This is a genomic window from Streptomyces sp. NPDC053474, from assembly GCF_044544845.1.
GTDB lineage: Bacteria > Actinomycetota > Actinomycetes > Streptomycetales > Streptomycetaceae > Streptomyces.
Window position 1 is genome coordinate 1 of record NZ_JBITXV010000026.1, and the last position, 57,671, is coordinate 57,671.

The window sequence follows — 57,671 nt, forward strand, 5'->3', positions numbered from 1 at the left end:
GCGGGCGCTACTCTGCGGCCGGGGGGGGCTGGCTCAAACTGGGGGGGGGGCGGCCCCCCCCCCGGGGCCCCCCCCCGGCCGGGCGGGGGGGGGGGTGGGGGGGGGGGGCGCCCCCCCCCCCCCCACCCCTCATCGCTTTCTCAGCGGACGCCGCCCATGGTGGACGTGAAGGACGCCAGGTCGGTGTCGAAGCCGTGGAGCAGCTCCCGGAAGGTCCAGGGTCCGCCCGGCTGGTCCCGGGCGAACTCGGCGACCACGCAGGCCGTGCTGCCGGCCACTTCGGCGAAGTCGTGCTCCGTGAGGTCCGTGTACCCCTCGCGGATCCGGACCGAGGCATTCGCTATGTCGCCGAAGACCCTGCCCTCCGGAGGCTGCTGGATGGCCACGCCGACCACCACGCGCACGTACCTCTCGGCGAGCCGCTCCAGCTCCAGGACCATGACCTCGTCGTAGCCGAAACCCTGTCCGGTCCGGCTGTCCCTGCTGAGCGTGATCGTGCCGTCCGGGGAGCGGCTGTCGAAGTGCACGAGGTAGTCGGGCCTGCCGTAGGGGTCCTCGGAGGTGTACGTCGCGGCGACGATGTCCAGGTCGTGGGGCGACGCGCCGAGAGGGCTCGGGTCCCATCTCAGGCCGACCTCGACCTTCTCGAGCCCTTTCCTGATGTTGCTCACCGAACTCCCCCTCACCGTCGGCCGGTTGCCAGTGCTACGGACACGCTAAGGCTTCCCACTGACATCGGCCTCATGACCCGTGGCTTTGCGCCGAGCGCCCCCGCGGTGATCATTGTCGCGTGACATGGAACGAGAAGGAACTGGATGTCGAGGCGTATCTGGCCAGGATCGCCTACGAAGGGGAGACGAAGCCCGATCTGGCGACGCTGCGCGCACTGCACCGCGCGCACGTGACGGCCATCCCTTTCGAAAACCTTGAGATCATGCTCGGCCGTCCCGTTCTGCTGGACGTGGCCGCGCTACAGGACAAGATGGTGCGCCGTCCGCGCGGCGGCTACTGCTACGAACAGAACCTCCTGTTCGCCGCGGCGCTGGAGCGCATCGGCTTCTCCGTAACGGGACTTGGCGCCCGCGTGAGGGCGGGAGCGCCATCCGTGCGCCCGGTGACGCACATGCTGCTGAAGGTCGAGGCAGATGGTGAACAGTGGCACTGTGACGTCGGTTTCGGTGGCGAAGGGCTGCTCGAGCCCCTCTTGTTGCACGACGGGGTCGACGAGCGCCAAGGAGCATGGCGGTTCAGCCTGAAGAGCGAGCCGGACGGTGTGATGGTGCTCCGGACCGAGCACCCTGACGGCTGGTTCGACCTCTACTCGTACACGTCGACTCCCTGCCTTCCCGTCGACTACACCGTCATGAACCACTTCATCTCCACCCACCCCAAGTCCCCCTTCGTCCGCCGCCCCATCCTGCAGAAGGCCACTCCTGAGGTGCGCCTTCGACTGGCCGGTACGGAGCTGGTCGTTACGTCACCCGACGGCGAACTGGAGAAACGAGCCGTAACCGGAGGCGAGTTGAGGGACGTGCTCGTGCGCGAGTTCGGTATCGAGCTCAGCGAGGAGGAGCTCGCCGACCTGATCCGGGGGCACTACCCGGGAGCGTGACCCGCGCCACGCGCCGCACCGTACGATGGCGCGGTGCTGGTCAAGTGGATTCGCTGCACCGTCGTGGACCGCCGGGGATTCGAGCGGGCGCAGCGAAAGTGGGCGGGGCTTCTGGGGGAGCCGGGTTTCCGGGGACAGGGCGGGGGATGGAGTCGTGGTCGGCCGAACGTGGCGCACATCTTCGCGTTCTGGGAGAGCCGAACTTTCTACGACTCCTTCATGGCGCGCTCGCACGACCGGCTCGCGGCGGCGCAGGTGGGCACCTACAGAGACATCCAGGTGAAACTGTTCGACCACCGTTTCGACGTGAAGATGGGCTTCGAGCCGCGCTTCACGGACACCGACGTGGTGCGCGTGGCGCACTGCCGCGTCCATGAGGAGCGGGTCGAACACTTCGCGCTGATGCAGGAGAAGGTCTGGAACCCGGCGATGGCCGGCTCACCGGGCATGGTCCGTGGGCTGTTCGGTGAGGCCCCGGGGCACGAATTCCTGGTCCTGTCGATGTGGCAGTCGGCCGCCGAGCACGGCAAGTACCGTACGGAGCGCGTGGAACGGCTCTCATTGCGCGCGCAGACGGAGGCCGATGTCGCGGCGCTCGCGGGCGACGTCGTGGAGCTGGAGCCGTCCTGGACGGTGTGACACGGCTGGCCGTGCACGGGGGTTCGGGGCCTCTCTGGGGCTGAGGGCAGGTGCTGTCCGAGGCGCGCGAACGCTCCCGCGCGCGGGGGCGGCACGCGTCAGCGGTTCTCTGCAGTACTGGGCCGGTCGGGCGCTCCCACGCGGGAGCGGTCACGCGTCAGCGCCTCTGTGCGGTACTACGCCGGTCGAACGCCCCCGCGCGCGTGGCGGCCACCGCGGCGGCCGCCGACTGATCGGCGAGCGCGGCGTCGATGGGCTCCCGGGTGATGAAAAGCCGCAGCATGAGCGGCGCCGACACGGCCCGGACGAGCGCCGCCGCGTCGGTGTCCGCCGCCGTCTCGCCACGCGCCACCGCGCGCGCGACCACGGCCTCGCAGCGCGTGAACCGCTCGGTGTAGAACGCGCGCAGGGCGTCGGCCGCGCGCGGGGACTGGAATGCGGCGGCGATGAACGCGGTCGGCGCGGCGGCGTTCGCCGGGTCGGCGAACGCGTCCACGACCTCGCGGGCGAGCGCGCGCAGATCGCCTTCCAGAGTGCCGGTGTCCGGCGGCGTCCAGGTGTCCTCGCCCGCCATGTCCAGGGCGTCGGCCACCAGCCCCTCCAGGCCGCCCCAGCGGCGGTAGAGCGTCGTCTTGTGGACGCCGGAGTGCTCGGCCACGTACTCGATGGTGAGGCCCGGGTAGCCGTGGTCGCTCAGGCCGCTCAGCACCGCGTCGCGCACGGCCGCGCGGGTGCGTGCGGTGCGTCCGCCGGGGCGGCTGGTGCCGGGGGCGGGGCGCGGGTTCGAGGGGTGTGCAGGGTGCGGGGCCGCGAGGTCGGTGGTGTCCCTTTCGGTCTGGCTAGGGCGGGGGGTGGCGTCGTCCGCCGGGGCCCGGCCCTTGGGCTGCCCTCTGCGTGGCGCCCGGGCGGCGCCGCGCTTCGCCTGCGTGGCTGTGCCGGGTTGCTCGATCTCACGGGACTGCCCGGGCGTGTTCGGGTCGGCCTTGCGAATCTGACCAGCAGGAACGGCTTCGTCTGTCATAGCTCTCCCTCTGCGTGCATCGCGAACGGACATCCAATCACTACTTCAGTTGCGTTAGCGAGCTCGCCATGTCACACTCATCGTAATGCGACAAGTGTTGCGTTTGCTTGTCGGTGGGTGGATGCGGGTTGTACGGAAGCGGGGGTGACCATGCCTACTCAGATGTCAGTGCGCGGCGTGACCAAGTCCAGGGGGGACCGGCTGCTGTTCGACGACGTGTCCTTCACCGTGCGCCCGGGGGAGCGCGTGGGGGTCGTCGGGGAGAACGGCGCGGGCAAGTCCACGCTCCTGCACCTCCTCGCAGGGAGCGCGCAGCCCGACGACGGCGAGGCGGTGACCGTCGCGGAGGGCGGCGCCGGGCTCCTGGCGCAGACACCCCAACTGCCCGCCGAGCGCAGCGTCGGCGACGCGATCGACGCCGCCCTGGCTGACCTGCGCTCCATGGAGCGGCGTCTGCGCGACCTCGAAGCGGACCTCGCGGCGGCATCCGGTGCCGTGTTGGAGGAGTACGGCGACCTGCTCACCGCCTTCGAACTGCGCGGTGGTTATGACGCCGACGCCCGCGTCGACAAAGCCATGCACGGACTCGGGCTCGCCCACATCGACCGCGACCGCCGCCTGGGCAGTCTGTCCGGCGGTGAGCAGGCGAGGCTCGGCCTGGCCTGCTTGGTCGCGGCGGCCCCCGAGGTGATGTTCCTGGACGAGCCCACCAACCACCTCGACGAAAGCGCGCTGGACTGGTTGGAGACCGCCCTGATCGCGCACCGGGGCACGGTCGTCGCGGTCTCGCACGACCGCATGTTCCTGGAGCGCGTCGCCACCGCGATCCTCGAAGTGGACGACGCCCGCCGCACGGTCGTGCGCTACGGGGACGGCTATCGAGGTCTGCTCGCCGAGCGCGATGCCGCTCGGCGGCGCTGGGAACAGGCCTACGCCGAGTGGTGCGAGGAAGCGCGTCGTCTTGAGGAGTTCACGGCGACCACGGCACACGCCGTGGCCGGAGGCCGCGCCATGAAGGACAACAACAAAATGGCGTACGACCGGGCCGGAGGCCGGGTGCAGGCCTCCGTCGCGGGCCGCGTCCGCAATGCCCAGGAGCGGTTGCGTCGTCTGCGCGAACACCCCGTGCCCAAGCCGCCGGAGCCGTTGCGGTTCGCCGCGCGGCCCACGGCCGGAGCGGTCGAAGGGCCCCTGGTGACGCTCCGGGACGTGCGGGTCGGACACCGCCTCCACGTGCCGGAGCTCACGATCTCCGCAGGTGAGCGCCTGCTCGTCCACGGTGGCAATGGCGCCGGGAAGTCCACCCTCCTGCGCACCATGGCGGGTGTGCTCGACCCGGACGAGGGCATCGTCGTGCGCCGCGGCCGCATCGGCTACCTCGCCCAGGAGATCCCGGTGCGTCACCCCGCCGAGCGGGTGCTCGAAACCTTCGGCAGAGGCCTGCCGCTCACCGAGGAGGAGCAGGCCGAACTGCTGCTCTCCTATGGCCTGTTCCGGCCCCGCGATCTCCATGCCCCCGTGGGGTCACTCTCCGCCGGGCAGCGCCGCAGGCTCGCTCTCGCTCGGCTGCTCGCCCGCCCCGCCGACCTGCTGTTGCTCGACGAACCGGCCAACCATCTGGCGCTCACCCTGGTCGAAGAGCTGGAGCAGGCCCTCGACCAGTGGACCGGCGCCCTCGTGGTCGTCTCGCACGACCGACTCCTCCGCAGCCGCTTCACGGGCCGAATACTCCGGATGGAGTCCGGTCGGCTACCCGGCTGACCCATGGCCGGAGCGGCCGATCTAGGGTCGACCCATGGCTCGACCGCGGCGCATCGTCCTCGTCCGGCACGGCGAGTCGGCAGGAAACGCCGACGACACCGTGTACGAGCGCGAGCCTGACCACGCGCTCGCCCTGACCGAGACGGGGTGGCGCCAGGCGGAGGAGACCGGGAAGGGGCTGCGGGAGCTCTTCGGCCAGGAGCGGGTCAGCGTGTACCTCTCGCCGTACCGCCGCACCCACGAGACCTTCCGCGCCTTCCACCTCGCACCGGAGCAGGTGCGCGTGCGGGAGGAGCCCCGGCTGAGGGAGCAGGACTGGGGAAACTGGCAGGACCGGGACGACGTCAAGCTGCAGAAGGCCTACCGCGACGCCTACGGACACTTCTTCTACCGCTTCGCCCAGGGCGAGTCGGGCGCCGATGTGTACGACCGGGTCGGATCCTTCCTGGAGAGCCTCTTCCGCAGCTTCGAGGCCCCCGATCATCCACCGAACGTCCTGCTCGTGACGCACGGCCTGACCATGCGCCTGTTCTGCATGCGCTGGTTCCACTGGACGGTGGCCGACTTCGAATCGCTGTCCAACCCGGGCAACGGCGAGACACGGATGCTGCTGCTCGGTGAGAACGGCAAGTACACACTCGACCGACCGTTCGAGCGCTGGCGTGAGCCGGAGCCGTACGGCATCACCGGATAGAGTGACAAGGCGATGACCGCTGACCTCTCTCCTGACCAGCGCCTGGACCGCGCCCTGGCGAGCCTGCGCGGCCTGGCCGTGGGAGACGCGCTGGGCTCTCAGTTCTTCACGCCCGCGCACTACCCACTGCTCAAGCGGCGCGAGCTGCCGGACGGGCCCTGGCCCTGGACCGACGACACCGAGATGGCGTGCTCCGTGCTGGCCGTCCTCACCACCCACGGCCGCATCGACCAGGACGCCCTGGCCCGCTCCTTCGCCGAGCACCACCACGTGGACCGGGGGTACGGCCCGGCTGTCAACCGCCTCCTCGACCAGATCCGGGGCGGTGGGGACTGGCGCGAGCTGGCCTCCGCCCTGTTCAAGGGGCAGGGCTCCTGGGGCAACGGCGCGTCCATGCGGATCGCGCCGCTCGGCGCCTGGTACGCCACCGACCCGGAGCAGGCCACGCATCAGGCGGAGATCTCGGCCTATACGACCCATCAGCACCGGGAGGCCGTCGTCGGGGCCATGGCGGTCGCCGCCGCGGCCGCACTGGCGGCCGACCCGGAAGGGCCGCCGACCTCCAAGGCGCTTCTCGACGGTGTCATCGCCCTGGTGCCCCGCAGCGCCGTGGGTGCGGGCCTTCGCCGGGCCCGGGACATGCTCGACTACGACGACTCCGGGACGGTCGCCGCCGTCCTCGGATGCGGCCGCCGTACGACGGCCCACGACACGGTGCCCTTCGCGCTGTGGTCGGCGGCCCGTGCGCTGGACGACTACGAGCGGGCGTTCTGGGCCACGGTGGCTGTGGGCGGCGACATGGACACCACCTGCGCCATCGTCGGCGGAGTCGTGGCGGCCGCCGGTGGCACGCCACCGGCGGCGTGGCTGGAGCGGACAGAGGCGCTGCCCGAGTGGGTGCCCACGGAGGGGCACTGACCCGCTGGGGCGCGCGGAAGGGGGCCGCTGACGTGCTGGGGACGCGCGGGGCCGGGTGGGCCGGTCGGCAGGCCAGGAAGAAGCCCGCCGGGCGTCGGGCCCGGTCTGCCCCGCCGTCGCCGGCGGCCCGGCACCCACGGCTGGCTTCAGCCCCCGGAGGGACCCGCGGCGCTCGCCGTACCCGCGAGCGCGTCCAGGTCGCTCTTGCGCACCCGGATGACCAGCAGTGCGGTCACCAGGGCGAGCACGGCCATGGCCACGGCCGGGAGGAAGGCCGTGGAAATGCCCTTGGACAGCACCTCGTGGCCCCACGGCGCGGGGAGCTCGTGGGACTTGGCGAAGGCGGCCTTCTGCTCCGGTGAGGCCTTCGCCATGAAGTCCGGGATCTGCTCCTTGGCCTCGTCCCGGCTCGCCGTGCCGAAGACCGTGGTCAGGATGGAGAGACCGAGCGAACCACCCACCTGCTGGGTCGCGTTGAGCAGGCCCGACGCGGCACCCGCCTCGTGCACGGCGACTCCGGAGACCGCCGTCAGCGTCAGCGTCACGAAGTTCAGGCCCATGCCGAAGCCGAACAGCAGCATCGGACCAAGGACCCCGCTGAGGTATGAGCTGTCCGGGGTGATGAACGTCTGCCAGCCGAGCCCCAGAGCGACGATCGACGAGCCGGTCACCATGAAGGGCTTGGGCCCGAGCACCGGCAGCAACCGCTGCGAGAGGCCCGCGCCGACCACGATCGCGGCCGTGACGGGCAGGAAGGCCAGGCCCGCCTGGATGGGCGTGTAGTCCAGCACGTTCTGGACGAAGAGCACGATGAAAAAGAACATGCCGAACATCGCCGCCGCCAGGCTCAGCATGATCACGTACGTGCCCGAGCGGTTGCGGTCGGCGAACATCCGGAGCGGAGTGATCGGCTCCTTGGCGCGGCTCTCGATGAGGACGAACGCCAGGAGCAGGACGACCGCGGCCCCGAACGACCCGAGTGTGAGGCCGTCGCGCCAGCCGTCCTCGGACGCCCTGATGAAGCCGTAGACCAGGGAGGCCATGCCCGCGGTCGAGGTCAGGGCGCCCACGAAGTCGAAGCGGCCCGGGTGCCGCTCGGACTCGCTGATGTAGAGGGGGGTCAGGAAGGCGATCAGAACGCCGATGGGGACGTTCACGAACAGCACCCAGCGCCAGTCGAGCCACTCGGTGAGCATGCCGCCCGCCAGCAGACCGATGGCGCCGCCGCCCGCGGAGACGGCCGCGAAGACGCCGAAGGCGCGGTTGCGCGCCGGGCCCTCGGGGAACGTCGTCGTGATCAGTGCGAGCGAGGTGGGCGACGCGATCGCGCCACCGACGCCCTGTAGGGCGCGTGCCGCAAGGAGTTGCCACGGCTCCTGGGCGAATCCGCCGAGGAGCGAGGCGAACGTGAACAGCAGGATGCCGAACATGAAGACCCGGCGGCGGCCGAGGATGTCACCGGCACGGCCGCCGAGCAGCAGCAGGCCACCGAAGGTGAGCGTGTACGCACTGACGACCCAGGTGAGGTCCGTCGTCGAGAACTCCAGCGCGTCCTGGATGTGCGGGAGCGCGATGTTCACAATCGTCGCGTCCAGGACCACCATGAGTTGGCAGGCGGCGATGATGGTGAGGGCCACGCCGGGGTGCCCCTCCCGGCGGGCGGCACCGGGCTTTTGATCTTGCGTTAACTGAGAGGTTGTCACTATGAGACCCCCGCAAGTGCGTTAGTGAACGCATCCGTTCACTGCCGCGCCCCACGGTAGTGAACCCCGAAGAGTGAACGCAACCGTTCACTGGGGGCTACCTCGAATCCTCAACGGAGAGATGTAGATGCCTACTTCGCGTTGGAAGACCGCTTCCGCTCAGGTGGTCTCCTCGCGCCGCCGGGGGCCCGTGCTGGAGCGCGCGATTCTCGATTCCGCGCTGGAGCAGCTCAGTACGGTCGGCTGGAACGGCCTCACGATGGAAGGTGTGGCCGCGGGTGCCCAGACGGGCAAAGCCGCGGTCTACCGTCGCTGGCCGTCCAAGGAGGACCTCGTCATCCACGCCCTGCAGGCCGGACTGCCCAAGCTCGACGAGGTGCCGGACTGCGGCAGCGTTCGGGAAGACCTACTGCAGCTGTGCCGCCAGATGCGCGCGGCCATGACCTCCCGCCCCGGTTACGCCCTGCTCGCAGTCCTTCACGAATGTGACACGGCAACCGCCGAGCGCTTCCATGAGGTGATCGTCGAGGGTGTGATCGAGCCGAGTGTGGAACTCATCCAGCAGGTCATGCGGCGTGGAATCGAGCGCGGAGAAGTCCGTTCCGGAGCGACGGACAAGTACGTCTGCGATGTGATTCCGGCCATGATGATGTACCAGTCAAAGGTGTGCGGGAGCGAATGGCCCGACCAGGAATTCGCAGACCTCATCGACCAGGTCATGGTCCCGCTGCTCCGCCCGTAGATCTTCCCGGGGCTTCACCCGCGGGTGCCGTGGCGTGAACCGGGCCGGGGTGAGGCCAACCGGGGTGTCGCGAGTGGTCACCGGCGGCGTACGCTGTCAGGCGCCATGCCGTACGAAGCACCCACCCATACCGTCGAGCGCTCCTTGCGCGCCACCACCGGAGCGAAGATCGTCGCCGGTGTCGACGAGGTCGGACGCGGAGCGTGGGCGGGCCCGGTCACCGTCTGCGCGGCGGTCACGGGACTGCGCAGGCCACCCGCGGGGCTCACCGACTCTAAGTTGATCAACCCCAAGCGGCGGGCCGAGCTCGCCCAGGAGCTGACGGGGTGGGTCACGGCACACGCGCTGGGTCACTCTTCGCCGGAGGAGATCGATGATCTGGGCATGACGGCAGCGCTGCGGCTCGCCGCGGTCCGCGCCCTCGAAGCGCTGCCGGTGCGGCCGGACGCGGTCATCCTCGACGGGAAGCACGACTACCTCGGAGATCCGTGGCGGGTCCGTACGGTGATCAAGGGCGACCAGTCCTGCGTGGCCGTCGCGGCGGCATCGGTGATCGCCAAGGTTCAGCGCGACAAAATGATGGCCGAACTGGGCATCGAACATGCAGACTTCGGTTTTGCGGCCAACGCCGGCTATCCGTCCCCGGTGCACAAGGCCGCGCTGGCGGAACGGGGGCCCACCCCGTACCACCGGCTTTCGTGGGCGTATCTTGATGCGCTGCCCCAGTGGCGGCACCTCAAGAAAGCCCGCAGCTGGGCGGAGGGAAACGTTCCGGAAATCAAGGGCCAGCTCGGCTTTGAGTTCTGATGTTTTCCGCGGTTCCAGCCGCACTCATGTGCCACCCGCCGACGCGCGTCGCATCGGCGTTTGATAGACAACAACGCATGCCTCTCATTCCCGAGGAGCCTCAGATTCACGAGAGTGCCCAGGGTCCCCGCGCCGCTTCGGCCAACAGCCGCACCGCGCCGACCCCCCGCCCCGTACCCGGTCCGCGTCCCGCGGCTCCGTCGCGTCCCGGCCGCCCCGGCCCCGCGCGGCCGATGCCGCCCGCGCAGCGCGCGACGCGCGAGCCGGCCGTCAAGCCAGGGCCGCAGGCCCCGGCCGTGAAGCCGGGGCCCGCCGCTCCGGTCGCCCCGGAAGCCTCGGCCGACGGCGCCGCGGCTCCGCAGATCCAGCTGATCCCGGCCTCCGCCGACGGCGCCCTCGACGCCGCCGAGGAAGCCGTCGACCTGCTGCTCGACTCGGGTCGTGCTCCGGGTGATGTCCTGGTGGTCACCACCGGCGAGCTTCACCCGTGGGCCGCGCACGAGCTGTCCTTCGGCGAGGACGCCTACTGGGCCCAGCACGAGGCGGGTGACGACGTCTTCTACGCCGACGCCGCCGCCCTGTCCCGCGCCACGGCCCGCCCCGCCGTCGTCGTCGCACTCAACGGCGGCAGCGAGGAGGTCGAGGTCGCGGCCCTGCCCGCGGCGCTCGGCCGGGCCAGCGCCCTGCTGATCGTCTGCGGCGACCCGCAGCGCATCAACGCCATGCTGGGCGCGAGCGTCTGACGCTCCCGCCCGGCGGGCGAGCCGCGGTGCGTACGCCGCGGCCCGGGGGATCCACAGCCGTAGGGGTGCCGCACTGCGCTCACCCCTGCCCTGCGGCGGTGCGCCGACGCGCATGGGGCCTCAGGGGCCGCGCCACGCGGTACTTGAGGCACTTCACGGTGTGGTCGACTGCCCTATGACCTCACTATGTCGCCTGGGCCTCACCGCGACGTCACGCGCCGCCTGGGCTCACCGCGCCACTGAGGTCTACCGCGCCGCGACGCGCCGTAACATCTCGGACGCCGCGCCCCCGGTCCGCAGCTGACGCGGATCGCCCGCCGCGGTTCCAGCGCCCGAGGCGTGGGCCGTACCGGCGAGGTCCTCGGGCGGCGAACCGGCGCTCGGCCTACGCCCCCCGCGGCCTTCGCCGAGGACCTGCCAACCCTCCCGGGTCAGCGTGATGTACGCCCCGCACCGCAGGCCGTGCAGCGTGCAGGCGTCCCGCAGCCCCCACATCCACGCGCCGTCCTCCTGCGTCCAACGCCCGTCGCCGTCACGGCAGTAGAGCAGTACGGCGGTGCGCACCGGGGTGCGGCGGCGCAGGTCGTGGGGGATGACCCGGCGCAACTGGGCGAGCAGCGCGTTACGGAACACCCATCCGTCCACCGCGCTCGCCCGTCGGGCGAACGACGCGGAGGCTCTGACCCGCTCCTCCGGATCGAGTACGGCCACGATCGCGGTGGCCTGGGTGGGCCGGTGCCGGGCGTACAGTCCGCTCACGACCTCGCGCGGGTTCCGGAGCAGGGGGATCTCGGCGGCCGACCACTCTGAGGGCTCGAGCATCCGGGTGGGTTGTCGACCGGTGTCGGTCGTCGCGGCAGCGGCCAGGGAATCCGATGCCGACGCCGCAGCGGACGGAGCGAATCCGAAGGTCACGGTCCTCCCTTCGGCTACGCGCCCCCAAGGAGGGCGGGGTCGGACTGGGGGGAGCGCACCGCGACACAGCCCTACCGGACCACGGGGAGCCGCGCGGGAGCGGTACCAATTCTTCCCGTCGTACTGGCTTGCGGCAACGAGCAATTGAAGCCGCCTGACCAGTATCCGCCGATACGTCTTGCATATCCCTACCCAGAACATCGCACGGTCATGCGGACGTCACCCCTGCACGGCCAGGACCAGCGGCAACACCCCCTTCGCCCCTGCCCGTCGGAGCATGCGCGCGGAGACCGCGAGTGTCCAGCCGGTCTCCGTCGCGTCGTCGACGAGGAGCACGGGGCCGTCCGCCTCCTGGAGGGCCGCGGCCAGCGCGGGCGGCACGACCAGGGCGCCGTCCAGGGCGCGCAGTCGCTGGGCGCTGTTGCTCCTCGGCACCCGTACGCCCGCCGCCTCGGCGGCGTACTCCAGCCCACCGAGCAGCGGAAGGCGGCCGATCTCCGCGATCCGCGCCCCGAGCGACTGGATCAGCTGGGGCTTCGAGCGGGAGGGCATCGTCACCACGCCCACCGGCCGGGGCCCGGCGTCGGGGCCGCCCGACGCCCAGCCGCCCGGGCCCTTGGCCCAGTCGGCCAGTACTTCCACCACGGCCTTGGTGACGTCGTCGGGCACCGGGGTGTCCGGCGCCTGGGGCGCGAGCATCGGACGAAGGCGGTTGCCCCAGCCGATGTCCGACAGGCGCCCCAGGGCCCGGCCCGAGGAGGCCTGTTCCCCAGCGGGAATGCGGCCCTTGAGGGTCATGCCCACGGCGGCGAGTCCGGTGGGCCACATCTTGCGGGGCTCGACCTCCACTCCGGGCCGGGCGAGCTCACCCCGCGCCGAATCCAGGGCCGTGGACGAGACGGCCTCGTCGAAGCGGCCCCCCGCGCAGTTGTCACAGCGGCCGCACGGCGCGGCTTCCTCGTCGTCCAGCTGGCGGCGCAGGAACTCCATGCGACAGGACGTGGTCGTGGCGTACTCGCGCATGGCCTGCTGCTCGGCCTGCCGCTGTTTGGCGACCCAGGCGTAGCGCTCGGTGTCGTACGTCCAGGGAGCGCCCGTGGCGATCCAGCCACCTTGCACCCGGCGTACCGCACCGTCGACGTCGAGGACCTTGAGCATCGTCTCCAGGCGTGATCTGCGCAGCTCGACCAGCGGCTCCAGGGCGGGCAGCGACAGGGGGCGGTCCGCCTGACTGAGGACTTCCAGGGTGCGACGCACCTGCTCCTCGGGCGGGAAGGCCAGGGAGGCGAAGTAGTTCCAGATCGCCGTGTCCTCCTGGCCGGGCAGGAGCAGCACCTCCGCGTGGTCGACGCCGCGCCCGGCGCGGCCCACCTGCTGGTAGTAGGCGATCGGTGAGGAGGGCGAGCCGAGATGGATGACGAAGCCCAGGTCGGGCTTGTCGAACCCCATCCCGAGCGCGGAGGTGGCGACCAGGGCCTTCACGCGGTTGGCGAGGAGGTCCTCCTCCGCCTGCTGCCGGTCGGCGTTCTCCGTCTTGCCGGTGTACGAGGTGACGACGTGGCCGCGCTGGCGGAGGTAGGTGGTGACCTCCTCGGTGGCGGCGACCGTGAGGGTGTAGATGATTCCGGAGCCCGGCAGGTCGTCCAGGTGGTCAGCGAGCCAGGCCAGCCGGTGCGCCGCGTTCGGCAGTTGGAGCACGCCGAGGCTCAGGCTCTCCCGGTCGAGCGGACCTCTCAGGACGAGGGCGTCCGATCCGCCGCCGGTGCCGAGCTGGTCGGCGACGTCCGCCGTCACGCGCGCGTTGGCCGTCGCCGTCGTGGCCAGGACAGGGACGCCGGGCGGGAGGTCGGCGAGCATGGTGCGCAGTCGGCGGTAGTCGGGCCGGAAGTCGTGACCCCAGTCGGAGATGCAGTGGGCCTCGTCGACCACCAGCAGGCCGGTCGCGGCGGCGAGCTTGGGCAGGACCTGGTCGCGGAACTCCGGGTTGTTGAGCCGCTCCGGGCTCACGAGCAGCACGTCGACGTCGCCCGCCGCGACCTCGGCCTGGATGGTGTCCCACTCCTCGGTGTTCGACGAGTTGATCGTGCGGGCGCGGATACCGGCCCGTGCCGCCGACTCGACCTGGTTCCGCATGAGCGCGAGCAGGGGAGAGACGATCACGGTCGGACCGCTGCCGCGCTCCCGCAGCAGCGCGGTCGCGACGAAGTACACCGCTGACTTGCCCCAGCCGGTGCGCTGCACGACGAGCGCGCGCCGCTTCTCCGCAACCAGAGCCTCGATGGCTCTCCACTGGTCCTCGCGCAGACGCGGGCCGTCCGGCGGCCGCGTCCCGTCGGACGCGGGGGAGGGGCCGCCGACGAGGCGGGCGAGGACGGCGTCGGCCGCCGTGCGCAGGTCTTCGTTGCTCATGGCTCCATGCAACCCGATGGGTCGGACATCCGGCGAACGCGACCGCCAGACTGTGGATAACTCTTGGCGTGGCCCTGCTCAGGGTTATCCACAGCCATAACCGGAGGCATTGATTCCGGTGCAGAGTCGGCACATGACCCATCGCAGCGAATCAGCAGACCCGATCGACGAGACCGTCGTCACCCTCCGCACGCCCGCCGAACTAGCCGACGCCTTGCCGTACTTGCTCGGCTTCCGGCCCGAGAACAGCGTGGTCCTCATCGCCCTGCACGGCCCGCGAGGCCGATTCGGCGGACGGGTGCGCCTCGGCATCCCGGAGCGCCCGGACGACTGGCCGTCCGTCGCCGAGCAACTGGCCCAGTGCCTCGTGAGCGGATGCGAGCGGCGCGAGGCCCGGCCGGACGGAGTCGTCGCCTTCCTCTGCCAGGAGCCGGAAGCGTTCGCGGGGGACGCTTCCGGTCAGCAGGTCATGGAGCGCCTCAAGCCGCTGGCCCAGGCGCTCCGCACCGAGTGCGGAGACCTCGACGTTCCCGTCCTCGAAGTCGTGTGCGTCTCCGACGGCCGCTTCTGGACGTACTGCTGCCCGGACCAGCGCTGCTGCCCCACCGAAGGCACCCCCTTGCTCCCGGCGGGGACGTCGGTGCTGGCTGCCGCCACCGTGTACGCGGGCTTCCAGGTCGGTCCCGCGCAGGGGCGGATCAGGGCCCGGCTCGCTCCCTGGCGGACCGCCGCCGCAAGCGACCAGGCGCGCGTGCTCCATGACACGGCGTGCGCACTCGTGCCCAGGATCCTCGACGACGGCGGTCACGCCGAAGTCGCCGCCGAGACTCTCGACCTTGCCCGTCGCGTCATGGCCCGCTTGGCCGCCGCACCTCCCATCGCCGACACGCTCGAAGCCGACGTCTACGACGACGAGCTGATCGGCCACGAGGAGGCCGCCGCGCTGATCCTCGGGCTTCAGGACCGCACGACCCGCGACCGCGCCGCCGAGTGGATGGAAGGGGACGAGGCAGCTCCGGCCCTCAGGCTCTGGCGCGCCCTGGCCCGGCGCTGCGTCCGGGAGTACCGAGAACACGCCGCCGCGCCCCTGACCCTCGCGGGCTGGGTGGCCTGGTCCCTCGGCGACCTCGCCGAAGGCCAGGAAGCGCTCACGATGGCGTTGATCGCCGATCCGCACTATGCCTTCGCCCTGCTCCTGCACCCGGCGTGCAGCGCGGATGACGACCCGGAGCCGATCCGCCGCATTCTGCGCGGCGAGCGCGCTCAGCGGGACGCGACGGAACAAGGACGGAGCCCCGTCCGATCCGACGTCCGGCAGTACGCCGAAGCAGCCGCGAACGTCGGCGGCGCCAAGAGCGCCGAGACCAGCGGAGCCCAGCGCGTTGAGGTGCCGGAGCACGACCGTCGGGAGGCCGACAACGCCGAGGGTGACGTGAGCGCTGAGAAGCCCGAGGTAGGTACTGAGAAGCCCAACCTGGACACCGAGAAGCCCGACCTGGGCACTGAGAAGTCCGACGTGGGCACTAAGGAGCCCAGCAAGACGGAAGAGGCCGAGGACCAGAAGGCCCCCGGAGCGCCGGAAGTCGCACCGCCCGGGAGCTCGCCGGACCGCCCGGACAGCACAGACCCTCTTGATCACGCAGGGGTCGGCGTCGGCACCAGGACGGCGCCCCGGGGACGTCGGCGCCCGCCGCGCACTTCCGGCCCGGGCTCCCGACCCGTCGGCGGCGCGGGCACGGGACCGCGGAACCGGCGGGACACGATCCGCCGTGGCGCAAGGCACGACCGGTGACCACATCGGCGGCCGGGCCCCGGTCGGAGTCCGCGGCCAAGCCTCGGCCCAAAGCAGTCTGCGGTCCCCGGCCGAAGCGTTCGTTGCTGGCGCGTGCGGCGCAGGCCGCCCTGCGAATGCACCGCCGGATGGGCGGCTTCCTGGAACACATGCGTGACTTGGGGCGGCCCCGTGCCGTTCACCTGAGTGGCGGTACCCGCGTCCTCGTCGTGACGCTGTTCCGTGACCGAGTCTCCGTAGCGCAGAGAACGCAGAAGTGGCTGCCCCATGTCCGTTCCCGCCTCGTCTCCTGTCTCCCCTTGGCCCGAGAGAAGCGGCGGCCCGGAACCGCACGCCTCCCGGGCACCCGTGTCGGCCCCCAGGCGCCCAGCCAGCGGCCACGCGCCCGGCCCCGGGCCGCGTCGCTCCGCCGCGCTGCCGCCCGTGCACGACGCGCTGGTCTGCGTCGCCCTTCCCGCGCTCGCCGTCTCCACGGACCAGGGTCAGCTGAACGGCCGGGGACTGGAGGGGTTCTATCGCGCGGGCCGTCGTATGCTGTCCCGCTGCCAGGTACGCGTGGCCGGGCGCGAGCCGATCGCCGTACAGGCGCGGATGCTCTCGGCGGACAGCGCCCGCTTCGTGGCGGCCCTCCTTCCCTCGGCGGACGGAGGGCCGGACCCGGACGTCGTCGTGGAGCGGACCCGACACGCCGACGGCACCGAAAGGATCACGCTGCACAGCTCGGCCAGCCGCCCCCTGAGGCTGCCCGTCGAGGTGTCGCTGGGCACGGACCTGGCGGAGCTCGGCGCGGTCGCGTCCGGCCGCGCCGGTCCGGAACTGCCCGCCAGCGTCCACGACTCGGGCATGCGCTGGTCCTCCGGGGAAGGCCACTGCGTGGTGACGGCCGTCCCGGCGCCCAAGGACGCGCTGGCCTCCGCGGGCCTGCTGCGCTGGGAGGTGCACCTGCCACCGGGCGGCAGCCAGAGCGTGGAGCTGCGGGTGCGGCCGCACGGCGCGGGGCCCCTGAGACCGGTGGGGCACGGGGTGACCAGCCCGCTGTCCTCGGCCCAAGCGACCGGGGACGACCCCACCGTCCAGCGTCTGCTGGACACCTCGGTGGCGGACCTCAGGGCCCTGCTGCTGCGCGACCCGGCCCACCCCGCGGACCTGTACGTGGCCGCCGGAGCGCCCTGGCGGTGCGGCCTCGCGCCCGCCGAGGCCCTCACGGCCGCGCGGATGGTGCTGCCGCTCGGCACCCGCCTCGCGGAGAGCACGCTGCGTGCGCTCGCCCGCGACCAGATCACCCGCTCCGGGCCCTGCGCGGGCATGATCCCGGGGCCGATGCGGGACACCGGCCCCCATCTGCCGCCCGGGTGCACGGGAGTGGAGGCCACCCTGCTGTTCCCCACCCTTCTCGCCGAGGCGTGGCGCTGGGGGATGCCGGAGGCAGACGTCGCGGAGCTGCTGGTGCCGGCGGAGCGCTGTCTGCGGTGGCTCCTCGAAGGCAGCGCGGCCGGGGAATTCGTGCGGGATGCCCACCCGGACGCCCCGCCCTGCGGGCCGGTGCGCTGCGAGATCCAAGCGCACGCGCACCGAGCGGCACTGCTGGGGGCCGACCTCCTCGACGCGATCAAGGGCTCGGGAGGCGCGGAGCTGCGGCAGTGGGCGGAGCGGCTGCGGACCCGGTTCCAGAGGGCGTTCTGGGTGGAGGACCGGACGGGCGGCAGGCCCGCCGTGGCACTCGAGCCCGACGGGCGGCCCTTGCCGTACCTCACCGGCGCCGCGGCCCACCTCCTGGACACGGGGCTCCTCGGATCCGGCGAGCTCGCGCCCGGCCTGCTCGACAAGGTGCAGACCGAGCAGGTCGCGAGGCTCCTTGGCGGGCCTGTCATGGACTCGGGCTGGGGCCTGCGCAGCCTGGGCTCGAAGGAAGCGGCGTACAACCCCTTCGGGCACCGTGGCGGGGCGGTCCGGGTCCACGAGACGGCCACGGCCGTCACGGGCCTGGCGGCGGCGGGCTACGAGAAGGAAGCCAGCGCCCTGCTGCGAGGAGCACTGGATGCCGCTGCTGCCTTCGGGTTCCGGCTGCCGGAGATGTACGGCGGCGAGCAGCGGGTGGCCGGGAGCGCACCGCTCCCACACCCCGCGGCCTGCCGCCCTGCGGCCGTCAGTGCCGCGGCCGGAGTGCAGCTCCTGACCGTGCTGGCCGGGATCCGCCCGGACGCTCCGGCAGGCACGGTGACGCTCCGGCCGGTCCGTAGCGCGCCCTTGGGAGAGCTGGGCCTGACGGCGCTGCGCGTGTCCGGCGCACCCTTCTCCGTGCGCGTCAGCAGGCTCGGTCTCGCCATGGTGGAGGAGGCAGCCGACGGGCTGCAGTTGGGGGTGTGATGTTGCTGAGCCACGGCGCCACGGGTGCGACGGGCCGGACGGGAGGGCCTCAGGGAGCGAGGCCGGAAGCAGATGGCGTAGGAGGTGTTTATCGTCAGGCAGACGACTATGATCGCGGCATGTCGCCCTACGACCCGTCGGCCTTCCCGCCCTTCGCTGTCACCGTCGATCTGGTCGTGCTGACCGTGCGCCGTCACGCCCTGTGCGCCCTGGCCGTGCGCCGTGGTGAGCCGCCGTTCCAGGGGCGTTGGGCACTGCCCGGGGGGTTCGTGCGGGCGGACGAGGATCTCTCGGCGGCCGCGGCACGCGAACTGGTGGAGGAGACGGGGCTCTGTGCCCACGACCCGGACAGTCCGGTTCAGGCCAACGGCGCGCACCTCGAGCAGCTGGCCACGTACGGCGACCCCAAGCGCGACCCGCGAATGCGTGTGGTCAGCGTCGCCCACCTCGCCCTCGCGCCGGACCTGCCGGCGCCCCGTCCCGGCGGTGACGCGCACAGCGCGCGCTGGGCCCCGGTCGAGGCCCTGCTCCATCAGGGCGGGTACGGCAGAGAGGGGGAGCAGGCCGCGCCGCTGGCGTTCGACCATGCGCAGATCCTCTCGGACGGAGTGGAGCGCGCCCGTTCGAAGATCGAATACTCCTCGCTGGCCACGGCGTTCTGCCCGCCGGAGTTCACGGTCGGCGAACTGCGGCGCGTGTACGAAGCGGTATGGGGTGTCGCCCTCGACCCGCGCAACTTCCACCGGAAGGTGACGGGCACGCCGGGATTCCTCGTGCCCACAGGGGGGACGACGACGCGCCAGGGCGGCCGCCCGGCCCAGCTCTTCCGCGCAGGAGGCGCGACGCTCCTCAACCCCCCGATGCTGAGGCCCGACGTCTGATCCGGCCCGGGCTCGACGGTTGCCCGCCGTCCGGCGTGGGCGCGTCGTCGGCCGCATGAGGGCCGGGGATTGACACCCGTAGTCCATGCCCTGAGCGAAAAGCCAGAAATGTCGCGTTATCTTGCTGCGGTACCCACGGGGCTCGTCCGTCCCCGATCCGGCGGACCCGTCCCGCCCGCGAGCGGTCGCACATCCTGCGAGAGAAGCGATGATCCAGGCCATCGGACTGACCAGCAACCCCCGCAAGGACCTCCCGCCCGCCGTCGACGACATCTCCTTCCAAGCGCACACGGGCCGTGTCACCGCGCTTCTGGGCGCCTCGGGCGGAGGCAAGACGACGACGCTCAGACTGATGCTCGAACTCCAACAGGGGCGCGGCGTCACCTACTTCAGAGGGCGGCAGCTGCACCGCATTGCGCACCCTTCGCGCGAGGTGGGCGTCCTGCTCGGTGATGTCCCGGGGCACCCGGCACGCACGGTGAGAGGCCACCTGCGCATGCTCTGCGCCGCGGTGGGCGCGCCTGTCACACGCGCCGACGACGTACTCGAAGGGGTCGGGCTCGTCAGCCTGCGCGAGCAGCGCCTCGGCACGCTCTCCCGCGGGATGGACCGCCGCCTCGGGCTGGCCTGTGCGCTCCTCGCGGACCCGCACACCCTCGTACTGGACGAGCCCACCGGCGGCCTTTCGGCTCGCGAGAGCGACTGGCTGCACGGCATCCTGCGGGCACATGCCGCGCGGGGCGGCACGGTCCTGTTCACCACGGACGACGCCAAGGAAGCCGCTCGGACCGCTGACCGGGTCGTCACCCTGGACGCGGGGCGGCTCGTCGCGGATCAGGACGTGGCGGAGTTCGCCCGCACACGGCTCAGGCCCCGGGTCGCCGTGCGCAGCCCGCATGCCGCGCGTCTCGCTGCCTTGATCGCCAAGGAGGCTCGCTCGCTGCGCCGGTCCGTCGAGGTGGTGCAGGAGGACGGCAGCCGTCTGTCGGTCTACGGAAGTACATGCGGGGAGGTGGGGGAGGCAGCGTTCCGCCACGGCATTCTCGTGCATCAACTTGCTGACGAAGTCGGGGACGCGGGCCACGCCGTGGCTGATGCGCGGGAGCGGGCGCCGGTAGGGCAGGGGCGTAGTGCGGCGCTCGAAGGCGGGCCGGGCGTGCAGAGCGGCCCCGCGGTGCAGCAGGGGCCCGCGAGCTCCTTGGCATGTGCCTCCGGTGAGCGGCGAGAGTCGCTCAAGGAAGCCGTTCCCGCGCCTGCGTACGACACAGCGGCCGAGTGCTCGCCCGCCACCGGCGGCGCTTCTCCGGCGTCGGACAACGATGCCGCCCCTGCGAGCGCGCCCCGTGCTTCGAGCGCGCCTCGTGCCTCGAGTACGCCGCGTGCTTCGAGCGCACCGCAGCCCCCGCCGTCTCCCTTGCCTCCTCCCATCGCCCTCCGTACGGCACCGAACCCGCTGCGTCCGCTGCGCTACGAGGTACGCCGCGCCGCCGGTGTCGGCACCGGATACCTCACGATGGCCGTGGCGATCGCCTTGTCCGCAGTCCTGTGCCTGTTCCTCGCCCGGACCGGACGCACGCCGCAGCTGCACCTGCTCGCTGCTTGGCCCAGCGAACTTCCACTGCCGCCCGCTGCCCTGGGAGCCGGGCTGCTGGGCGCGCTGGCCTTCGGTGAGGAGTTCCGCCACCCCGCCCTCGCCGCGGATCGCGGTACCGTGCCCCGCCGCCTGGGGCTGCTCGTCGCGAAGCTCGCCGTCGCCGCCGCCACCGCGCTGCTGCTCGCCGGGCTCACCGTGGGGTGCGACGCCTTGCTGCTCCACTTGGTATACGGAGGCGAGCTCACAGAAGTTCCCTCCGACTGGCTTTCGGCGAGCGTCAGTTGGATTTCCTTGATGATCGGATGTGCTTGGGCCGGGGTCTTGGCTGCCGGAGTCTTCCGGTCCACCACCGCTGGACTCGCCGCGGTGCTCGCGGTGCCGATCGTCGTCGTACCGCTCGTACAGAAGGCACTGGAAGGACCGTCCGTTCGATCGGCCGCTGGATTTCCGGGGCGGCTGCGAGAGCTCACGCTGGTGGAGTGGCCGTTCGGCGCCGAGCGGTACGTCGTCGGAGGGCTGAGGGTGGTGGCTCAACCCGTAGGCAGCGCACTGATGTTGTCGCTCGTCGCGCTGCTCGGCGCGTATCTGCTGACGGCGGGGCGCGGGCGGGCGCACTGACGCCTTCGCTGCCTTCGGCGAGCACGAGGGACGGCCTGCGGCCGTCGACGCGTGTCGGTCTCCGGATCGGGCCGCCGACAGGCATCTGCCGCCTTTCGGTCCCGCGTTGTGCGCAAGTCTTCGCAGGACAGCCACTTCTTTCCGATAAGGCGTCAATTGCAGCGAGGTAAGCGATCACCCTTTCGTGTGCTTTTCACCAAAGACCTCAAGGGACTTGGGGGCCAGGCCGACAACTGAATCCGTGAGTACCCTTGCGCACACCATGATGACCACCGCCCGCTCCGCAGACACCGGCCTCGCCGGCCCGGGCGAACTCGACCGCTACCCCTACGCCGAGGCCCACGGCGCCGACCGCGTGGTCGCGCCCGCCTGGGACAGCGCCGACCAGGACCTGGCCCGCGTGGGCCGACGAGCGGCCGGAAGCCGCGGCCGTGGACTGCACGGCCAACTGGTCCAGCAGCTGGGCCAGATGATCGTCTCCGGGGACCTGGGGGCCGACCGGCCGCTCGTCCCGGAGGAGATCGGTCAGCGGTTCGAGGTCTCCCGCACCGTCGTCCGCGAATCACTGCGCGTCCTGGAGGCCAAGGGCCTCGTCAGCGCCCGCCCCAACGTCGGCACGCGCGTGCGCCCGGTCAGCGACTGGAACCTGCTCGACCCGGACATCATCGAGTGGCGGGCGTTCGGCCCGCAGCGCGACGACCAGCGCCGCGAGCTCAGCGAGCTCCGCTGGACGATCGAGCCGCTCGCGGCCCGGCTCGCCGCCGGGCACGGCCGGGAAGAGATCCAGCAGCGCCTCGCCGACATGGTCGAGATCATGCGGCACGCGCTCGGTCAGGGCGACTCGATCACCTTCGCCCGCGCCGACGCCGAGTTCCACTCGCTGCTCATCCAGGTCGCGGGCAACCGCATGCTGGAGCACCTGTCCGGCATCGTCTCGGCCGCCCTCCAGGTCTCCGGCGGCCCCGTCACCGGCTGTGACCGCCCCACCGAGGCCTCGCTGGCCCACCACGGCCGGATCGTCGACGCCCTCGCCTCGGGCGACGGAGCCGCCGCCGAGGCCGCCACACGCCAGCTCCTGACCGTCCACCCGGAGGTGGAGCGGGTCGTGCCCGCTCCTCGCGAGCACTGACCGCGCGCCCGCGTCGGCACCGCAGCCGTGCGCGCCGCGCAGCATCGTTTCGCTGCCTCCCCTTCCGCTGACCGCTCCCGTGTCGCCGGACTCCCGGGGCCCTGCCAGGGGCCGGGGGCCCGGCGACACGGGCGCAGCAGCCTTGGAACGGCAGCCGCGGAGCCGCAGGCGTGCGCTCGCCGGGCCTGGGGACGCGCGAGCCCGGAATGAGGAAGCGTGTCGGCAGCCCCGAAGAAGCGGCCGTAGTCAAGGGCTAATGGTTGAAGGTATGACCACTCTTCGCCGGATGCTCGTTGACTCTGACCAGATCTGGACGTTTTTAGACGCATACGGGGTGTGACTCGGGCCACGTAGATTGGGCGTAACGCTCCCAGAGACAGCGCGATGACCTAAGAGGTGACAGCCGAGGAGGGAATACAGACGTCGTTCACGGCGCTGTGCAGCTCCACGGTCCCGCCCGCGCCGTCGGCACAATCCCCAGCCGTCGGTCGTCGGCTCCGATCCATGGTGGACGGGGCCGGAAGCCGTTTTCCAACGTTCCGAGAGGTTGTTCGTGTCGGCCAGCACATCCCGTACGCTCCCGCCGGAGATTGCCGAATCCGTCTCTGTGATGGCGCTCATCGAGCGGGGAAAGGCTGATGGGCAGATCGCCGGCGACGACGTGCGTCGTGCCTTCGAAGCTGACCAGATCCCGGCCACTCAGTGGAAGAACGTTCTGCGCAGCCTCAACCAGATCCTCGAGGAAGAGGGTGTGACGCTGATGGTCAGTGCCGCGGAGCCGAAGCGCCCCCGCAAGAGCGTCGCAGCGAAGAGTCCGGCCAAGCGCACCGCGACCAGGACGGTCGCGGCCAAGACCACCACCGTGAAGCAGACCACCGCCACGGCCGCTTCCGCGAAGTCGGCCGCCGAAGGCGTGGACGAGGACGGCACCGCCAAGAAGGCCGCTGCCAAGAAGACGACGGCCAAGAAGACCGTCACGAAGAAGACCGCCGCCAAGAAGACGACGGCCAAGAAGACCGCCTCCAAGAAGGACGCCGGTGAGTTCCTCGACGAGGAGGCCACCGAGGAGACGCCCGCCGTCGGCAAGCCCGGCGAGGGCGAGCCCGCGGAGGAGGGCGCCCAGGGCTTCGTCCTGTCCGACGAGGACGAGGACGACGCGCCCGCGCAGCAGGTCGCCGCGGCCGGCGCCACCGCCGACCCGGTCAAGGACTACCTGAAGCAGATCGGCAAGGTCCCCCTGCTCAACGCCGAGCAGGAGGTCGAGCTCGCCAAGCGCATCGAGGCCGGCCTGTTCGCCGAGGACAAGCTCGCCAACGCCGACAAGCTCGCGCCGAAGCTCAAGCGCGAGCTGGAGATCATCGCCGAGGACGGCCGCCGCGCCAAGAACCACCTCCTGGAGGCCAACCTCCGTCTGGTGGTCTCCCTGGCCAAGCGCTACACGGGCCGCGGCATGCTCTTCCTGGACCTCATCCAGGAGGGCAACCTCGGTCTGATCCGCGCGGTCGAGAAGTTCGACTACACCAAGGGCTACAAGTTCTCCACGTACGCCACCTGGTGGATCCGTCAGGCGATCACCCGCGCCATGGCCGACCAGGCCCGCACCATCCGCATCCCGGTGCACATGGTCGAGGTCATCAACAAGCTCGCGCGCGTGCAGCGCCAGATGCTCCAGGACCTGGGCCGCGAGCCCACCCCGGAGGAGCTGGCCAAGGAACTCGACATGACCCCGGAGAAGGTCATCGAGGTCCAGAAGTACGGCCGTGAGCCCATCTCCCTGCACACCCCGCTGGGCGAGGACGGCGACAGCGAGTTCGGTGACCTCATCGAGGACTCCGAGGCCGTCGTCCCGGCCGACGCCGTCAGCTTCACGCTCCTCCAGGAGCAGCTGCACTCCGTCCTCGACACCCTGTCCGAGCGCGAGGCGGGCGTCGTCTCGATGCGCTTCGGTCTCACCGACGGTCAGCCGAAGACCCTCGACGAGATCGGCAAGGTCTACGGGGTGACGCGTGAGCGCATCCGTCAGATCGAGTCGAAGACGATGTCGAAGCTGCGCCACCCGTCGCGCTCGCAGGTCCTGCGCGACTACCTGGACTAGATCCCGGCTCCTCGGCCTCGTCACGTCACCGGGCCGAGTCGCAGGACAACCGGAAGACCCGGGGCCCCTCCCGCAAGGGAAGGGCCCCGGGTCTTTCGTCTGTCCGCGTGGCAGAGTGTGCGGCGCGCACGACGGTAGTTGACTCTGGGTACGCGATGGCAACCCAGAGTGAGGAGATCGCATGCGTCGTCCCTTCGCCCGAGCGCTGGTGGGAACGCTGACCCTGGGGGCCGCGGTGGCCGCCCTGCCGCTGGCTTCCCCGCCGCCTGTGGCGGCCGACAGCGTGGTCGTCGGAGGCGCGCCCGCACGGGTGGCGGACAGCCCGTGGGCAGTGGCGCTCGCCAGCCGTGACCAGTTCGGGGGTACGCGCTCGGGCCAGTTCTGCGGCGGCGTCGTGGTCGCGCCGTCGACGGTCCTGACCGCGGCCCACTGCATGGGCGAGGAAGTGCTCGGCGTGCCCTTCCGGGAGATGAAGGACCTCAGGGTCATCGCCGACCGCGAGGACCTGGACACCACTGCGGGCAGTGAGATTCCCGTACGGGACGTATGGGTCAATCCCGAGTACGACTCGTACACGAACGCCGGTGACGTCGCGGTCCTCACCTTGTCCGAGCCGCTGCCGAAAACCCAGGTGATCCCCATGGCGCGTGCCGGGGACGCCGCGTACGAGCCGGGGACGGGCGCTGCCGTGTACGGCTGGGGCGATACGACGGGGATGGGTCACTACGCGCGCACGCTGCGGTCCGCGCGCGTGACGGTGCTGGCGGACTCGGTGTGTGAGCGGGCCTACCGGGGCAGCGTCGACGGGACGTACACACGCTCTTCGATGCTGTGCGCGGGCGAACCGCAGGGAGGCCGGGACGCCTGCCAGGGAGACAGCGGGGGGCCGCTGGTCGCCCACGGGCGGCTCATCGGCCTGGTGTCATGGGGAAGCGGCTGCGGCCGGGCGGACAGTCCCGGGGTCTATACGCGCGTCTCGGACGTTGCTCGGGTGGTGCAGCGGTACGTGTAGGGGCTGCGGCGGGCTGGGGGCCCAGCAGAGGCCCCGGAAGCGTCGCCCAGGCCCCTGGAAGGCGCTCAGCGGCCCCCTAGCGGCACGGAGGGTGGAGAGCCCGGCAGGGGGCCGAGAACGAGAGCGGGCGGCTGCCCCTGGGTTGCAGGGGGAGCCGCCCGTGCCGGTCTGGTGGTCCGGCGCTCGCTCGTCGTGGGTGCGAGGCGTCAGCGCTCCTCTTCGGGCACGCTGGCCGGCACGGCCGTCAGGCGCTCCGTCTCGTCCTGTATCTCGGCGGCGATCTTCTTGAGTTCCGGCTCGAACTTGCGACCGTGGTGGGCGCAGAAGAGCAGTTCACCGCCACTCAGCAGAACGACGCGCAGATATGCCTGGGCGCCGCAGCGGTCGCAGCGGTCAGCGGCCGTCAGGGGGCTCGCGGGGGTCAGAACAGTAGTCACGTCGCCTCTTCTCTAGCTCGACGAGCTGTCGTACCAGGGTCAACATCCAACCAGCCCGAAAACGTTCCCGCTCGTGGCTTTTCCTCGATTTTTTCTTTCGAGGAGGCTGTCTGCTGCCGGTTGGCGGCGAATGAGCCGTATTGCGTGTCTTACGTGTCGTACGGTTTCGCGCTGTCTGTCAGGTCAGGTCCTTCGCCGACTGGCTTGCCGGTTGTTCATGAGGACGTGCCCGGAGCCTAAATGGTTCATGCCTGGAAGGGAACGTGACGTGCGCTTCACTCCATCGAGGGATCGAACACGCGTACGCTTCTGGACTAGTCTGGACCTGGTGCGGGTTGACTTGAGGGTGGCGTGACAACGGCTCTACCAGGCCTCGGTACCCTCTCACCGGCAGTAGAAGCCGAGCCCTTACCCCCAAGGGCCTCCCTTGAAATTCAGCGAGGAGCGAACCGCGTGACCGCCGAGACGTCCACAGCGTTGCTGACAGGAGCCGACCGGGACGGTTCCAACTACACCGCGCGGCACCTGCTCGTCCTGGAAGGGCTTGAGGCCGTCCGCAAGCGCCCGGGCATGTACATCGGCTCGACGGACAGCCGCGGCCTGATGCACTGCCTCTGGGAGATCATCGACAACTCCGTTGACGAGGCCCTGGGTGGGTTCTGCGACCACATCGAGGTCATCCTGCACGACGACGCCTCCGTGGAGGTCCGGGACAACGGCAGAGGCATCCCCGTGGATGTCGAGCCGAAGACCGGGCTCTCCGGAGTCGAGGTCGTCATGACCAAGCTGCACGCGGGCGGCAAGTTCGGCGGCGGCTCGTACGCGGCCTCCGGCGGCCTGCACGGCGTGGGTGCTTCCGTGGTGAACGCCCTGTCGGCCCGTCTGGACGTCGAGGTGGACCGCGCCGGGCACACGCACGCCATCAGCTTCCGGCGTGGCGTTCCCGGTGCGTTCGCAAAGTCGGGTCCCGATGCGGCCTTCGACTCCGCAGCGCGCCTGACCAAGGTCAAGAAGGTCCCCAAGGCGCGCACCGGCACCCGCGTCCGGTACTGGGCCGACCGTCAGATCTTCCTGAAGGACGCCAAGCTCAGCCTGGAGAACCTGCACCAGCGCGCGCGTCAGACCGCCTTCCTGGTGCCGGGTCTGACCATCGTGGTCCGCGACGAGTACGGCCTCGGCGAGGGCGGCACGAAGGGTGAGGAATCCTTCCGCTTTGACGGTGGCATCAGCGAATTCTGTGAATACCTGGCACAGGACAAGGCGGTCTGTGACGTCCTGCGCTTCTCCGGGCAGGGCACCTTCAAGGAGACCGTTCCGGTACTCGACGACCATGGCCAGATGACGCCGACGGAGGTCACCCGCGAGCTGGGCGTGGACGTCGCCCTGCGCTGGGGCACCGGGTACGACACGACGATCAGGTCCTTCGTCAACATCATCGCCACGCCCAAGGGCGGCACCCACGTCACCGGCTTCGAGCGGTCCCTCACCAAGACGGTGAACGAGGTGCTGCGCACCCAGAAGCTGCTGCGCGTCGCCGAGGACGACGTCGTCAAGGACGACGCCCTGGAGGGGCTGACGGCCGTCGTGACCGTCCGTCTGGCCGAGCCGCAGTTCGAAGGCCAGACCAAGGAAGTCCTCGGCACGTCGGCGGCCAACCGCATCGTCGCCAACGTCATCGCCAAGGAACTCAAGGCGTTCCTGACCTCGACCAAGCGGGATGCCAAGGCGCAGGCCCGCGCCGTCATGGAGAAGGTCGTCGCCGCCGCCCGGACGCGCATCGCCGCCCGGCAGCACAAGGACGCCCAGCGTCGCAAGACCGCGCTCGAGTCCTCCTCGCTCCCGGCGAAGCTCGCCGACTGCCGTAGCGACGACGTCGACCGCAGCGAGCTCTTCATCGTCGAGGGCGACTCCGCGCTCGGCACGGCCAAGCTCGCTCGGAACTCCGAGTTCCAGGCCCTGCTGCCGATCCGCGGCAAGATCCTCAACGTCCAGAAGTCGTCCGTGTCGGACATGCTCAAGAACGCCGAGTGCGGCGCGATCATCCAGGTCATAGGAGCGGGGTCCGGCCGGACCTTCGACATCGACGCCGCCCGCTACGGCAAGATCATTCTGCTGGTGGACGCCGACGTCGACGGCGCCCACATCCGCTGCCTGCTCCTGACCCTCTTCCAGCGCTACATGCGGCCGATGGTCGAGGCGGGCCGCGTCTTCGCCGCCGTCCCGCCGCTGCACCGCATCGAGCTGACCCAGCCCAAGAAGGGCCAGGACAAGTACGTTTACACGTACTCGGACCGCGAGCTGCGGGAGACCCTGCTCGAGTTCGAGCGCAAGGGCGTGCGGTACAAGGACTCCATCCAGCGCTACAAGGGCCTCGGTGAGATGGACGCCGACCAGCTGGCCGAGACCACGATGGACCCGCGCCACCGCACGCTGCGCCGTATCAACATCACCGACCTCGAATCGGCCGAGCACGTCTTCGACCTGCTCATGGGCAATGAGGTCGCTCCTCGCAAGGAGTTCATCACGAGCTCCGCGGCGACGCTGGACCGCTCGCGGATCGACGCGTAGGCACGAGCCGGTGGCCGGTGGCCGGTGGCCGGTGGCCGGTGGCCGGTGGCCGGTGGCCGGTGGCCGGTGGCCCGGCGCGGGGCTGGGCGGGGCGCGCTGGGCGTCAGGCAGGCAGAGTCCGTCTGGCGGCATGCCGGTGGTCCGCTGGCTGGCTCGCACTCGCAGGCGGGCTGTCGGCTGGGCGTCGCTCGTCCGTCGACCCGCCACGTCCGCCGATCCGTCACGTCCACCGCCCCGCCACGTCGGCTGCCTCCACCCTCGGGTGGAGGCAGCTAATCCACCCGTGATCCACCCCTGCTCCGATCTCCCGGCCGGGCCGAGTCCGTAACTTCGATGACGTCGTACTTCATCGTTCGCGCACGTCGTCGGAGGCCGTGATGTCAGGGTTCGCCCAAGCGCTGCTGATCCCCGCAGTCATAGCGCTCGTCGTCATACGCCAGATGAAGCCGCAGCGACTGGCCGACGCCCGGCGCTGGTGGCTGGTGCCCGCCGTGCTCGCGTATTGCGGCCTGCGGGAATCGGGCCTCATCGACCCGGGCCACCGGGCGGAGTCGCTCGCGCTGCTCAGTGGCGAGGTGCTCATAGGTCTCCTGATGGGCCTCGCCTGGGCCCGCACCAGCCATGTCTGGGCCGAGCAGGACGGATCCGTGTGGATCCGCGGCACCAAGGCCACAGCGGTGGTGTGGGCCGTCGGGATCGCGTCGCGGCTCGGGCTCATGGGCATAGGCCTGCTCATCGGCATCCACCAAGGCACTGGCGCGCTGCTCCTCGCCCTGGCGGCGTCCCTGCTGGTGCGCGCCGGCCTTCTGGAGCTGCGGGCCCACACGCTCCGCTCGGGCCCGGCACTCACCGGCGCCGTACGGTGACACGGTGGCCGCGCCTAGGGGAACCAAGGGGAAGGAGCGGGCATGACGCGTGACATCTGGACACGATGGCCCGCGCGGGAGGCGCTCACTCAGGAGGAGCTGACGCGGCCCCGCCGGTTGCTCACCTGGGTCGTGCGTGCGGTGTTCATCAGCATGCTGCTGTGGAGCACCTTCGCGCGGCGGGAGATGCCCGGCTGGGGCCTCGCACTGGCGTTGTTCGTGATCATTCTCTGCGCGGGGGCGGCGGCGTGGTTCATCCGCGTCACGCTGGAGCGGCGCATCTGGCCAGCTCTGCTGTCGTGGGGCGTGCTGCTGATGGCGGGCGTGGCGGCGCAGGGGACCGGGTTCGACACACCCGCAGCCGTGCTGTGGTGCGCCTGTGCGATGTTCGCGCTGGAGCGGCTGCCCCTTGCTGTGGGGGTGACCGGGGCGCTGACGTCACTGGGGGCGTTCGCCGTGGTGAATGAGGACCCTTGGCCCACCACGGCGGCCGTCACCGTGGGGCTCGGTCTCGCCGGGTACGTGCTGCGCATGGACGCCGAGGCGCGGGGCAACGCGCAGCGGCTGCTCGCGCAGGAGCGGGCCGCGCGGGCCGCGGAGGCGGAGTCGGCGGCTCTGGGAGAGCGTGCTCGTATCGCCCGGGAGATCCACGACGTGCTGGCGCACAGCCTCTCCGCTCAGCTGGTCCACCTGGAGGCGGCCCGGCTGTTGATCGAGCGTGACGCGGACCGGGAGCAGGTTCTGGGCCGGGTCGTGGCGGCGCGTGCGATGGCTGCCGAGGGGCTCGCCGAGACGCGGCAGGCGCTGTCGGCACTGCGCGGCGAGATGACTCCTGTCGAGGACTTCCTGCGGGAGCTCGCCCGGACGGACGGTGCGTCCGTCGCGGTCACCGGGGAGCGGCGGGCCCTCCCCGCGGAGGCTTCGCAGGCGGTGCGAAGGGTGGCGCAGGAGGCGATGACGAACGTACGGAAGCACGCGCCGGGAGCCAAGGTGACCGTGTGCTTCGCGTACGGAGAGGGGGAAGTCGCGCTGGACGTGACCGATTCGGGGGGAGCGCCGGGGGAATTCGCGGCATCGGGAGCCGGGTACGGTCTGCTGGGAATGCGTGAGCGTGCCGAGTTGCTCGGCGGCTCGCTGGAGACGGGGCCGGAGGACGAGGGCTTCGCCGTGAGGCTGAGGGTGCCGGGATGACAGGGGACGACGGGCGCCGCGACGGTGCTTCCGTGGCTGGTGCTGGTGCTGGTGCTGGTGCTGGTGCTGGTGCCGAGCTGGGCGCCGGGGCTGGATTCGGGGCACGGACAAGTGGTGGCGCTGGGATGGGCGTTGGTGCCGAGGCCGGGGCGGTGAGATCGGCGGGCCAGGGCGGCGCGAGAGAGGGCAAGGCGCCCGCACGCGTGGTCGTCGTCGATGACCAGACCGTGGTGCGTGAGGGCATCGTGATGCTCCTGGGCCTGCTGCCGGGGGTCGAGGTCGTCGGGGCCGGGGGTGACGGCGAGGAGGCGGTGCGGCTCGTGGGCGAGCTCGCGCCGGACGTAGTGCTGATGGACCTGCGCATGCCCCGCTGCGACGGAGCGGAGGCCACCCGCCGGATCCGCGCCGAGTACCCGGGCACGCAGGTGGTGGTGCTCACCACGTATGCCGACGACGAGTCGCTGTTCCCCGCGCTCAAGGCCGGGGCGCGGGGGTATCTCACCAAGGATGCGGGTGGGGAGGAGATCGTGCGGGCCATCGAGGACGTGCTCTCGGGGCAGGCCGGTCTCTCGCCACAGATCCAAAGACGGCTCCTGGAGCGGCTTTCGGAGCCGGAGCGGCCCGCACAGCCGGTGGAGCCGCCGGACGGCCTGACGCTGCGGGAGACGGAGGTGGTCGCTCTGATCGCGGAGGGGCTGACGAACCAGGAGATCGCGCGGGCGCTGCACGTGTCCACAGCCACCGTGAAGACCCACATCAACAATCTCTTCGCCAAGGCGGGCCTCAAGGACCGTGCGCAGGCGGTGCGTTATGCCTACCGGCACGGTCTCGCGCAGCTGCCGGGGAGTACCCGCAGGTGAGGATGACCGTCACCTGATGGGGTGAAGAGCGGGGAGAGAGGAGGGACGGATCTCCCCCTTCTGCCCATCCTTGGGCTCGCGGCCGAACATGGCTGCGGACAAGGAGAGTTCGGTGGACAAGGACGACGGCCGCGATGCCGGGCGGGACCGGCCCGGTGACCTGAAGGATCCGTGGTACGACGAGCTCGCAGCGGGCTGGGGCGAGCTGGACGGCACGGGCATCCCGACGCCCACGAAGCCCGCCACCGCGCCGCGGGGGCACGGGAGCGCGGCCGACATCTATCTGGAGGTGCAGGCGAGCGCGGCGTTCCAGGAAGTGCGCCGCCGCTACCGGAGGTTCGTCGTCCCGGGGGTGGCCGCCTTCTTCACCTGGTATGTGGCATATGTCGTGGCGGCGACGACGGCACCGGGGCTGATGGCGCGGCCGGTCGCCGGAGCGGTGAACGTGGCGATGCTGGCCGGGCTCGGACAGTTCCTGACGACGTTCCTGCTGACCTGGGCGTATGCCCGGCATGCCCGGCTGCGGCGGGACCGGGCGGCGCTCGATCTGCGCTGGGCCGTGTTCGAGCAGAACAGAGAGCGGGAGCTGAGGCAGGGGGCCGAGCGGTGAGCGGTGACCATCAGACGCTGGCGCTCGTGCTGTTCGGCGTGTTCGTGGCGATCACGCTGGCGATCACGACGTATGTGAGCCGAAACAGGCAGGGTTCGGCGGAGGAGTTCTACGCGGGCGGGCGGCTGTTCTCGCCCATGGAGAATGGTTTTGCCATCGCGGGGGACTACATGTCGGCTGCGTCGTTCCTCGGTATCTCCGGGCTGATCGCCCTGTATGGCTATGACGGACTGCTCTACTCGGTGGGCTTTCTGGTCGCATGGCTGGTCGTGCTGTTCCTGGTGGCGGAACTGGTGCGCAACTGCGGCAGGTTCACGCTCGCCGATGTCGTCGCGGCGCGGATGCGGGAGCGGCCGGTGCGCGTCGCCGCGGGTACGTCCTCGGTGACGGTGTCCGTGCTCTATCTGGTGGCGCAGATGGTGGGTGCGGGCTCGTTGGTGGCGCTGTTGCTCGGGGAGACGGGCGACGCCGCCCGGACGTGGGCGGTGATCGGGGTCGGCGCGCTCATGGTCATCTATGTGTCGCTGGGCGGGATGCGGGCCACCACGTGGATCCAGATCGTCAAGGCGGTGCTGCTGATGGGGGGTGCGATCGCGCTGACGGTGCTGGTCCTGATGCGTTTCCACGGCGACTTCGACCAGTTGTTGCGTACGGCGGCCGACCGCAGTGGGCACGGAAGCGCGTTCCTGGCGCCCGGGCTGAAGTACGGCGGGGACTGGACGGCGCGGATGGACTTCATCAGCCTGGGGCTCGCCCTCGTGCTCGGCACGGCGGGGCTTCCGCACATCCTCTCGCGCTTCTACACCGTGCCGACCGCGCGAGCCGCTCGCCGTTCCGTCGTCTGGTCCATCGGTCTGATCGGCAGCTTCTACCTGATGACGATCGTGCTCGGGTTCGGGGCAGCGGCGATCGTCGGCTCCGACGCGGTCCGCGGGTCGAACGCGGCGGGCAACACGGCGGTGCCCCTGCTGGCGCTCGATCTGGGCGGGGGCGCGGATTCCACGGGAGGAACGGTTCTCTTCGCGGTGGTCGCAGCCGTGGCGTTCGCGACGATCCTCGCCGTGGTCGCGGGGATCACGCTCGCGTCCTCGGCGTCCGTGGCCCACGACCTGTATGCGTCCCTGCGGCGGCGGACCAAGCAGCGCAGCGAGGTGGCGGTGGCGCGCGTCGCCGCGGCCGGGATCGGGGCCGTCGCGATCGGGCTCGGCCTGCTCGCCCGGGATCTCAACGTCGCGTTCCTGGTGGGGCTTGCCTTCGCGGTCGCCGCGTCCGCGAATCTGCCGGTGCTGCTGTACTCGCTGTTCTGGCGGGATTTCACCACGCGGGGCGCCGTGTGGTCGGTGTACGGCGGGCTGCTGCCCGCCCTGGCGCTCGTCGTGCTGTCGCCGGTGGTGTCCGGAAGCCCGGACTCGCTGTTCCCGGGGGTGGACTTCCAGTACTTCCCGCTGGACAACCCGGGGCTCGTCTCGATCCCGCTGGGCTTCGTCGCGGGTTGGCTTGGGACGGTCACGTCGGCGGAGGGGGCGGACGAGGCCAAGCACGCGGAGACGGAGGTGCGTTCGCTGACCGGAGCGGGTGCCGTGTAGCCGGGCCTGCCCCGTGGGGCGCGGCGCGGGTCAGCGGCTGGACGCCCACTCGTAGCGGTGCTCGGGACGTCCCGTGTCGCCGTACTTCAGGCTCAGGCGCACCCGGCCGGTGCGCTCCAGGAGCTTCAGATAGCGCTGTGCGGTCTGGCGGCTGAGCCGGGTGCGTTCTCCCAGCTCCTGCGCGGAGAGCGGCCCCTCGGCGGCCATCAGGGCCCTGCGGACCAGCTCCGCGGTCGTGGGGGAGTGCCCCTTGGGCAGTTCGGGTGCCGGGGTCGCCGAGAGCGCGCCGAAGATCCGGTCGACCTCGGCCTGTTCCGCCTCGCCGCCGCCGTCCAGGGTGCGACGTAGCGTGGCGTACGCGTCGAGTTTCGTACGGAGTCCCGCGTACGAGAACGGTTTCACCAGGTACTGGAGCGCGCCGTGGCGCATCGCGGCCTGCACGGTGGTGATGTCGCGGGCCGCAGTCACCATGATCACGTCGGTCTGGTGGCCGCGTTCGCGCAGCGTGCGCACCACGGCGAGGCCTGTCTCGTCCGGCAGATAGTGGTCGAGGAGCACCAGGTCGACGGGGACCTGTTCGACCAGGCGCAGCGCCTCGGCCGCGTTGTGGGCCCGGCCTGCGACGCGGAAGCCGGGCACCTTCTCCACGTAGGCGGCGTTGACGTCCGCGACCCGGACATCGTCGTCCACGACCAGTACCTCGATCATCGCGCTTCCTCCGTGGCGACCGGCGGGGTGGCCGACCGGGGTTCCGCTGCGGCAGGGCCCCTGTCCATGGGCTGCGGCTCTGCCAGGCCTTCGGGGAGGACCACGGTGAACTCGGCGCCCCCGTCCGGTCCCGCGCCGACCCGTACGCTGCCGCCCTGGCGTTCGGCGAGCCTGCGGACCAGTGCGAGTCCGATGCCCCGTTGTCCGTGCGCGGGCGGCTCCTTCGTCGTCCAGCCCTCTGTGAACACCGCCTCGCGCTGATCTTGCGGAACCCCGGGCCCGGTATCGCGTACCTGAAGGACAACAGCGCGCCCCTGTAGACCCTCAGTACGCAAAACGACCTCCACGCGTGCGTGCCGTGTGCCTGCCGCCGCGTCCAGCGCGTTGTCCACGAGGTTCCCGACGATGGTCACGAGGCCGCCGGGGTCGACGAGCCGGTCGGGCAACGCGGTGTCTTCGGAGACGGCGAGTGCCACGCCGCGCTCCGTGGCCACGGTCGCCTTGCCGACGAGCAGGGCCGAGAGGAGCGGATCGCGGACCTTCTCGGTGATCTGCTCGGCCGTCACCCGGTGGGCGCCCGCCACCTCGCCGACGAACTCCGCGGCCTCCTCGTACATCTCCAGCTCCAGCAGGCCGAGCAGCGTGTGCATGCGGTTGGCGTGCTCGTGGTCCTGGGCGCGCAGGGCGTCGATGAGGCCGTGCGTGGAGTCGAGCTCCCGGCCCAGCTGCTCCAGCTCGGTGCGGTCGCGCAGGGTCGCGACGGCACCCCCGTCGTCCGTGGGCATGCGGTTGGCGACCAGGACGCGCTGCCCGCGTACGGTCAGCAGGTCGGTGCCCGTGACGCGCCCCGCGAGGACGTCCGTCGTACGGCCCGGTCCGAGCGCCTCGTCCAAGGGGCGGCCGATCACCTCCGTGCCGAGCCCGAGGAGCCGCTGCGCCTCGTCGTTGAGCAGCCGGACGCGTCCGCCGCGGTCGAGGGCGACGACGCCCTCGCGGATGCCGTGCAGCATCGCCTCGCGCTCCGCGAGCAGCGCCGAGATGTCGGAGAAGGCGAGGTCCCTGGTCTGGCGCTGCACGCGCCGGGAGATCAGGTAGGCGGCGAGCGCGCCCGCGGCGAGCGCACCGCCCGCGTACGCGAAGAGGCTCGGGATCGTATGGATCAGACGGTCGCGGACGCTGTCGTACTCGATGCCTACGGAGACAGCGCCGACGATCTCGCCGCCCGCCACCCGCAGGGGCACCTTCCCGCGCGCGGAGCGCCCCAGCGTGCCGTTGTCGATCTGCATGACGTCACGGCCGGCGAGCGCGTCGCTGGGGTCGGTCGAGACGACCTTGCCGATCTCGCCGGGGTCGGTGTGCGACCAGCGCACCCCCAGCTTGTTCATGATCACGACGTACTCGGCGCCGCTGGCCTCGCGGATGCGTTCGGCCGCCGCCTGGACGGGCCCGTCGGCCGCCGGACGCGTCGAGGTGAGGTCGCGGACGATCTGCGGCTGTGCCGCCGTCGTCTGCGCGATGGCGAGCGCGCGGCGCATGGCCTGGTCGTCGAGCTGCTTGCTGAGCGGCGCGAGGAACAGGCCGGTGGCGAGCACCGTGACCCCGGCGGCGATCGCCAGCTGCATCAGCAGGACCTGCGAGAAGACGCGCCGCGGCAGGCCGAGGCGCAGTCGTCGGGCAGGAGGGGTCGGGCTCATGTGACGAACGGTACGGCGGCGTGCGGTCTTCTCTTAAGGGAGTGTGGCGTGGATCTCGTCAGCCCTCGCGTGGCTTCCCCGGAGGCCGCCGAGTAGCCCCCTGGGGCCTGTCGGGCTGCTTGTGCGCCCTCGCGTGCCCCTTGTGCGCCTAGGCGTGCGCTCCGAGCGGGGATGCGCCCTCGTCCCTGTCCGCGCCCCCGCGATCGCCTCCGCTTCCGTTCGTGCTCTCGCCGTCGTGCCCGCCCTCGGTTCCGGTCGACCGGGACCCCGTCAGTTCGCGGACCGCCATCACGTCCATCCGTGCCGGTGACCCGAGGGCCGCGCCGCAGCTCTCCGGGCGCGGTGGCAGCGAGGCGCCCTGGGCGACGGTGACCAGCCAGTGCCGTCCGTCGGAGTGGGCCACAGTGACCTCCCAGCGCGGGGCGTCACCTGTCGTCCGTACGACGCTCAGGACCCCCGCGCGGTCCTCGCCCACGGCCGTGCGCACCGCGAGCTCGGCGGCCTGCCCGGGGCGCTCCCACGCGGAGTTGCCCCGGCAGCCCTCGGTGACGACGCGTCCTTCCCGCACCGCTTGCAGGACGCCCTTGACGGCGTACGCCGCCGTCCGGCCGTACGCGTATCCGTACGGGAGCACCAGCAGGGTGGGGGAGAAGCGGTGACCACCTAGATGAGTGACCTCCCAGACGCCTTCCTCGCCGGAGGCGGCGAGTTCGGCGGCGAGGGGGCGGCCGAGCAGGGCGCAGCAGCGGTCCCGCTTGCCGTTCGTGCACACGAGCGCGAGCGGGTCGCCGGTGTGCGGGCGGCCGAAGCCGCCGTGGTCACCCGCGCCGAGCGCCGCGAAGTCCAGGTCGAGCAACTGCCGCGGGTCGTCGATCACATGGGCGCGCAGCCAGGTGGCTCCCGGGGTGGTGTGCGCGATGAACACCCGGTGCCGCGCGGGTGTGTGACAGTCGGCGTGCCGCCCGGGGCGCCGGATGAGGGCGATCCGGACGCCCGTGGACTCGGCCGCCCGCTCCAGCGCGCGGCCGACCTCCGGGTCCAAGTGGCTTGATGTGAGCGCTTTGGCACCCCAGGGGCCTGGCTGTTCCAGGAGCAGCCACGTCTTGGCGGTGGCCGCGGTGCCCGTGAGGGGTTCGCTCAGGTCCCGCGATGCGGTTGCGCAGGTACTCACGGAGGTGAGCCTAACCTGAGGCCCGGGCCGGACTCACGTGTCCTGCTTGGTGGGCAACGGCTGCGGCGGGCGCTGTCCGACGTACTGGCCGACAGGACGCATGCGCATCGGCCGCTCCTCGTACTCCTCCAGGGCGTGCGCGATCCAACCGGCGGTGCGTGCCACGGCGAAGATCGTCTCGCCCGCCTCCGCGGGCATGCCGGACGACACGGTGAGGACGGCGAGCGCGAGGTCGATGTTGGCGTGCAGGTCGGTGTGGCGGGCGGTGGTGGCCACCACGTCGCGTGCCGCCGCGAGGGCGGGCCCGGCCTTGGGCATCACTTCGAGCAGGCCGAACAGGGCCTGGGCGCGTGGGTCCTCGCCCGCGTACAGGCGATGGCCGAGGCCGGGGACGCGGCGGCCCGCGCGCAGCTCGTCCGCGACGACCGGCGCAGCGGTGCCCCGGTCGAGCACCTCCAGGAGCATGCGGTGGGCGAGGCCGCTCGCCGCGCCGTGCAGGGGCCCCTCCAGGACGCCGAGGCCGGCCGACACCGCCGCGTACGGATGGGCGCGGGCGGACGCGGCCACACGCACCGCCAGCGTGGACGCCGCGAGGTCGTGGTCGACGAGCAGCGCGAGGGCGGTGTCCAGTGCGTGGAGCGAGGCCTCCTCGGGCTTGTGGCCGCTCAGCCGTCCCCACAGCCGCCCGGCGAGCGGGCCGCCGTCGCGGTGCGTGGCGAGGACGGGCGGGAGCGCGGCGACCATGGTGGGGATCAACGTGCGGGCCGTGCCGACGACCGCCTCCTCGGAGAGGTCGAAGCGGAGCGGATCGGCGGCCGCCGCGGAGATGGCCGCCACGCGCAGGCGGTCCGTGGGGGCGCAGTGCGCGGGCAGGGCGCGTACGGCGAGTCGCGCGGCACCGGCGGGCTCGGGCGGTGCCGTGAAGTGGATGCCCGGGCGCAGGACGCCGGTCCACAGCCACTCGGCGACCTCTTCGTAGGAGTGGCGCAGGGCCAGCTCGGCCGCGTCGACGCCGCGGAAGTAGTAGCGATCCTTGTCGATCAGCGTGATGCGGGTGCGGACGGAGAGTTCGTTGGCCGCGGTCGCGGCGGCGGGCTCGCGGCGGTTTCTGCGCGCGAGGGCCCGCACCTCCTTGGGGTCGAAGGTGCTGCCGCGCCCTCCGGGGCCGCGGCGGCTGGTGAGCTGGCCCCGGCTCACGTACGCGTACACGGTCTCGGGCTTCACGCCGAGCAGTTCCGCGGCCTCCTTGGTGCTGATCCGCCGACCTTCGTGTGCGACCGCACCCGCTTTTTGATCCGTCATGGGCGTCACCGTATCTGCGTCCGGACAGCTGTACTCGTACATTGATTCAATCAATATTGACAGGGGTTGAGTCAAGCATGGACAGTCAAGTCAAGTCCAGGGAGGAAGTCGAGGAACACCATGCCGATCAATGGCTCCGCCGCCACCCCTACCGCCCCCATCGAGGTCCCCCGCGGCCTCGCGGGCGTCGTCGTCACCGAGACCCAGCTCGGGGACGTCAGGGGATACGAGGGCTTCTACCACTACCGCCAGTACTCCGCCGTGGAGCTCGCGCAGACCCGCGGCTTCGAGGACGTCTGGCACCTGATGTTCCACGGAACGCTGCCCGACGCCGCGCGGCGGGCAGCCTTCGCCGAGCAGACCGCGGCCCTGCGGCACCTGCCGGACGAGGTGCGCGACGCCCTGCCCGCCATCGCCCGCGCCAGCGCGCTCTCCGGTCCGCTCGCCGGGCTGCGTACCGCGCTCTCGCTCTTCGGCGCCTCGAAGGGCTTCCGGCCCGTGTACGACATCGACGGCGACCGGCGCCGCGACGACGCGCTCGCCGCCTCCGCCGTGGTGCCGACCCTGCTCACCGCGCTGTACCGCCTCGGCCAGGGGCTCGACCCCGTGGAGCCGCGTGACGACCTGTCGTACGCCGCCAACTACCTCTACATGATGACCGGTTCGGAGCCGGACGCCGCCCGGGCCCGGGCGGTCGAGCAATACTTGATCTCGACCATTGACCACGGCTTCAACGCGTCAACGTTCACGGCTCGCGTCATCACCTCGACGGGTGCGGACGTGGCGGCCTGCCTCGTCGGAGCCGTCGGCGCGCTGTCCGGTCCGCTGCACGGTGGTGCGCCCAGCCGCGCCCTGGACACGCTCGACGCGATCGGCACGCCCGAGCGCATCGACTCCTGGATCCGGGAACGCGTGCTCGCGGGCGAGCGCATCATGGGCTTCGGGCACCCCGTCTACCGCACGGAGGACCCGCGCTCCCGCATGCTCCGCGGCATCGCGCAGCAGTTCGGCGGCGAGCTGGTGGAGTTCGCGGTGGAGGTCGAACGGCAGGTCGAGGCCATCCTCGCGGAGCTCAAGCCGGGGCGTGAACTCCACACGAACGTGGAGTTCTACGCGGGCGTGGTCATGGAGCTGTGCGGGCTGCCGCGCGAGATGTTCACGCCGACGTTCGCGTCCGCGCGTGTGGTGGGCTGGAGCGCCAACATCCTGGAGCAGGCGCAGGACTCGAAAATCATCCGGCCCGCGGCCCGGTATGTGGGGGAGGAGCCGCCGGTGGCGGTGCCGCGAGACTGCTGACGATTTTCTCGCCTGAGGCACCGTGCGCATCGTGACGCGGTGAGGCCCCGACCGCGCCTGCGGGCGGGGCCTCACCGCGTGGGGAGCTCAAGGGGCTCATCGGTCAGGCGTCAGGGATGTCACTCTTGGCCCGGACGAGTGTCTAGCGAGTGATCACAACGATCCGTTCGTCGCGCGAGCGGCCCGCGTCGGCGGGAAGCCTGTCCGTAAGGGCGTGGGTGCGGTCGGCGCCGATAACGGCGAACGAGCCGTCGGTCAGCTCGACGATGTCGGGACACGTGTTGCCGTCCAGACTCCCGCGCTGGCGGGGCGAGGCGCCGATGCGACGCTTGAAATCAGGTGTGATCACTGGCGTACCTTGACAGCTGTTGACAGCCTGTCCGGGCAGATCACGCTCCGCCTTCGAAAGATCCACTCGCGAGGTCCTTCACGGGATCCGCTCAGCCAGGCCGGGCGGCCTGGAGTGGGGCCGGGGGTGCGCTCAGGGGGTTCCGGCTCCTGCCGGATTCCCATCTGCGGAGTCCGGTGGCTGGGGTAGCGGTGACGGCACGAAGTACTCGCTCGCAGGTACGGGAGGTCCGCAGGCGACCGCTCGGGCGTATGCCTCTTCGGCGATCCGGACGAACCACTTCTCCCTGCGGTCCGACCCGGCGGCTGTGAACCTCCTCCACAGAGGCCCGCTGTTCGCCCAGTAGGCCCGGCCGATCTCGCCGCGGAAGTAATCCTCCAGGAGGACGCGTGCGGAGGACTCTTCCAGCAGGCCCAACTTGAAGTTGCTGCTCCACATGCTGACGATCAAGTTGCCCATCAAGAGCTGGCGCCAGCGCTGCTGTGTCATACGAGTGCGGGGCGGTTCCCAGCACGCGATGAAGTCGGGGTCGCTGAGGGACAACTGAATCAGATCCCGATGTTCGGAACGGTGAGCCTCCTGGTTCTGTATCCGGGTCTGGCGCGCCTGATGTGCGATGGACAGGGCGACACCGACGAGGGCGGCAGCAGAGAACAGAACGGAGAGGGCCCCGTACGTCTGGCTGACATCGCTGAGGCGACTCCAGTCCAAATGGTGCGGTGCAAGGCCGTTGAGCAGGAACGGAGTCAGGGCGATGACGGCCATGCCGACCAGAGTGCCGCCGGTCCATGCTGTGATGCGCCGATGCCTGCTGTCGCGGAGTGTCATCGTGGAGCCTCCTCAAGGCAGCTGCCAGAGCTGTTTCCTATCAAAGTGACGCTGACGGACGGGCACCACAGTGGGGTGAGAGGGCCGGCCAAGCGGGTGCGTCGGGCTTCCCGCTCACTCTGGTGGGTCGCCAACCACCCACCACTCATCGGTTTCCGCTTCGTCCAGCTCTCGGATCAGCCGGTCCACCATGCGGCCGATCTGGGCTTCGACGGACGTCTCTTCAAGACTTGCTCGGGCGGTCCTCGTCGCCTCCCAGTGCTCCCGGACGATCGGATTCTGAAGAGTTCCTCGTACGTGTCCGAGCAGCTCGGACCGCGTGATGTTGCCGACCCGGTACGCGAACCGAGGTTGCTGTGGCGCTGTCGCTCGCTCCGGTCCGCTTCCCTGTGCTCCGCCAGACACAGGCGGAGGCTCCGGATCTGGCGTTGTTGAGCAAGGAAGGCCACGGTGCACGCGAGCCCTGCCACGGCGGCCGGGCCTACCCCCCCCGTATCCAGCATTTATGTATGCCCATGTCAACCCCCGAACCGGGCGACCGTCCGCCGGTCTTCGGGCGCGGGGCGGCAGGGCGGACCGGCGAGCGATGGGCGGCGCTTGCCGTCTCCCAGGGTGCCGAGCGGCTCTGATCGGTCGGGAGGCGGAGAGGAGGCGCACGGAAGCACGGCAGGAATCCGGTTTCTGACATGCCTGCGCCGTGCCCAAGGTGTTCCCCGTCGGCGCCGCACGGAATCGTTCGCCTAACGGCACGTCTACGCGCACATATCCTGGAGTGGTGTTCAAATGCCGTACATGCTCGTCGCCTGCGAGGTGTACGCGTCTTGAGCGACTTGATCGACCTTGATGTGTGTTGATGCGAGGGGCCACACGTGCGTGAGCAGCAGATTCCAGTCGTCGTCCTCACGGGATTCCTGGGATCGGGCAAGACGACACTGTTGAACCATCTGCTGCACCGCAGCGGAGGCAGTCGCATCGGCGCGATCGTCAACGACTTCGGCTCCATCGAGATCGACGCCATGGCCGTCGCGGGCCAGCTCGGCGACTCGACCGTCTCCCTCGGCAACGGGTGTCTGTGCTGCGCCGTGGACGCCAGCGAGCTCGACGTGTATCTGGAACGGCTCGCCCGGCCCTCCTCCCGCATCGACGTCATCGTCATCGAGGCGAGCGGGCTCGCCGAGCCGCAGGAGCTCGTGCGCATGGTGCTGGCCAGCGAGAACCCGCACATCGTGTACGGCGGTCTCGTGCAGGTCGTGGACGCCGCCGAGTTCGACGCCACCAGGCAGCGGCACCCCGAGGTCGACCGGCATCTGAAGATCGCCGACCTCGTCGTGGTCAACAAGGCCGACCGGGTACCGGCGGGGGAGCGCGACCGCGTGTTCGACGAGGTGCGCCGTCACACCGACCGGGCCGCCGTCGTCGCCGCGACGTACGGACGCGTGGACGTGGAGCTCCTCCTGGACCGCAAGCCGGTGGGGGAGCGCGTCGGGCAGCTCTCCTTCGACGACCTGCACGACCATGGCGAGGACCTGTACGCGGACGGCGACTTCCGGGAGGCCGACGGCGGCCTGGAGGCGGGTGAGGAGTGCCACTGTGGCGACCTCGGCAACGCCGTCTCGCAGGGCGACCCCGGCAACGCCACCCCGCACGGCGGCCCCGGCACCCCCGCCCCGCACGGCGACGTCGGCCGAGCCCCTGCGCGCGGCGGCTGCCGTCACGCCCATCTGCACAGCGCCTACGAGAGCCTCGCCTTCACCTCCGAAGCGCCCATGAGCCCCCGCCGCCTCATGGCCTTCCTCGACAGCAGGCCCGAAGGGCTCTACCGCATCAAGGGGTACGTCGACTTCGGCGCCGCCGACGCGCGCAACCGGTACGCGGTGCACTCCGTGGGACGGTTCCTGCGCTTCTACCCCGAGCCGTGGGAGCCCGGCGAGAAGCGCCTCACGCAGCTCGTCCTCATCGGCTCCGGCATCGACGTACCGGAGCTGCACACCCAGCTGACGCTGTGCCGGGAGAACGACGAGGACGCCCCGCACGCGGATGAGTTCGGCATGTGGGGCGTCCTGCGGTACGTCCAGGAGCCGGGGGCGGAGGAGACGCCCGGGGCTGAGGGCGGGAGCGAACCCGAAGCCGGGGCCGGTCCGCACCCCGGCCCCGCTTCCGACTCCACCGCCGGTGCCGAGCTCGACGGTGACGTGGACGGCGACGCCGAGCTGGACGCCGGTCCCGATCCCTACTCGGACCTCGACTTCGGCTCCGACGCCGATGACTCCGTCGTCGATGACGCCGATGACTTCGACGACCTCAACGCCGACGCCCACGACGGCCTCGGCTCCGCAGCCGCCCCCGGGACCGGCCCCGCCCCGGGAACCGGCCCCGGCCGCTGACTACACCGGCCCCGCCACCGCAGCCACCGGCTTGGCCAAGGAGACGCCGGAGCCGTCCCGGCGCGGGTCGGGCTCCGGCAGCTCCGTCGGGATGCCCGTGCGCTGTGCCGCGCGCGGCGGCGTCGGGCCCGCCCAGGCGAAGCTCAGGCAGTCCTCGCCCTTCAGCAAGCGCTGGCAGCGCACGCCGCCCGTCGCGCGGCCCTTGCGCGGATATTGGTCGAACGGCGTCAGCTTCGCCGTCGTCTGCACGGAGTCGTCGAGCGTGCCGCGCGAGCCCGCGACCGTGAACACCACGGCGTCCGCCGCCGGATCGACCGCCGTGAAGGAGATGACCTTCGCGCCCTGCGCGAGCTTGATGCCCGCCATGCCGCCCGCCGGGCGCCCCTGCGGACGCACCTGCCCCGCCGGATAGCGCAGCAACTGGGCGTCGTCCGTGATGAAGACCAGGTCCTCCTCGCCCGTGCGCAGCTCGATCGCGCCGACGATGCGGTCCCCGTCCTTGAGGGTGATGACCTCCAGCTCGTCCTTGTTCGCCGGATAGTCGGGCACCACGCGCTTGACCACGCCCTGTTCCGTACCGAGCGCCAGGCCCGGGGAGGACTCGTCGAGCGTCATCAGGCAGATCAGCTTCTCGTCCGCTCCCAGGGAGAGGAGCTCGGCGACCGGGGCGCCTCCGGAGAGGTTGGGCGCGGACGCCGTGTCCGGGAGCTGCGGCAGATCGACTACGGAGAGCCGCAACAGACGCCCCTCGGAGGTCACCGCGCCCACCTCGCCGCGCGCGGTCGCCGGGACCGCCGAGACGATCACGTCGTGCTTGACGCGCTTGCCGTCGCTCTCCGAGAAGGGCTCGCCGTTGGCCGTGCGGGCCAGCAGGCCCGTCGAGGACAGCAGGACCCGGCACGGGTCGTCCGCGACCTGGAGGGACACCGTGGGGGCCGGGGCGCCCGCGGACTCCAGGAGCACCGTGCGCCGCTCCGTACCGAACTTCTTCGACACGGCGGCCAGTTCGGCGGAGACCAGCTTGCGCAGCTCCGCGTCCGACTCCAGGATGCGGGTCAGCTCGTCGATCTCCGCGTTCAGCTTGTCGCGCTCGGACTCCAGCTCGATGCGGTCGTACTTGGTGAGGCGGCGCAGCGGGGTGTCCAGGATGTACTGCGTCTGGACCTCGGACAGGGAGAAGCGCTCCATCAGGCGCTCCTTGGCCTGCGCGCTGTTGTCGCTGGAGCGGATGAGGCGGATGACCTCGTCGATGTCCAGGAGGGCGATGAGCAGGCCCTCCACCAGGTGCAGCCGGTCGCGCTTCTTGCCGCGGCGGAACTCGCTGCGGCGGCGCACCACGTCGAAGCGGTGGTCGAGATAGACCTCGAGGAGCTCCTTGAGGCCGAGGGTGAGGGGCTGGCCGTCCACCAGCGCCACGTTGTTGATGCCGAAGGACTCCTCCATCGGCGTCAGCTTGTACAGCTGCTCCAGGACGGCCTCCGGGACGAAGCCGTTCTTGATCTCGATGACCAGGCGCAGGCCGTGCGCGCGGTCGGTGAGGTCCTTGACGTCGGCGATGCCCTGGAGCTTCTTGGACCCCACCAGGTCCTTGATCTTGGAGATGACCTTCTCCGGGCCGACGCTGAACGGCAGCTCCGTGACGACCAGGCCCTTGCGGCGCGCGGTCACGGCCTCCACGGCTACCGTCGCGCGCATCTTGAAGGTGCCGCGACCCGTTTCGTACGCGTCCCGGATGCCGGACAGGCCGACGATCCGGCCGCCGGTGGGCAGGTCGGGGCCCGGGATGTGCTTCATGAGCGTCTCGAGGTCGGCGCCCGGGTGCTTGATCAGGTGCCGGGCGGCCGCGATGACCTCGCTCAGATTGTGCGGCGGCATGTTCGTCGCCATGCCTACGGCGATGCCGGACGAGCCGTTCACCAGGAGGTTCGGATACGCCGCCGGGAGGGCTACCGGCTCCATCTCCTGGCCGTCGTAGTTCGGCGTGAAGTCGACCGTGTCCTCTTCGATCGACTCCGTCATGAGGGACGTGGCGTCCGCCATGCGGCATTCCGTGTACCGCATCGCGGCGGGCGGGTCGTCGTTCCCCAGCGAGCCGAAGTTCCCGTGGCCGTCGACCATGGGCAGGCGCATGGAGAACGGCTGGGCCATGCGGACCAGCGCGTCGTAGATGGACGCGTCGCCGTGCGGGTGCAGCTTGCCCATGACCTCGCCGACGACGCGGGCACACTTCACATAGCCGCGCTCCGGGCGCAGGCCCATCTCGTTCATCTGATAGACGATGCGGCGCTGCACCGGCTTCATGCCGTCGCGGGCGTCGGGCAGGGCGCGGGAGTAGATGACCGAGTAGGCGTACTCAAGGAAGGAGCCCTGCATCTCGTCGACGACGTCGATGTCGAGGATCTTCTCCTCGAACGAGTCGTCGGGCGGTGGGGTCTTCGTGCTGCGGCGGGCCATCGCTGCTGCGGCTCCTTCACCAACAAGTGTGCGGGATCTGACGCCGACCATTGTGGACCGTCCCACTGACAACCCCGACCACGACCCGGGCCCACCCGCGCGGCGACCAGGCACTCGGCGGCGTGGCGCGGGCACGACACGGCCGCGCGGCGCCCCCGTCCCACGCCACGAACCGGGGCGGAACCGGGCGGCGCCGGGGCGCACGGCGGGCCCCGACGCTCCGCACACGTCCAAGCGCGCCCGCACACGCCCACGCGCGCCCCGCCGCGATCACGCCCACGGCGAACACCGACGACCCACAGCGCGGAACGGGAACTTCGCCAGGGGTCTGCGGGCTTGCATACAGTGGCAGGACCGGCAAAAGCTATTGAGGATTCAGCGATCGAAGGGACGTACATGCCCATGGGTCACACGGCCACAGCCGCGGCAGGCTCCGGCGGCCTGGCAGCGACCGAGCACCGGCTGGCCAACGGCCTGCGCGTGGTGCTCTCCGAGGACCACCTGACCCCGGTCGCCGCGGTGTGCCTCTGGTACGACGTGGGCTCGCGCCACGAAGTCAAGGGGCGCACCGGTCTGGCTCACCTCTTCGAGCACCTGATGTTCCAGGGCTCGCAGCAGGTGCACGGCAACGGTCACTTCGAACTGGTGCAGGGCGCCGGCGGCTCGCTGAACGGCACCACCAGCTTCGAGCGCACGAACTACTTCGAGACCATGCCCGCGCACCAGCTGGAGCTCGCCCTGTGGCTGGAGGCGGACCGGATGGGCTCCCTCCTCTCAGCACTCGACGAGGAGTCCATGGAGAACCAGCGCGACGTGGTGAAGAACGAACGCCGCCAGCGCTACGACAACGTCCCCTACGGCACGGCCTTCGAGAAGCTCACCGCCCTGTCGTACCCGGAGGGCCACCCCTACCACCACACCCCGATCGGCTCCATGGCCGACCTGGACGCGGCCACCCTCGACGACGCCCGGGAGTTCTTCCGCACGTACTACGCGCCGAACAACGCGGTCCTGTCCGTGGTCGGCGACATCGACCCGGAGCAGACGCTCGCCTGGGTCGAGAAGTACTTCGGCTCCATCCCCGGGCACGACGGCAAGCAGCCGCCGCGCGACGGCTCGCTGCCCGAGCGCATCGGCGAGGAGCTGCGCGAGGTCGTCGAGGAGGACGTCCCGGCCCGCGCCCTGATGGCCGCCTACCGCCTGCCCCAGGACGGCACGCGCGCGTGCGACGCGGCCGACCTGGCCCTGACGGTGCTCGGCAGCGGCGAGTCCTCGCGGCTCTACAACCGCCTGGTGCGCCGCGACCGCACCGCGGTGACCGCCGGGTTCGGCCTGCTGCGGCTCGCCGGGGCGCCCTCGCTCGGCTGGCTCGACGTGAAGACCTCCGGCGACGTCGAGGTCCCCGTCATCGAGGCCGCTGTCGACGAGGAGCTCGCCCGGTTCGCCGAGGAGGGCCCGACCCCGGAGGAAATGGAGCGGGCCCAGGCCCAGTTGGAGCGCGAGTGGCTCGACCGTCTCGGCACGGTCGCGGGCCGCGCGGACGAACTGTGCCGGTTCGCCGTCCTCTTCGGTGACCCGCAGCTCGCCCTCACCGCCGTCCAGCGCGTCCTCGACATCACCGCGGCCGAGGTCCAGGAGGTCGCCAAGGCGCGCCTGCGCCCCGACAACCGCGCGGTCCTGGTGTACGAGCCGGTGGCCACCGCGGAGGACGCCGACGGCGCGGCCGCCGAACCCCAGCAGGAAGCCGCCAAGACCCAGCAGGAAGCCGCCGAGACCCAGCAGGAAGAGGAGGCGGCGAAGTGAGCGAGGCTGAGACGTCTGTGACGATGCAGTTCCACCCGCAGCCCCAGGCGGGCACGGCCAAGCCCTGGGCCTTCCCGGCCCCCGAGCGCGGCGCCCTGGCCAATGGCCTGACGGTGCTGCGCTGCCACCGCCCCGGCCAGCAGCTCGTCGCCGTCGAGGTCCACCTCGACGCGCCCCTGGACGCCGAGCCGCAGGGCCTGGACGGCGTGTCCACGATCATGGCGCGGGCGTTCTCCGAAGGCACCGACAAGCACTCCGCCGAGGAGTTCGCCGCCGAGCTGGACCGCTGCGGCGCCACGCTGGACGCGCACGCCGACCACCCCGGCGTCCGGCTCTCCCTCGAAGTGCCCGTCTCCCGCCTCGCGAAGGGCCTGGGCCTGCTGGCCGACGCGCTGCGCGCGCCCGCCTTCGAGGACGGCGAGATCGAGCGCCTCGTCCGCAACCGCCTGGACGAGATCCCGCACGAGACCGCCAACCCCGCGCGCCGCGCCGCCAAGGAGCTGGCCAAGCAGCTCTTCCCGGCCACCTCGCGCATGTCGCGCCCGCGCCAGGGCACCGAGGAGACGGTCACCGCCATCGACTCCGCGGCCGTACGCGCCTTCTACGAGAAGCACGTGCGCCCCGCCACGGCCACCGCCGTCGTGGTCGGCGACCTCACGGGCACGGACCTCGACGCCGTCCTCGCCGACACCCTCGGCGCCTGGACGGGCGGGCCGGCGGAGCCGCACGCCATGCCCCAGGTGACGGCCGACGACACCGGCCGCGTCGTCATCGTGGACCGCCCCGGCGCCGTCCAGACGCAGCTCCTCATCGGCCGCGTGGGCGCGGACCGGCACGACATCGTCTGGCCGGCGCAGGTCCTCGGGACGTACTGCCTGGGCGGCACCCTCACCTCGCGCCTGGACCGCGTCCTGCGCGAGGAGAAGGGGTACACGTACGGCGTGCGCGCCTTCAGCCAGGTGCTGCGCTCCGCGGCGCCGCGGTCCCCGGAGGGCGCCCCGGGCGTTGCCATGCTGGCCATCAGCGGCTCCGTGGACACGCCGAACACGGGACCGGCGCTCGACGACCTGTGGAAGGTCCTGCGCACCCTTGCCGCCGAGGGCCTCACGGACGCCGAGCGCGACGTCGCCGTGCAGAACCTGGTCGGTGTGGCCCCGCTGAAGTACGAGACGGCCGCCGCCGTCGCCGCGACGCTCGCCGACCAGGTGGAGCAGGAGCTGCCGGACGACTTCCAGGCGAGCCTGTACCGGCAGTTGGCAGGGACGGGCACGGTGGAGGCCACCGCGGCCGTCGTGAGCGCGTTCCCGAGCGACCGTCTGGTGACGGTGCTCGTCGGTGACGCCGCACAGATCGAGGAGCCCGTCCGGGCCCTCGGCATCGGTGAAGTGACGGTCGTCACCGGCTGATTGCCCCGCACCCGTAGGGGCGGGACAAACCGGCGCGAACGCCGCGTAACTGAAGGGACCCCGGAGGCTCAGGAAGCCTCCGGGGTCCCTGCATGCTGCCATATGTCCGAATTGGCATGGAGGTTGGGCGTCTGCCGTGTGGCGTGCGCTACAAAAGGCAGGATCCGTTTGTCGATTGAAAGATGAGGCGTTTAGCGTCAGTGCGGCTGTACGTCACGCAGTACGCCGCGCCCGCGGCACCGGACAGTCATCGCCGAGTCCCCGTACGGCGTGAGCCAGGGGAGCCGGGGACCCACACGTCCCTGGGGTGAATCGGTCCCCTTGCCGCGAGGCGAGGAGTCCGTAGGAGACCTTCCTGCTCCGAACCCGTCAGCTAACCCGGTAGGCGAGAAGGAAGGAAAGGACCAGCCGCTTCATGGCGCTCATCCGCCCGACCGGCAAGCACCGCCGTCCGAGCCGCATCACGCGCACCACCGCCAGCGCCGCGGGTGTCGCCGCCCTCACCACCACCGGTGTGATCTCGGGCCTGGCCGCTCCGGCCCTCGCCGCCGACGGCTCCGCGGACCACGCGAGCACCGGCCTCACGCAGGCCATCGCCATCAACGACACGCTGGCCGACGAGATCGACGCCCAGGCCGCCGCCCAGAAGCAGGCCGCCAACGACGCCGCCGCCCAGAAGAAGGCGGAAGAGGCGGCGCGGCAGAAGGCCGCCGAGCAGAAGCGCAAGGCCGAGGCCGCCGCGAAGGAGAAGGCCAAGAAGGAGGCCGAGGCCAAGGCGGCGAAGGAGGCCAAGGAGCGGGCCCGCGAGCGCGCCGCCCGTGACGCCGAGCGCAAGCGCCTGAACGCCTACGTCGCCCCGGTCGCCGGCTCCTACGTCTCCACCTCCTACAAGGCCGGCGGCGGCATGTGGTCCTCCGGCAGCCACACCGGCATCGACTTCCACGCCGCGTCCGGCACCTCGGTGCAGGCGGTCGGCGCGGGCACCGTCGTCGAGGCGGGCTGGGGCGGCGCCTACGGCAACAACATCGTGATCAAGATGAACGACGGCACGTACACCCAGTACGGCCACCTGTCGTCCATCAGCGTCACGGTCGGCCAGGCCGTCACCCCCGGCCAGCAGATCGGCCTCTCCGGCTCCACTGGCAACTCCTCCGGGCCGCACCTGCACTTCGAGGCCCGTACCGGCCCCGAGTACGGCTCGGACATCGACCCGATCGCGTACCTGCGCTCCCACGGCGTGGGCGTCTGACGCGTCGACGGTGCGAGCGCCCCGCGCCCGCGCACGTCCCGAAAGCCCCGGCTCACCGAGCCGGGGCTTTCGGCATCGAGGCATGGCCAGGGTCCTAAGCGCCCACCACCGGTAAGCGCGCCGCTGCGCACACCTTTGGCCAAAAGATATCCATGGATTCCGGTGCCCCATCGGAAAATGCGGCCATCTGCAATAGAGTCCGTCGTGACAGCGTCCATAGAGTCGCCGCACCAGCGTCTTCGACGCGTCGCGCGACGCGTTTCGCGGGCATTAAAGCGGAGGTCCGTCATGCGCATTCCCGCGCACTCGGTCTGTACGGCCATCCGGGACGACATCGTCTCCGGTGTCTACGAACGCGGCACGCGGCTCACCGAAGAACTCCTCGCCCGCCGCTACGGCGTCTCGCGCGTCCCCGTGCGCGAGGCCCTGCGCACCCTGGAGGCCGAGGGCTTCGTCGTCACCCGCAGGCACGCGGGCGCCTGCGTCGCCGAGCCGACCGAGCAGGACGCCGCCGACCTCCTGGAGGTCCGTACGCTCCTGGAGCCGCTGGCGGCCGCCCGCGCGGCCCAGCGCCGCACCGAAGCCCATCTGAAGGTCCTGCGCGGCCTGGTGCGGCTCGGTCAGGAGCGGGCCCGGCGCAGCGGCGGCGAGGACCTGCGCGCGCTCGACGGCTGGTTCCACGAGACGCTCACCCAGGCTTCCGGCAGCCCCGGCCTCATCGCCCTGCTCACCCAGCTGCGCCACAAGGTCGCCTGGATGTACGTGGCGGACGCGCCGGCCGCGGCCACGGACCTGTGGGCCGGGCACGCCGCGGTGGTCGACGCGGTCGCCCGCCAGGACGCGGACCGGGCCCGCGCGCTCACGCTCCTGCACGCCGAGCGCACGGCGTCCGCGTACCGGCCGCGCGCCGGGCGTGTGAGAGGTTCGCAACACGCCGTCAACAAAGTAGGCGTACGGAATTAACAGACGCGCCGTACACAGGATTACGCGCCGTACACAGGATTGCGCGTACACGACCTTCTGCCTGGCGTCGTGAAAGCCCGGCGTGCCCGCGTGGGAATTCCCCGCCTGATTTACTCGCCGGGGGTGCCGCCTTTGTGCCACCGGTGGTGCGCCACCGGCTCGTGAATTCGCTTAGGGCGTTCGCCGGGCGGGACTCCGCAGAGGTGCGCCTCGGGGCGCGCCCCGAAAAACGACGGAGCCGCGCGGCCACCCAGTGGCTCACGCGGCTCCGGCACGCTGTGTCCGACCGTGTCAGACGGTCTCCGGGAGCTCCTCGAGGCCCTCGGAGACGAGCTTCGCCAGCCGGTCCAGGGCGGCGTCCGCGCCCTCGGCGTCCGAAGCGAGCACGATCTCCTCGCCGCCCTGCGCGCCCAGGCCGAGCACCGCGAGCATCGAGGCCGCGTTGACGGGGTTGCCGTCGGCCTTCGCGATCGTCACGGGGACGCCCGAGGCCGTGGCCGCACGGACGAAGATGGAGGCGGGCCGGGCGTGGAGGCCCTCGGCCCAGCCGACGTTGACGCGGCGCTCAGCCATGTGTTGCTGCCCTTCCAGGTGTCTCACACTTGTCTAGACCAGTGTCTCATGCCGACCCGAGTGCTCCCGCAGGACCGGCGGAGCGCTGCCCCACGGGCCGCGTCCCGCCACCCGAGCGCCTTCGACCCCTCCTACATTGCCCCGGGCCCGGCGGCCGCGCGACCCGTACCCTGGCCCCATGCAGACCCCGGCGGACGGCTCAGCGCACACCTCGTCGGACAGCGCCGCGCACGCCCCCGCGGCCGACGCCGCCTCCGCCCCGGCGGCGGACCAGCACCCCTACCCCTCCCACTGGGAGGCCGACGTGGTGCTGCGCGACGGCGGCACCGCCCGCATCCGGCCCATCACGGCCGCCGACGCGGACCGTCTGGTCAGCTTCTTCGAGCAGGTCTCGGACGAGTCGAAGTACTACCGCTTCTTCGCGCCCTACCCGCGCCTGTCCGCCAAGGACGTGCACCGCTTCACGCACCACGACCACGTGGACCGCGTCGGGCTCGCGGCCACCATCGGCGGCGAGTTCATCGCCACCGTCCGCTACGACCGCATCGACGCCCAGGGCCGCCCCGCCTCAGCGCCCGCCGACGAAGCGGAGGTCGCCTTCCTGGTCCAGGACGCCCACCAGGGCCGCGGCGTCGCCTCCGCGCTGCTCGAACACATCGCCGCCGTCGCCCGCGAACGCGGCATCCGCCGCTTCGCCGCCGAAGTCCTGCCCGCCAACACCAAGATGGTGAAGGTCTTCACGGACGCCGGATACCAGCAGCAGCGCAGCTTCGAGGACGGCGTCGTGCGCCTCGAACTCGACCTGGAGCCCACCGACCGCTCCGTCGCCGTCCAGCACGCCCGCGAACAGCGCGCCGAGGCCCGCTCCGTCCAACGGCTGCTCGCGCCCGGCTCCGTCGCGGTCATCGGCGTCGGCCGCGCCGAGGACAGCGTCGGCCGCGGCGTCCTGCGCAACCTGCTGCGCGCGGGCTTCACCGGCCGCGTCCACGCCGTCAACCGCGCCTTCACGGACCGGGCCACCACCGAGGGCGTCGAGGGAGCCCCCGCCCACCGCTCCGTGCGCGACATCGCCGGGCCCGTCGACCTCGCCGTCGTCACCGTCCCCGCCGAGCACGTGCCCGAAGTGGTCGCCGAGTGCGGCGAACACGGCGTCCAGGGCCTCGTCGTCCTCTCCGCCGGATACGCCGAGAGCGGCCCCGAAGGACTGGAGCGCCAGCGCGAACTCGTCCGGCAGGCCCGCTCCTACGGCATGCGCCTCATCGGCCCCAACGCCTTCGGCGTCATCAACACCGCTTCCGCCGTACGCCTGAACGCCTCGCTGGCCCCCGAACTGGCCGCCGCGGGCCGCATCGGCCTGTTCACCCAGTCCGGTGCCATCGGCATCGCCCTGCTGTCCCGGCTGCACCGCCGCGGCGCGGGCCTGTCGTCCTTCGTCAGCGCGGGCAACCGCGCCGACGTCTCCGGCAACGACGTCCTCCAGTACTGGTACGACGACCCGGACACCGACGTGGCGCTCATGTACCTGGAGTCCATCGGCAACCCCCGCAAGTTCACCCGCCTCGCCCGCCGCGCCGCCGCCGCGAAGCCCCTCGTCGTCGTCCAGGGCGCCCGGCACAGCGGCATCGCCCCCACCGGCCACGCCGGGGCCGCGACCCGGCTGCCGCACGCCACCGTCTCCGCGCTGCTCCGCCAGGCCGGGGTCATCCGCGTCGACACCGTCACCGAGCTCGTCGACGCCGGGCTCCTGCTCGCGGGCCAGCCGCTGCCCGCCGGGCCCCGCGTCGCCATCCTCGGCAACTCCGAGTCCCTCGGCCTGCTCACCTACGACGCCTGCGTCGCCGAAGGCCTGCGCCCGCTGCCCCCGCGCGACCTGACCACGGCCGCGACGCCCGAGGACTTCCGCGCCGCCCTCGGCGCCGCGCTCGCCGCCGACACCTGCGACGCGGCCGTCGTCACCGTCATCCCCTCGCTCGGCGAGTCGAGCCGCGAGGGCCAGGGGGAGACCCTCGCCACCGCCCTGCGGGCCGCCGCGGCCGCGTGTCCCACCAAGCCCGTCGCTGTCGTCCACGTGGAGCTCGGCGAGCTCGCCGAGGCCCTGTCCGCCGCCGCGAGCACCAAGCCCGGATCGCCCGCCGTCCGGCCCGCCGACCGGCCGCCCGCCGCCCCGCCCACGGCCGCCGCCCCGCCGCCGCACGCCCGCATCCCCGCCTACCCCGCGGCCGAGCGGGCCGTGCGCGCCCTCGCCGAAGCCGTCACCTACGCCCAGTGGCGGCACGACATCGCCGACCCCGGCAAGGTGCCCGAGTACGACGACATCGACGAACAGGGCGCCGCCGACCTCATCGCGGACCTCCTTGCCAAGGGCGGCGACCCCCACGGCCTGACCCTCGGCCCCGACGACGCCCGCGACCTGCTCGGCCGCTACGGCATCGCCGTCCACGCCGTCCTGCCCGCGCCCGACGCCGACGCGGCCGCCGACGCCGCCGCCAGGCTCGGCTACCCCGTCGCCCTCAAGACCACCGCCCCGCACCTGCGCCACCGCCCCGACCTCGGCGGCGTACGCCTCGACCTCGCCGACGAGGAGCAGCTGCGCCGCGCCTACCGCGAGCTCACCCACGCCCTCGGCCGCCCCGCCGAGCTGCGGCCCGTCGTCCAGGCCATGGTCGCGCGGGGCGTCGACACCGTCGTGCGCGCGGGGCACGACCCCGCCGCGGGAGCGGTGCTGTCCTTCGGCCTCGCGGGCGCGGCGTCCGAACTCCTCGGGGACACCGCCCACCGACTGATTCCCGTCACCGACCGCGACGCGCGCACCCTCGTGGGATCGATCCGGACCGCGCCCCTCCTCTTCGGCTGGCGCGGCGCGGCCCCCGTGGACACCCCAGCCCTGGAGGAGCTCCTCCAGCGGGTCTCGCGCCTGGTCGACGACCATCCCGAAGTGGTCACCGTCTCACTGGAACCGGTGGTCGTCGCCCAGGACGGCCTGTCCGTCCTCAGCGGCACCGTCCGCCTCGCCCCGCCCCCGGCCCGCGACGACCTGGGGCCGCGCACCCTGCCCGCCTACTGACGAGCCCGCGGCGCCCGCCGAGGCGGCCACCGCGCACCGTCGGGCGGGCGCCGGGCCGTAGGATGGGCGTCATGGCAAAGACCGGTACCACGACCCAGGGGCTGCGCGCGGCGATCGAGCGCAGCGGCTACTACCCGGCCCTCGTGGCCGAGGCGGTGGAGGCCGCGGTCGGCGGCGAGACCATCGGGTCGTACCTGGTCCACCAGGAGACCACCTTCGACGCCAACGAAGTACGCCGTCATGTGACGGTGCTCGTCCTCACCGACACCCGCTTCATCGTCAGCCACACCGACGAGCAGGCGGCCGACAGCACCTCGCCGACCCCGTACGCCACGACCTCCACCGAGTCGGTGAAGATCGGCCGGATCTCGTCGGTCGTCGTCAGCCGCGTCGTCGCCAATCCCGAGAAGTACGTCCCCGGCTCCCTGCCCCGTGAGGTCGTCCTCACCATCGGCTGGGGCGCCGTCTCCCGCATCGACCTCGAACCGGCCGCCTGCGGCGACCCCAACTGCGAGGCCGACCACGGCTACACGGGCAGCTCCACCGCCGACGACCTCAGCCTGCGCGTCAGCGAGGCCGGCGACGGCCCCGACACGGTCCGCCAGACCCTCGCCTTCGCCCAGGCCCTCTCCGAGGCCACGGCGGTCACCGCCGGCGGCTCGGGCGCCACCCGCTGATGGTCACAGCCGACTGGACCGGAGGCTGGGACGACGTACAGCCCCTGGAGCTCGCCACCGCACCCCTGCCCGAGTACGGCACCGGATCGCTCGCCGACCTGCTGCCCACCCTCGTCGCGCACCAGGAGGTCGACGGCTTCGCGCCCGCCATCGCCGAGCTGGCCCCCGCCGACCGGAACTGCGTCTTCCTGATCGACGGCCTCGGCTGGGAGCAGCTGCGCGCGCACCCCGCCGAAGCGCCGTTCCTGACCTCGCTCCTCGGCTCCTCGCGCGGCGGCACCGGACGCCCCATCACCGCGGGCTTCCCCGCCACCACGGCGACCTCCCTCGCCTCCGTCGGCACGGGCCTGCCCCCGGGCGTCCACGGCCTGCCCGGGTACACCGCCCGCAACCCCGACACCGGCGAGCTGATGAACCAGCTCCGCTGGAAGCCCTGGACCGACCCGCACGCCTGGCAGCCCCACCCCACGGTCTTCCGGCTTGCCCACGAGGCGGGCGTCCACACCGCGCAGGTCTCCTCGCCGACCTTCGAGCACACCCCGCTCACCAAGGTCGCCCTGAGCGGCGGCACCTTCCGCGGCCGCCTCTCCGGCGAGGACCGCATGGACCTCGCCGCCGAGCAGCTCGCCGCCGGTGACCGCTCCCTGGTCTACACGTACTACGCGGAGGTCGACGGCAAGGGCCACCGCTTCGGCCTGGACTCCGACGCCTGGCGCGGCCAGCTCATGTACGTCGACCGCCTCGTCCAGCGCCTGGCCGAGCAGCTCCCGCCGCGCAGCGCCCTGTACGTCACGGCCGACCACGGCATGGTCGACATCCCCTTCGACGACGAGTCCCGGATCGACTTCGACGAGGACTGGGAGCTGCGCGCGGGCGTCGCCCTGCTCGGCGGCGAGGGCCGCGCCCGCCACGTCTACGCCGTCCCCGGCGCCGAGGCCGACGTCCTCACCGTCTGGCGGGAGGTCCTCGGGGACCGCTTCTGGGTGGCCGGACGCGAGGAGGCCATCGCCGCGGGGTGGTTCGGCCCGCGCGTCGACGAGCGCGTCCACGGCCGCATCGGCGACGTGGTGGCCGCCGCCCACGACGACGCCCTCATCATCGCCTCCCGCACCGAGCCCCACGAGTCCGCGATGGTCGGCAACCACGGCTCCATGACCCCCGCCGAACAGCTCGTACCGCTGCTCGAAGTACGCTCCTAGCCGCCGCGCGCGCCCTCCACGGGCGCCCCCGCACGCCCCCACATGACGAAAGGCCCTCAACTCCCCATGCCTGAGCTGGTGTTCTTCTCCGGAACGATGGACTGCGGAAAGAGCACCCTCGCGCTGCAGATCGAGCACAACCGCTCGGCCCGCGGCCTAGAGGGGTTGATCTTCGCGCGCAACGACCGCGCGGGGGCGGGCAAGCTCTCCTCCCGCCTCGGCCTCGTCACCCAGGCCCTCGAAGTCGCCGACGGGCTCGACTTCTACGCCCACCTCGTCGACCGCCTCTCCCAGGGCGGCCGCGCCGACTACGTGATCGTCGACGAGGCGCAGTTCCTCACCCCGGAGCAGGTCGACCAGCTCGCGCGCGTGGTCGACGACCTCGGACTCGACGTCTTCGCCTTCGGCATCACCACCGACTTCCGCACCCGGCTCTTCCCCGGCTCGCAGCGGCTCGTCGAGCTCGCCGACCGCATAGAGGTCCTCCAGGTCGAGGCCCTGTGCTGGTGCGGCGCCCGCGCCACCCACAACGCCCGCACCGTCGGCGGCCACATGGTCGTCGAGGGCGCCCAGGTCGTCGTCGGAGACGTCAACCAGGCCGCCGACGAGGTGGGTTACGAGGTCGTGTGCCGCCGTCACCACCGCCGTCGCATGACCGCCGCGTCCGCCCACGCGGGCGCCCTGTCGCCCGACGTCCTGCCGCTCGACAGCGACAGCGCCGTCGGCACCCTGGAGCGCTCCTAGGGCCTCTGGGGCCGCTGGAACCTCAACACCCTCCGGGAGCCACAGAGACCCCTGGAGCCTCCGGAGCGCCGCCGTCAGAGCGTTCCCGGCGGCTCCTGGCAGGACCGCTCGGTGTGCACGAGCGTGAACACCGCGCCCTCCGGGTCGGCGACCGTCGCGATCCGCCCGTACGCGCCCTCGCGCGCGGGCCGCACGAGACGGCCGCCGAGCTCGACCGTCCGCTCCACCGCCGCGTCC

General features: G+C 71.6%; 46 protein-coding genes, 1 pseudogene and 1 riboswitch (1 of these 48 running past the window's edge). Of the genes and pseudogenes, 31 read left to right on the forward strand and 16 right to left on the reverse strand.

Translation table 11 applies throughout. The features are described from left to right. Positions 1-140: 140 nt before the first annotated feature. Positions 141-671 carry a TerD family protein gene (locus ACIG3E_RS38590; protein WP_399625410.1) on the reverse strand — a complete coding sequence of 177 codons (531 nt, stop codon included), beginning with the start codon at positions 669-671 and terminating at the stop codon, positions 141-143. A 119-nt stretch (positions 672-790) separates the two neighbouring features. Between ACIG3E_RS38590 and ACIG3E_RS38595 the strand changes: the two genes are divergently transcribed. Continuing rightward, positions 791-1,612: an arylamine N-acetyltransferase gene (locus ACIG3E_RS38595; RefSeq protein WP_399625413.1), complete on the forward strand. Its 822-nt coding sequence runs from the start codon at positions 791-793 to the stop codon at positions 1,610-1,612. A 33-nt stretch (positions 1,613-1,645) separates the two neighbouring features. Further along, positions 1,646-2,251 carry a YdbC family protein gene (locus ACIG3E_RS38600; RefSeq protein WP_399625415.1) on the forward strand — a complete coding sequence of 202 codons (606 nt, stop codon included), beginning with the start codon at positions 1,646-1,648 and terminating at the stop codon, positions 2,249-2,251. A 157-nt stretch (positions 2,252-2,408) separates the two neighbouring features. Here ACIG3E_RS38600 and ACIG3E_RS38605 read toward each other — a convergent pair. Further along, positions 2,409-3,032: pseudogene (locus ACIG3E_RS38605) on the reverse strand (TetR/AcrR family transcriptional regulator C-terminal ligand-binding domain-containing protein); the annotation flags it as partial. 390 nt (positions 3,033-3,422) lie between these two features. Here ACIG3E_RS38605 and abc-f point away from each other — a divergent pair. The 3 genes from abc-f to ACIG3E_RS38620 are packed head-to-tail and all read left to right on the forward strand — an operon-like array spanning position 3,423 to position 6,645. After that, on the forward strand, positions 3,423-5,033 hold the full coding sequence (gene abc-f / locus ACIG3E_RS38610) for a ribosomal protection-like ABC-F family protein (protein WP_399625538.1): 1,611 nt from the start codon (positions 3,423-3,425) through the stop codon (positions 5,031-5,033). 34 nt (positions 5,034-5,067) lie between these two features. Continuing rightward, entirely contained in the window at positions 5,068-5,727 is a 660-nt protein-coding gene (locus tag ACIG3E_RS38615; protein ID WP_399625417.1) for a histidine phosphatase family protein, read from the forward strand. 12 nt (positions 5,728-5,739) lie between these two features. Continuing rightward, positions 5,740-6,645: an ADP-ribosylglycohydrolase family protein gene (locus ACIG3E_RS38620; RefSeq protein WP_399625419.1), complete on the forward strand. Its 906-nt coding sequence runs from the start codon at positions 5,740-5,742 to the stop codon at positions 6,643-6,645. A gap of 146 nt (positions 6,646-6,791) precedes the next feature. Here the strand turns inward: ACIG3E_RS38620 and ACIG3E_RS38625 are convergent, their stop codons facing one another. Next, the gene (locus ACIG3E_RS38625) at positions 6,792-8,348 is read right to left on the reverse strand and encodes an MFS transporter (protein ID WP_242724614.1); all 1,557 of its coding nucleotides are present in this window, start codon (positions 8,346-8,348) and stop codon (positions 6,792-6,794) included. A gap of 127 nt (positions 8,349-8,475) precedes the next feature. Here ACIG3E_RS38625 and ACIG3E_RS38630 point away from each other — a divergent pair, with 127 nt between their 5' ends. The 3 genes from ACIG3E_RS38630 (at position 8,476) to ACIG3E_RS38640 (ending at position 10,640) form a co-directional block, all read left to right on the forward strand. Beyond that, complete coding sequence (locus tag ACIG3E_RS38630) at positions 8,476-9,090, forward strand: TetR/AcrR family transcriptional regulator (protein ID WP_399625422.1); 615 nt, start codon at positions 8,476-8,478, stop codon at positions 9,088-9,090. A 105-nt stretch (positions 9,091-9,195) separates the two neighbouring features. Next, complete coding sequence (locus ACIG3E_RS38635) at positions 9,196-9,897, forward strand: ribonuclease HII (RefSeq protein ID WP_138962204.1); 702 nt, start codon at positions 9,196-9,198, stop codon at positions 9,895-9,897. A gap of 77 nt (positions 9,898-9,974) precedes the next feature. After that, entirely contained in the window at positions 9,975-10,640 is a 666-nt protein-coding gene (locus ACIG3E_RS38640) for a hypothetical protein (protein ID WP_399625424.1), read from the forward strand. A 246-nt stretch (positions 10,641-10,886) separates the two neighbouring features. On the opposite strand, the gene ACIG3E_RS38645 is transcribed toward ACIG3E_RS38640, so the two are convergent. Then, complete coding sequence (locus tag ACIG3E_RS38645) at positions 10,887-11,555, reverse strand: hypothetical protein (protein ID WP_399625426.1); 669 nt, start codon at positions 11,553-11,555, stop codon at positions 10,887-10,889. Between the two features lie 219 nt (positions 11,556-11,774). Beyond that, entirely contained in the window at positions 11,775-13,964 is a 2,190-nt protein-coding gene (locus ACIG3E_RS38650; protein WP_399625428.1) for a RecQ family ATP-dependent DNA helicase, read from the reverse strand. Positions 13,965-14,097: 133 nt separating this feature from the next. On the opposite strand from ACIG3E_RS38650, the gene ACIG3E_RS38655 reads away from it, so the two are divergent. The 7 genes from ACIG3E_RS38655 (at position 14,098) to ACIG3E_RS38685 (ending at position 25,452) form a co-directional block, all read left to right on the forward strand. Next, complete coding sequence (locus ACIG3E_RS38655) at positions 14,098-15,756, forward strand: DUF4192 family protein (protein WP_399625430.1); 1,659 nt, start codon at positions 14,098-14,100, stop codon at positions 15,754-15,756. A 414-nt stretch (positions 15,757-16,170) separates the two neighbouring features. Next, the gene (locus tag ACIG3E_RS38660) at positions 16,171-18,123 is read left to right on the forward strand and encodes a glycogen debranching N-terminal domain-containing protein (RefSeq protein ID WP_399625540.1); all 1,953 of its coding nucleotides are present in this window, start codon (positions 16,171-16,173) and stop codon (positions 18,121-18,123) included. A 119-nt stretch (positions 18,124-18,242) separates the two neighbouring features. Continuing rightward, entirely contained in the window at positions 18,243-19,004 is a 762-nt protein-coding gene (locus ACIG3E_RS38665) for an NUDIX domain-containing protein (RefSeq protein WP_242724631.1), read from the forward strand. 208 nt (positions 19,005-19,212) lie between these two features. After that, positions 19,213-21,216 carry an ATP-binding cassette domain-containing protein gene (locus ACIG3E_RS38670; RefSeq protein WP_399625432.1) on the forward strand — a complete coding sequence of 668 codons (2,004 nt, stop codon included), beginning with the start codon at positions 19,213-19,215 and terminating at the stop codon, positions 21,214-21,216. A gap of 241 nt (positions 21,217-21,457) precedes the next feature. Beyond that, a complete protein-coding gene (locus ACIG3E_RS38675) occupies positions 21,458-22,345 on the forward strand; it encodes a FadR/GntR family transcriptional regulator (RefSeq protein WP_242724641.1) in 888 nt (295 codons plus the stop codon). A 547-nt stretch (positions 22,346-22,892) separates the two neighbouring features. Continuing rightward, positions 22,893-24,440, forward strand: a complete 1,548-nt coding sequence (locus tag ACIG3E_RS38680) for an RNA polymerase sigma factor (protein ID WP_172386539.1) — start codon at positions 22,893-22,895, stop codon at positions 24,438-24,440. Between the two features lie 181 nt (positions 24,441-24,621). Further along, entirely contained in the window at positions 24,622-25,452 is an 831-nt protein-coding gene (locus ACIG3E_RS38685; RefSeq protein WP_399625435.1) for a S1 family peptidase, read from the forward strand. Between the two features lie 206 nt (positions 25,453-25,658). Here ACIG3E_RS38685 and ACIG3E_RS38690 read toward each other — a convergent pair whose 3' ends face one another. Further along, positions 25,659-25,889: a hypothetical protein gene (locus tag ACIG3E_RS38690; protein ID WP_399625437.1), complete on the reverse strand. Its 231-nt coding sequence runs from the start codon at positions 25,887-25,889 to the stop codon at positions 25,659-25,661. Positions 25,890-26,342: 453 nt separating this feature from the next. Here ACIG3E_RS38690 and ACIG3E_RS38695 point away from each other — a divergent pair, with 453 nt between their 5' ends. From ACIG3E_RS38695 to ACIG3E_RS38720, 6 genes are all read left to right on the forward strand, one after another. Then, complete coding sequence (locus ACIG3E_RS38695; protein ID WP_366794888.1) at positions 26,343-28,457, forward strand: DNA topoisomerase IV subunit B; 2,115 nt, start codon at positions 26,343-26,345, stop codon at positions 28,455-28,457. A 377-nt stretch (positions 28,458-28,834) separates the two neighbouring features. Beyond that, complete coding sequence (locus tag ACIG3E_RS38700; RefSeq protein WP_399625439.1) at positions 28,835-29,323, forward strand: DUF1453 domain-containing protein; 489 nt, start codon at positions 28,835-28,837, stop codon at positions 29,321-29,323. A gap of 42 nt (positions 29,324-29,365) precedes the next feature. Further along, on the forward strand, positions 29,366-30,514 hold the full coding sequence (locus ACIG3E_RS38705; protein ID WP_399625443.1) for a sensor histidine kinase: 1,149 nt from the start codon (positions 29,366-29,368) through the stop codon (positions 30,512-30,514). Between the two features lie 125 nt (positions 30,515-30,639). Further along, positions 30,640-31,374 (forward strand): response regulator, encoded by a 735-nt coding sequence (locus tag ACIG3E_RS38710; protein ID WP_399625445.1) that lies wholly within the window; start codon positions 30,640-30,642, stop codon positions 31,372-31,374. 112 nt (positions 31,375-31,486) lie between these two features. Further along, positions 31,487-31,984 carry a DUF485 domain-containing protein gene (locus ACIG3E_RS38715; protein WP_399625447.1) on the forward strand — a complete coding sequence of 166 codons (498 nt, stop codon included), beginning with the start codon at positions 31,487-31,489 and terminating at the stop codon, positions 31,982-31,984. After that, entirely contained in the window at positions 31,981-33,570 is a 1,590-nt protein-coding gene (locus ACIG3E_RS38720) for a cation acetate symporter (protein ID WP_399625449.1), read from the forward strand. The genes ACIG3E_RS38715 and ACIG3E_RS38720 overlap by 4 nt, the downstream gene beginning before the upstream one ends. A gap of 30 nt (positions 33,571-33,600) precedes the next feature. Here ACIG3E_RS38720 and ACIG3E_RS38725 read toward each other — a convergent pair whose 3' ends face one another. From ACIG3E_RS38725 to ACIG3E_RS38740, 4 genes are all read right to left on the reverse strand, one after another. After that, entirely contained in the window at positions 33,601-34,278 is a 678-nt protein-coding gene (locus tag ACIG3E_RS38725) for a response regulator (protein ID WP_399625451.1), read from the reverse strand. After that, a complete protein-coding gene (locus ACIG3E_RS38730; protein ID WP_399625453.1) occupies positions 34,275-35,972 on the reverse strand; it encodes an ATP-binding protein in 1,698 nt (565 codons plus the stop codon). Before ACIG3E_RS38730 ends, ACIG3E_RS38725 begins: the two co-directional genes overlap by 4 nt. A 148-nt stretch (positions 35,973-36,120) precedes the next feature. Beyond that, a complete protein-coding gene (locus ACIG3E_RS38735; protein WP_399625456.1) occupies positions 36,121-37,143 on the reverse strand; it encodes a sucrase ferredoxin in 1,023 nt (340 codons plus the stop codon). Between the two features lie 33 nt (positions 37,144-37,176). Beyond that, the gene (locus ACIG3E_RS38740; protein ID WP_399625457.1) at positions 37,177-38,445 is read right to left on the reverse strand and encodes a citrate synthase family protein; all 1,269 of its coding nucleotides are present in this window, start codon (positions 38,443-38,445) and stop codon (positions 37,177-37,179) included. A 120-nt stretch (positions 38,446-38,565) separates the two neighbouring features. Here ACIG3E_RS38740 and ACIG3E_RS38745 point away from each other — a divergent pair, with 120 nt between their 5' ends. Beyond that, positions 38,566-39,741, forward strand: coding sequence for a citrate synthase/methylcitrate synthase (locus tag ACIG3E_RS38745; protein ID WP_399625459.1), 1,176 nt, complete (start codon positions 38,566-38,568; stop codon positions 39,739-39,741). A 142-nt stretch (positions 39,742-39,883) separates the two neighbouring features. On the opposite strand, the gene ACIG3E_RS38750 is transcribed toward ACIG3E_RS38745, so the two are convergent. The 3 genes from ACIG3E_RS38750 to ACIG3E_RS38760 all read right to left on the reverse strand — a co-directional run bounded on the left by ACIG3E_RS38750 (position 39,884) and on the right by ACIG3E_RS38760 (position 41,785). Further along, positions 39,884-40,156, reverse strand: coding sequence for a hypothetical protein (locus ACIG3E_RS38750; protein ID WP_399625461.1), 273 nt, complete (start codon positions 40,154-40,156; stop codon positions 39,884-39,886). A 66-nt stretch (positions 40,157-40,222) separates the two neighbouring features. Further along, a complete protein-coding gene (locus ACIG3E_RS38755; protein ID WP_399625464.1) occupies positions 40,223-40,918 on the reverse strand; it encodes a DUF6082 family protein in 696 nt (231 codons plus the stop codon). Between the two features lie 114 nt (positions 40,919-41,032). Beyond that, positions 41,033-41,785 carry a DUF6082 family protein gene (locus ACIG3E_RS38760; protein ID WP_399625466.1) on the reverse strand — a complete coding sequence of 251 codons (753 nt, stop codon included), beginning with the start codon at positions 41,783-41,785 and terminating at the stop codon, positions 41,033-41,035. A gap of 2 nt (positions 41,786-41,787) precedes the next feature. Between ACIG3E_RS38760 and ACIG3E_RS38765 the strand changes: the two genes are divergently transcribed. Beyond that, the gene (locus tag ACIG3E_RS38765; RefSeq protein WP_399625468.1) at positions 41,788-43,302 is read left to right on the forward strand and encodes a CobW family GTP-binding protein; all 1,515 of its coding nucleotides are present in this window, start codon (positions 41,788-41,790) and stop codon (positions 43,300-43,302) included. Here ACIG3E_RS38765 and ACIG3E_RS38770 read toward each other — a convergent pair whose 3' ends face one another. Next, a complete protein-coding gene (locus ACIG3E_RS38770; RefSeq protein ID WP_399625470.1) occupies positions 43,303-45,756 on the reverse strand; it encodes a DNA topoisomerase (ATP-hydrolyzing) subunit A in 2,454 nt (817 codons plus the stop codon). Positions 45,757-46,152: 396 nt separating this feature from the next. Between ACIG3E_RS38770 and ACIG3E_RS38775 the strand changes: the two genes are divergently transcribed. The 4 genes from ACIG3E_RS38775 (at position 46,153) to ACIG3E_RS38790 (ending at position 51,177) form a co-directional block, all read left to right on the forward strand. Beyond that, positions 46,153-47,559 (forward strand): M16 family metallopeptidase, encoded by a 1,407-nt coding sequence (locus tag ACIG3E_RS38775; protein ID WP_399625472.1) that lies wholly within the window; start codon positions 46,153-46,155, stop codon positions 47,557-47,559. A 23-nt stretch (positions 47,560-47,582) separates the two neighbouring features. Next, positions 47,583-48,965, forward strand: a complete 1,383-nt coding sequence (locus ACIG3E_RS38780) for a M16 family metallopeptidase (protein WP_399625542.1) — start codon at positions 47,583-47,585, stop codon at positions 48,963-48,965. Between the two features lie 241 nt (positions 48,966-49,206). Next, positions 49,207-49,368: riboswitch (cyclic di-AMP (ydaO/yuaA leader) on the forward strand. 12 nt (positions 49,369-49,380) lie between these two features. Then, the gene (locus ACIG3E_RS38785) at positions 49,381-50,214 is read left to right on the forward strand and encodes a M23 family metallopeptidase (RefSeq protein WP_399625474.1); all 834 of its coding nucleotides are present in this window, start codon (positions 49,381-49,383) and stop codon (positions 50,212-50,214) included. 288 nt (positions 50,215-50,502) lie between these two features. Then, complete coding sequence (locus tag ACIG3E_RS38790) at positions 50,503-51,177, forward strand: GntR family transcriptional regulator (RefSeq protein WP_399625477.1); 675 nt, start codon at positions 50,503-50,505, stop codon at positions 51,175-51,177. 291 nt (positions 51,178-51,468) lie between these two features. Here the strand turns inward: ACIG3E_RS38790 and ACIG3E_RS38795 are convergent, their stop codons facing one another. Further along, a complete protein-coding gene (locus ACIG3E_RS38795; RefSeq protein WP_138962230.1) occupies positions 51,469-51,750 on the reverse strand; it encodes an HPr family phosphocarrier protein in 282 nt (93 codons plus the stop codon). A 178-nt stretch (positions 51,751-51,928) separates the two neighbouring features. Here ACIG3E_RS38795 and ACIG3E_RS38800 point away from each other — a divergent pair, with 178 nt between their 5' ends. The 4 genes from ACIG3E_RS38800 to ACIG3E_RS38815 all read left to right on the forward strand — a co-directional run bounded on the left by ACIG3E_RS38800 (position 51,929) and on the right by ACIG3E_RS38815 (position 57,434). Then, a complete protein-coding gene (locus ACIG3E_RS38800) occupies positions 51,929-54,814 on the forward strand; it encodes a GNAT family N-acetyltransferase (RefSeq protein ID WP_399625479.1) in 2,886 nt (961 codons plus the stop codon). 71 nt (positions 54,815-54,885) lie between these two features. Then, on the forward strand, positions 54,886-55,491 hold the full coding sequence (locus tag ACIG3E_RS38805) for a DUF5998 family protein (RefSeq protein WP_399625481.1): 606 nt from the start codon (positions 54,886-54,888) through the stop codon (positions 55,489-55,491). Further along, positions 55,491-56,690, forward strand: a complete 1,200-nt coding sequence (locus tag ACIG3E_RS38810; protein ID WP_399625483.1) for an alkaline phosphatase family protein — start codon at positions 55,491-55,493, stop codon at positions 56,688-56,690. Before ACIG3E_RS38805 ends, ACIG3E_RS38810 begins: the two co-directional genes overlap by 1 nt. A gap of 66 nt (positions 56,691-56,756) precedes the next feature. Further along, on the forward strand, positions 56,757-57,434 hold the full coding sequence (locus tag ACIG3E_RS38815) for a thymidine kinase (protein ID WP_138962234.1): 678 nt from the start codon (positions 56,757-56,759) through the stop codon (positions 57,432-57,434). A gap of 74 nt (positions 57,435-57,508) precedes the next feature. Here the strand turns inward: ACIG3E_RS38815 and ACIG3E_RS38820 are convergent, their stop codons facing one another. Further along, a protein-coding gene (locus tag ACIG3E_RS38820; RefSeq protein WP_399625485.1) for a VOC family protein crosses the window boundary here: on the reverse strand, positions 57,509-57,671 show its 3' end. The gene runs 665 nt beyond the window's last position; the window shows 163 of its 828 coding nt (coding positions 666-828); its start codon lies beyond the right edge, outside the window — the gene reads right to left on this strand; it ends in the stop codon at positions 57,509-57,511.

Bases quoted from the DNA above. Each gene is read 5' to 3' on its own strand.
- abc-f (WP_399625538.1), top strand. From the start codon at position 3,423: ATGCCTACTCAGATGTCAGTGCGCGGCGTGACCAAGTCCAGGGGGGAC.
- ACIG3E_RS38615 (WP_399625417.1), top strand. From the start codon at position 5,068: ATGGCTCGACCGCGGCGCATCGTCCTCGTCCGGCACGGCGAGTCGGCA.
- ACIG3E_RS38620 (WP_399625419.1), top strand. From the start codon at position 5,740: ATGACCGCTGACCTCTCTCCTGACCAGCGCCTGGACCGCGCCCTGGCG.
- ACIG3E_RS38630 (WP_399625422.1), top strand. From the start codon at position 8,476: ATGCCTACTTCGCGTTGGAAGACCGCTTCCGCTCAGGTGGTCTCCTCG.
- ACIG3E_RS38635 (WP_138962204.1), top strand. From the start codon at position 9,196: ATGCCGTACGAAGCACCCACCCATACCGTCGAGCGCTCCTTGCGCGCC.
- ACIG3E_RS38640 (WP_399625424.1), top strand. From the start codon at position 9,975: ATGCCTCTCATTCCCGAGGAGCCTCAGATTCACGAGAGTGCCCAGGGT.
- ACIG3E_RS38650 (WP_399625428.1), bottom strand. From the start codon at position 13,964: ATGAGCAACGAAGACCTGCGCACGGCGGCCGACGCCGTCCTCGCCCGC.
- ACIG3E_RS38655 (WP_399625430.1), top strand. From the start codon at position 14,098: ATGACCCATCGCAGCGAATCAGCAGACCCGATCGACGAGACCGTCGTC.
- ACIG3E_RS38665 (WP_242724631.1), top strand. From the start codon at position 18,243: ATGTCGCCCTACGACCCGTCGGCCTTCCCGCCCTTCGCTGTCACCGTC.
- ACIG3E_RS38670 (WP_399625432.1), top strand. From the start codon at position 19,213: ATGATCCAGGCCATCGGACTGACCAGCAACCCCCGCAAGGACCTCCCG.
- ACIG3E_RS38685 (WP_399625435.1), top strand. From the start codon at position 24,622: ATGCGTCGTCCCTTCGCCCGAGCGCTGGTGGGAACGCTGACCCTGGGG.
- ACIG3E_RS38700 (WP_399625439.1), top strand. From the start codon at position 28,835: ATGTCAGGGTTCGCCCAAGCGCTGCTGATCCCCGCAGTCATAGCGCTC.
- ACIG3E_RS38705 (WP_399625443.1), top strand. From the start codon at position 29,366: ATGACGCGTGACATCTGGACACGATGGCCCGCGCGGGAGGCGCTCACT.
- ACIG3E_RS38710 (WP_399625445.1), top strand. From the start codon at position 30,640: ATGGGCGTTGGTGCCGAGGCCGGGGCGGTGAGATCGGCGGGCCAGGGC.
- ACIG3E_RS38725 (WP_399625451.1), bottom strand. From the start codon at position 34,278: ATGATCGAGGTACTGGTCGTGGACGACGATGTCCGGGTCGCGGACGTC.
- ACIG3E_RS38730 (WP_399625453.1), bottom strand. From the start codon at position 35,972: ATGAGCCCGACCCCTCCTGCCCGACGACTGCGCCTCGGCCTGCCGCGG.
- ACIG3E_RS38740 (WP_399625457.1), bottom strand. From the start codon at position 38,445: ATGACGGATCAAAAAGCGGGTGCGGTCGCACACGAAGGTCGGCGGATC.
- ACIG3E_RS38745 (WP_399625459.1), top strand. From the start codon at position 38,566: ATGCCGATCAATGGCTCCGCCGCCACCCCTACCGCCCCCATCGAGGTC.
- ACIG3E_RS38755 (WP_399625464.1), bottom strand. From the start codon at position 40,918: ATGACACTCCGCGACAGCAGGCATCGGCGCATCACAGCATGGACCGGC.
- ACIG3E_RS38770 (WP_399625470.1), bottom strand. From the start codon at position 45,756: ATGGCCCGCCGCAGCACGAAGACCCCACCGCCCGACGACTCGTTCGAG.
- ACIG3E_RS38775 (WP_399625472.1), top strand. From the start codon at position 46,153: ATGCCCATGGGTCACACGGCCACAGCCGCGGCAGGCTCCGGCGGCCTG.
- ACIG3E_RS38780 (WP_399625542.1), top strand. From the start codon at position 47,583: ATGCAGTTCCACCCGCAGCCCCAGGCGGGCACGGCCAAGCCCTGGGCC.
- ACIG3E_RS38785 (WP_399625474.1), top strand. From the start codon at position 49,381: ATGGCGCTCATCCGCCCGACCGGCAAGCACCGCCGTCCGAGCCGCATC.
- ACIG3E_RS38790 (WP_399625477.1), top strand. From the start codon at position 50,503: ATGCGCATTCCCGCGCACTCGGTCTGTACGGCCATCCGGGACGACATC.
- ACIG3E_RS38795 (WP_138962230.1), bottom strand. From the start codon at position 51,750: ATGGCTGAGCGCCGCGTCAACGTCGGCTGGGCCGAGGGCCTCCACGCC.
- ACIG3E_RS38800 (WP_399625479.1), top strand. From the start codon at position 51,929: ATGCAGACCCCGGCGGACGGCTCAGCGCACACCTCGTCGGACAGCGCC.
- ACIG3E_RS38805 (WP_399625481.1), top strand. From the start codon at position 54,886: ATGGCAAAGACCGGTACCACGACCCAGGGGCTGCGCGCGGCGATCGAG.
- ACIG3E_RS38810 (WP_399625483.1), top strand. From the start codon at position 55,491: ATGGTCACAGCCGACTGGACCGGAGGCTGGGACGACGTACAGCCCCTG.
- ACIG3E_RS38815 (WP_138962234.1), top strand. From the start codon at position 56,757: ATGCCTGAGCTGGTGTTCTTCTCCGGAACGATGGACTGCGGAAAGAGC.